Genomic DNA, 57,671 nt, shown 5'->3' with positions numbered 1-57,671 from the left:
GAAAAAAGTGACTATTAGAACTACCGGGTATGAATATAAGAAACATGGATATATCAACGGAGTATTAATTAAGGAGGATAAGGGAACAGGCGGTGGTACAGGAGGTGGTACAGGAGGCGGTACAGGAGGTAGTACAGGCGGTGGAACAGGAGGTAGTACAGGCGGCGGAACAGGAGGTAATACAGGCGGCGGAACCGGGGGATGATAAGGACGGTAGACATTAGGAATGATAGGAGTGAGAATTCTTATAGAAAATATTATTCGCTATTATTTACGTTAAAGGTATTAAAAGCCTATTCCATTATGTTATTTTATTTGCCATTTTAGATTTGGATAGTGTTCAAGCTTTTTGCAAAATAACGTCTATTAGGGTAAATAGTGAATTGGAATTAATTATAAATAAAAACCCTGATGTTCAGTCTTCAGGGTTTTTACTTTTTAATAACTAAAGATACACTAAGTTTTAGGCACAGTGTTTTAATATTTCTGATCAGATTTTTCTAGTGTTTTTTATCTGCTTGTTGACAGTAAAAATGATCCTATTAATTGAATAAAGAATACTATATATTATATACCCGTCATCTTTCAAGTTGCTTCTTTGTTGGCTGCACTCGCTCACCCCAGTCACATAGTTACCTATGCTCCCGGGGATTCACTCCCTTGCCGTCGCGATCCATCTTGAAATCCATAGGGTATAGTTATGATTTGTATGGAAATATTTTTGTTTTTTAATTATATTAATTAGTTTATTTATCGTGAATTAATAAATTTGAATAGATTTTATTGTCATTTAATAAAGTTATTATCCGAAATCACTTATGTTGATATATGTGGAAATTTTTTCTTCATGTCTAGTGAATAAAACTAGGTTAGCCAATAGTTATCTGGAAAATCCTTATTTTGTTTTTTGATCTATTAGGGTGTTAGCGAATTAAAATAGTATAAGAGTTAAATGGTCAATAAAATATTGACCATTAGGGAATGCTATCAATAAGGTTATTAGAGGCTCTCGGTTATTGCCTATGATCTAAGAAGTACTTTAATTCAGGTAGATTACCATTTTCTCTAAATCTAGCAGGCGTGGTATTAAAGTGCTTTTTGAAGATCCGGGTAAATGTTGCCTGAGAACTGAAACCATATTGTAAAGCGATATCAAGGATTGGTAGGTTTTCTTCACGCAGAGATCTTGCTGCTTCGTGTAAACGCCGCTTACGAACATATTCACCCAAGGTATAGCCTTTCACTTCTTTAAACACTCTTTGTAGATGCCACTTTGAATAACCGCTTCTGTCAGCAATGGTCGCTATTTTTATACCTTCGTTACGTTGGAGCTGAGTTTCGAGCCATCCGACAATATCATTTACTACACTTTCTGACATTTTCACCTCCCACTGATGGTGGGCTAGTTGCTAAAATATTAGATTTCGTTAGTTATTTTCATAATGATAATAACTATAGTTATTAATGAGTGTATTTTAAAATAAATCCGGGATATCTATAGGCAAAAAATGCTATTTATAATTGATAATTATTATCATTTATGCAAATTTCCTTTGTTTTAATAATAAGTAGCATCAAATGATCTTCACTAATTTATTCAAAACAGTATCATCGTTCGTCATTTAATTTAATGGAGGTTGTAATGCAATCGGACTTGGCTTTTTTAACTAAAAAGTTGGCATTTTTTGTTCTTTATGCTCTGATTTTAGCCATGGTCATAGGCTTACTCTTTATTGATGTTATCTATTTGCAGAATGCAGTGAAGGAGAACTCATTAACTGAAATTGCTCAGGAAAGTATACTGTTTGTTATTTCTGCTATATTTCTGTTGGAAGCAAAAAAGAATAGTCAATTACGTCCTGCATTAGTCTTGATATCAGGTTTTTTTGCTTGTTTATTGATAAGAGAGCTGGATGCTATATTTGATGAGATATTTCATGGTGCCTGGGCGTGGATTGCTATTCCGTTAGCGCTAATTTGTATTTTTTACTCAGCTTATAAAGGCAGGGATACGTTGGCTGGGCTTGTTCATTTTACGCGCCATCAAAGTTACAGCATGATGGTTGCAGGTATTTTGTGTGTACTCGTTTTTTCCCGTTTGTTTGGTATGGGAGAATTATGGAAAGGTTTGATGCTCGAACATTTTGATCGAACAGCAAAAAATATGGTTGAGGAAGGGTGTGAACTTCTGGGTTATTGCTTGTGCTTGATTTCAACTTTTTGGTATTTGCCTGATGCAATAAAATTTCGGAAATAAAGAGTAAGACAGGCAAGCGATTGAAATAATTTGCCTGTCGAATTTACTGTTACTGCCTCAAATAAATCTGAGGTTGTTGAGTCTCAGGATGGCGGGTAATGCCAAGATCTGCTTGATACCATTTTTTCAGAGTATGATCATTCAGCACTTCTTCTGGTGTACCCGCAGCGACTAACTTTCCTTTATGTAATAGAAAGATTTTGTCTGCATAGAGAGCGGCAAGATTTAAATCATGTAGAACACAGCACATAGCCATGGGTTGTTCCCGTGTCAGTCGGTAAAGCAGACGCAAAGTGTGTTGCTGATGGTAGAGATCCAAGGCTGATGTTGGTTCGTCAAGAAACAAGCAGCATTCTATTGGTGTTGGATGCCAAAGTTGAGCAAGGACACGAGCGAGTTGTACTCTTTGCTGCTCACCACCGGAGAGTTGCCGGTAGTCGCGGTGACGTAACTCATGGCAATCCGTTTGTTCAATAACGGTATCAATTGCTGTCTGTTTATGATGCATACCATGAGGAGAGCGCCCCATAGCGATCACTTCTTCTACACTGAAAGGGAAAGAGAGTGAGCTATGTTGACGCATGACGGCACGAGTGCGGGCTAATTGTTCAGCTGGCCATTGCTCAATAGGTATTCCGTGTAAATAACATTGCCCATGCTCAGGTTTTATATATCCCGTTAATAGCCGCAATAATGTGGATTTCCCCGCGCCATTTGGCCCAATGATGGCGACAATCTCGCCTTTATTTACCGAGAGCGAAACATTATCAATAATTTTTTGGTTGCCAATTGAATAGCTTAAATTCTGTGCTTGCAGAGAAATATTATTTTTTATGGCATCCATTAGGTGCGGCTCCCTGGCCCTGGTTGTTTGAGTATCAACCATAGAAAATATGGACCGCCGATTAAACCAGTAATTAGGCCAACGGGTATTTCTGCTGGTGAGACTAATGTTCTTGCCAGTGTATCTGCGGTAAGCAGAAGAGAAGCTCCGCCTAAAGCAGCACCGGGAAGTAGCCAATTATGATCACCACCAAATCGCATTCTGATCAAATGTGGGATAACTAGCCCAACAAATCCAATAACACCACTTAATGCAACAGCGCTGCCAATAAGTAGGGCGCTGAGTAGTAATAACTGGAATTTAGTGCGTTGGACATTTATACCAAGATAGTGGGCCTCTTCATCTCCTAATTGCAGCAGATTCAGTTTACGGGCCTGGCTGAATGTTAGGATAATAGCGGGAATAATTAAAGAAGCTGTAATTGCCAACGTCGGCCACTCTATCTGGCTGAGTGAACCCATCATCCATAAAGAGAATTGTCGTAGCTGTTGATCGTCACTGATATAGCTCAGGACACCAATAGCAGACATACAAAGGGCATTGATAGCAATCCCGGCGAGTAATAAGCGGGCCAGATTTCCGTAGTTATATTTATTGAGTGAAAAAATCAGTAATGAAATTAACAGGCTGCCAATAAAAGCGGCGATAATATGTCCGTACACAGCGATGACAGATGGCAGGCTAACTGGCAGAACAATTGCCATTGCAACCATCAATGCGGCTCCACTGCTAATACCTAGTAGGCCAGGATCAGCGAGTGGATTGCGAAATAACCCTTGCATTACAGCCCCGGAAGTCGCTAAAGCACAGCCAACCAGTATGGCTAATAGCACTCTTGGTAATCTGATATTCAGCCAGATTTGCCACTGGGGTTCACTAATGGAAGATTCCCATAATGTCTTGAAAGATAATGATAATGCGCCAATGTTAGCAGAACCAATAGCCAACCCGGACAGTAACAAACAAAGAAACGCCAAGCCCAAACCCGGAGACTTCATACGGCTCATTGAGTCTTCTCCGCCGCCTGTCTGAGTTGTTTCATCACTGAGGGGGTTTCGAGGCCAAAACCGAGTAGCCCCATATCATCTACAATTAAAACCCGTTTTTTTTGACCGGCAGGGGTGTGTTTCAATCCGGGTAATTGCCAGATTTTATCCAAACCGCCCATTGATTTAATACCATCCTCCGTCACTAATAACAGATCTGGTGCGCTGGCAATAACACCTTCCTGGGAAAGTGGGCGGTAATTGTTGAAACCTTGCATGGCATTAGTGGCACCAACAGCGCGAATCATTTTGTCCGCTGCGGTTTTTTGGCCGGCAGCCATTGGCATGATACCTCCGTGACTCATCACAAACAGAATACGGGTCGGCAAGGTAGTTGTTGGTATTTCTGTCAGTGCTTTTTGATATTGTTGAATCAATTGTGCACCACGTTCAGTTTGATTGACCGCCTTAGCGACGGCCTTAATTTTTTCAGGAACGGCTTCTAACGCTGCTTTTCCGGTTATCTGAATTACTTCTACACCAGAATCTTGGAGCTGCTTAAGTGCCAGTGAAGGTTTTGCCAACTCACTGGTTAGCACCAGTGTTGGATTCATAGAGAGAATACCTTCAGGGTTAAGCATTCTCATATAGCCGACATCGGGTAAGGCAAGCAATTCGGTTGGTTTCTGGCTGGTGCTGTCTCTGGCGACAACTTTTTCACCTGCACCAAGTGCAAAAACAATTTCAGATACATCGCCACCGATAGTGACGATCCGTTCAGTGGAAAAAGCACTGAACGATACCGCAAGGACAAATGTCAGAAGCCATTGTTTCATGCTACACGCTCTTCCTGTATTGATTGCAGTTTTGGCAGAGCAGCCACTTGCTCATACCACTGAGTTTGTTCAGGAGTGCCTTCTGTACGCTGACCAAACAGTTGAGCAATCTGATTGCCATTAGCATCAAATAGCTCAAGGCTGGTGACAAAACCCTCCTCTGTTGGTTTACGGGTTACCCAGCTTTCAGCAATAGCACTCTCTATTAAATGTAGTGTGAAATTGCGGTTAAAGATATTAATCCATTTCTGATCTGAGTTTTCTTCCTGATGTGGCATCAGACGTTCCAGCTTTCCGGTGAAAATTTGTACGCAACCATGATTACTGACGAAGATCATGATTTCATTCTGATCGTTATAAGCGGTGTTGATAAGTTTATTCAGTGCAGAATTTTCTACCTTGTAAGCCAGATCATCATGTACTGCGTTGAAAACCTGTTGACGGCTCAGATTATGGTTTTTAAGTAACGTGAAGAATTGATGAACGTTAGTCATTGCTCGCCATTCTTCATCAAGCTGTGCTTTCAGTTCATTTGTTAGAGTTGAATAGGTGATTTCTTCTATAGGTTTGATGATCAGTGGGGGGTTGTCTTCTGCCTGATATTTTTCGATCAGCGCTTCCCAAGCTGTCATATTAGTATTACCTGTTGCATAAACTTTATGCAATGCGTCACCCTGATGATCAAAAAATTGAATGCTGTGGCGCACACCATTTTTTGCGGGTTCAACCAGATAAAATATACTACTCCAGTGTCCAAAGAATATCCGCAAGTCGAGTTCACGAGGGTTCAAGACCAGCCCTGCGTGGCTGCTGAAATGGGTATTTTCATACCGGCCAATGTGTTCATGAACAGCAAAATCATTGCGGGTGATCGCCTTAATTTCACCAACAACAGCTAACTCTTCCAGTAAAGTTGGGGCGTCAACATTGAGGCGTTTGGCATCGATACCAACGCGGCTATGTAATAACTCACCTTCACTGACATTCAGATAGGCTGCCAGATCACGGGCATATTTGGCTTTGTTATCAGATTTGGCTTGTAGATAACGTTCATAAAGTGAAGAATTCACAATTTAACTCCTTGAAATACATTTATTTAATTACCACTGGTAACTGACGAACAGTTTGGCGTTGCGACCATCCTGCGGTGTTCCCTGTGGTGAGTAGTATTCTTTATCAAAAGCATTGCCTAAAACTGCTGTAGTAGTCACACCTTTGAGCATTCCTTCACCTTGATAGCTGACATAGAAATCATTAACGCCATAGCCTGCTTGTTGTTTAGGATCTCTACCTCTGGCATCTTTACCTTTGAAGTCAGTATGCTTGGTGAATTGACCTACCCAGCCGACAGAGAAACCGGTTTGTGCAATAGGGATTTCCAGTATGCTGGTGATAGTATCTGGGCTGAGGTTATCAAGAGATCCACCGCTTTTTTCATCTTTACCTTCTGTGCGGTTGTAAGCCAGTTCCCAAGAGAACAGATTGGATTCATAGTTTATGGAAGCATCCCATCCCCAAATCTTGGCGCTAGATATATTAACAGATGTTGTGTTCCTTCCTTGGTTGACTATATCTGACTTAATATAATCTTTGGCTTGAGTATCAAAGTAACTCGCTTTAAATTTCAGCTCGTCGTTATCTGCTAGTAGATCATTGAAACGTAATCCAAAACCAGACTCCCACGTTTCGTTGCTTTCTGGACGAAGATTTGGATTAGGGGTCCAGAAGTTTCCAGGATAGTGCATAGAATCGTTATACATTTCTCCCATTGTCGGTGCACGGAAAGCTTGAGCGTAAGAGGTAAACAGCATCGACCAGTCAGTTGGTGTGATACTGATAGCACCTTTGGAAGACCATTTATCGGCGCTGACAGCCTCATCTTTAGAATTGTTTCCTTTATAGTTGTCATAGCGCGTACCCGCGACAATAGAGACTGGCAGGTCGCGCAGCGTTATCTCATCTTGTAACCAGCCGGAATAAAAGCGGATATCCGCGTCAGGAAAGCTATCTGTATTACCGTCTGGAGTCTGTTTCTGTTTGTAAGTTTCACCACCGTAGGTAAATTGATGTGCCAGCGGGCTGTCTGTCCACAGGCGGGAGCGGTTTTCCAATTTTACGCCATAGGTTTTCTGTTTACGGCCTTCGAAACCTTTCTCCTTAGTACGAGCATTAATAGTGATATCGGAATAATAGAGATCAGTTTTGGCATTTAACCAATCATATTCTGCTGGATTTAATTGGTAGCTGAGTTGGGCATCACGTTGAGTTGTTGTGCGATCAGTCCAAGTGCTAGGATTTTTATTTTTTCCGGTGAGTGTTTGTGGATTTTTAGGTTGATTAGCCTCATTACGGTAATAGCGTAATTGACTGCTCAGGGACTGGTTGTCATCAATTTTCCAACTGCCTTTTGCCATTAGATTACTGATAAATTCATCATTATCGCCAACCACACCACCACCGTGACGGATGTTACCTGAATCACGGGTACTGAAGGCAAATAGACCATCCAGGGATTCCGATTTTGCGAACGTTGCACCACCAAAGCCCATACTATGGTCACCCGTTGCACCGCGGGCAAAAACGCGGAATCCGTGATCTTGACCCGCTTGCAGAAGATCGGCGGCATCGACAGTTTGATAAGCGATCACACCGCCTAAGGCACCACTGCCGTAGAGTAGGGCGGAAGGGCCGCGTACAACTTCGACTTGTTTAATGAGTGCTGGGTCCAGGAACGTGCCATTGATATGACCGGTATCGGTACCTTGGCGAATACCGTCAATCAACGTCAAAACACCTTTTGGACCATAACCACGCAGACTAACATCTTGCCCATTAGCACGGTTTGTACCGGCTATATTAATGCCGGGTATTTTTTTGATGAGATCGTTAGCATTACCGGCTGTCTGACTTTGTGGTGACTGACTATTTATCACAGTGACCATCATGGGAGCTTCAAAACTATCCCTTTCATTACCTGTTGCATAAACAGTTATCACCTCGCGGGATGATTTATCACTGTCGGCATCGGATGATTTTGTTGCTGCATAAACAGCCGGAATACTACTGATAATTGCCAAGCTTAATGCTGATAGTTTGAGTGTTGATCTTGCAGATTGAGACATCAGGCGAATCTCCATAATAATATTTTATGAGTTATGGATATAGCTGGCTGCCCCGATACGCGATCCGGGTGGCTGGCTGAGTTATTATTTTATTTAGTTAGTATCAGCTTACCGGCTTTACTGCCTATCCCAATAGGGCTATTTTATTTGCCCTTCTTTGCCATAAAGAGCGAACCTGGGCAGTGCTCAAAATCCTCACGTACTACGTGTACGCTCCGGTTTTTCCGCGCTGTCCGTGTTCAAACTGCCTGCAACAATTACGCCTATTGAGATAGGCTCTTAGTTTGGCGCAATTGGTAGAATTCTCCTTGGTGACGAATTCTGGTAATTCCTAGCTCACCTAATAGTTGTTTACTGTCAATGTAGCCAATTTCTACAATTTCAGCAGGATAGATGTTGCATTGTTTTTCAAATGTAATACAAGAATGTTGGTGACATATTTTAGTCATAAAACCACTTTGCGAATACTAACTATTATCATAGTGAGAATTATTATCGTTATATAAAGGGGTGACTTCAAGCAATATTTTTGGTGGTCAGGAGCAACACATTAATGAAATTTAATTAATGTGTTGTCAGTTAGCCTCTTATGAATGCAAAAGGCTAACTCGGAATAAGGATTCAGAAACGGTAACTTACTGCTTCGGCAAGAATGTCAATAAGCTGTTCTGTATCTTGCCAGTTTAGACAAGGATCTGTGATCGATTGACCGTAATTTAGCGGTTGTCCCTGAATGACTTGCTGGGTGCCTTCAACCAGAAAACTTTCAACCATCACACCGACAATAGCGGAAGAACCCGCTTGAATCTGGTGGCCCACCTCTTTTGCTATAGTCAGTTGGCGTTTATGGATTTTTTGACAATTACCATGACTGAAATCGATAACTAAATGTTCTGGTAAATTAAATTCACGTAGTTGAGTACAAGCTGTAGCAATATCTTTGGCACTGTAATTAGGCTGTTTGCCTCCACGCATAATAATGTGGCCGTATGGGTTGCCTTCGGTTTGATAGATGGTCATCTGACCGTGCTTATCTGGCGAAAGAAATGTGTGACAGACACTGGCTGCACGGATTGCATCTATGGCGATACGGATGTTGCCATCCGTTCCATTTTTAAAGCCAACTGGACAGGAGAGGGAGGATGCCATTTCTCGGTGAATCTGGCTTTCTGTTGTTCTGGCTCCGATCGCGCCCCAACTGATCAGATCGGCAATATATTGGCCGGTCACCATATCCAGAAATTCGGTTGCCGTAGGTAAACCCAACTCATTGACGTCAACCAATAATTTCCGGGCCAAAGTAATGCCCCGATTTACCTGGCAAGAACCGTCGAGATAGGGATCTGAAATTAAACCTTTCCAGCCCACCACTGTGCGTGGTTTCTCAAAATAGGTGCGCATGATAATTTCCAGTCTGTGCTGGTATTTTTCACGCAATCTGTTCAGTCGCTGAGCATAATCTAAAGCGGCATCAATATCATGAATAGAGCAAGGACCGATGATTACCATAAGCCGTGGATCGTTCCCGCAGAGAATATCGGCAATACGTTTCCGTGACGCTGTCACATTGTTGACGATTTTTTCGGATACAGGAAATTGAATTGCAAGAGTTTGAGGTGTGACCAAACTATCGACACGGTGAGTCCTTAAACCATCTGTTTTGTACATATATTTTCTCAAAGTTCGTTTCACATTAGCAGGCATATCTATAGATAATTGAAATTACAATAAACGAAAACGACTAAGTTAAACAAATGATATAATTAGTCATATGATAAATTTTTTTCCATTATTCCTATTGATATATTTTTAAAACATTCGTCGGTTTAGCTTCATCATGTCGATTATTTTGGTTGAGATTTCTTCAACAGAATAATTGGTGGTGTTAAGATAATTAATCTTATTCTTACGGAATAAAGCTTCAACTTCGGAAATTTCTATTCTACATTGCCTCAATGATGCATAACGGCTATTTTCTCGACGTTCTTCTCTAATAGCGGCCAGCCGTTCAGGGCTTATAGTTAACCCGAATAACTTATGTTGAAATTGTTTTAATGTCGCAGGTAATTGTAAATTGTCCATATCATCCGCAGTAAAAGGATAATTTGCAGCCTGAATACCAAATTGCATGGCTAAATAGAGGCTAGTGGGTGTTTTCCCACAGCGGGATACGCCCAACAGGATAACCTGTGCCTGGTCAAGATTACGTAAAGAGATACCATCATCATGTGCCAGGGCATAATCAATAGCAGCGATACGCGCATCGTACTGGCTGAGATTTTTCTCAGTCAGACCGTGAGTGCGATTAAGTTCGGGTTTGGGTTCCAACCCGGTTTCTTGCTGTAATGGGGCGACCAGTGTTTGTACAATGTCCTGACAAAATCCTTCGCTGCTGGTAATAATATTTTTCACTCCAGAAGAGATAATGGAATAGAAAACTAAAGGTCTTATACGCGTATCTTGATATATCTGATTTATTTGTTGCTTTATTTCTTCTGCGCGGGTTTCACTGGCAACAAAAGGAAGAGTATAAGAAGTTATTTTGATGGGGAATTGTGATAAGACAGCATGGCCTAATACTTCTGCGGTAATTGCTGTGCCATCTGAAATAAAAAAGACAGTGCGTTCAACACCTTCAACACTATTACGACCATTACGTTTCGCTGATGTTTCTAATCTGAGTTTTGCCATGATATTTATAGTGACCTTTTATCTTTCCAATCGTTTAGTTAAATGAAACCGAGTATCGATTTTCTGCAAAGTATACCTAAGAAAAAAATAATGTGTTGGGTTGATCGATTCACCTTTCTATGTGTGCGAAAACATTGTGTTAGTCTATTTATGACTGCGCTATGCAGTGCCAATTTTTCCGATTTGTACCCAAATGCTAAAAGGATTGTTTTAATGCCCAATAATGACCTCACCCTGCGTAATGTGCTTTGGTATAACCAATTAGGTATGCATGATATTGACCGGGTTGGTGGTAAAAACGCCTCCCTGGGAGAAATGATCACTCACCTGTCAGAGTTGGGGGTTTCTGTCCCGAATGGTTTCGCCACGACAGCACAGGCATTTAATGATTTCTTGGAACAAAGTGGTGTCAATCAGCGTATTTATGACTTGCTGGATGAAACGGATGTTGATGATGTCAATCAACTGGCTAAAGCAGGTGCACAAATTCGCCAATGGGTGATTGATACACCATTTACGCCACAACTAGAAAAAGATATTCAGGATGCTTATCAACAGTTGTCTGAAGGAGAGCCTGAAGCCTCTTTTGCTGTACGTTCTTCGGCAACGGCTGAAGATATGCCTGATGCCTCTTTTGCCGGGCAGCAGGAAACCTTTCTAAACGTGCAAGGCATTGATGCTGTGATGGTTGCCATCAAACATGTGTTTGCTTCATTATTTAATGATCGCGCTATTTCCTATCGTGTCCATCAGGGATATGACCATCGGGGGGTTGCATTATCAGCGGGTGTACAACGTATGGTGCGTTCTGATCTCGCCTCTTCCGGTGTGATGTTCACTATTGATACTGAATCAGGGTTTGATCAGGTTGTTTTTATTACCTCTGCTTACGGATTGGGTGAGATGGTTGTTCAGGGCGCTGTGAATCCGGATGAGTTCTATGTTCATAAATCAACCCTGAATAAGGGTAAACCAGCGATTGTGCGCCGCAATCTGGGTTCTAAAAAACTGCATATGATCTATGCTGACAATAAAGAACATGGCAAGCAGGTACGCATCGAAGATGTACCCGCATCACAACGCAATCGTTTCTCTTTAGCTGATGAAGAAGTTGAGGCATTGGCGCGTCAGGCGTTACTAATTGAAAAACATTATGGCCGACCCATGGATATTGAATGGGCTAAAGATGGTCATAACGGCAAGTTATACATTGTTCAGGCGCGTCCTGAGACTGTCCGCTCAAACCAGCAGGTTATGGAGCGTTACCAACTGAATGAACCAGGTCAGGTATTGGTGGAAGGACGTGCCATAGGCCATCGTATTGGTGCAGGTCGAGTAAAAGTCATTCACAACTTGAATGAAATGGATCGCATCCAACCGGGTGATGTTCTGGTTACTGATATGACCGATCCGGATTGGGAACCTATTATGAAAAAAGCTGCTGCGATTGTGACTAACCGCGGTGGCCGGACCTGTCATGCAGCGATTATTGCCCGTGAATTGGGCATTCCCGCGGTTGTTGGATGCGGTGATGCAACGGAACGTTTGAAAGAGAATCAGTCGGTGACAGTTTCCTGTGCGGAAGGTGATACGGGTTTTGTTTATCAGAATCAACTGAATTTTACTGTACAAAGTTCTCAAGTCGATCAGTTACCGGAGCTTGATGTAAAAATTATGCTAAACGTCGGCAATCCAGATCGTGCATTTGATTTTGCCCGTTTGCCGAATGATGGCGTAGGTCTTGCTCGTTTGGAGTTTATTATTAATCGGATGATTGGTGTACATCCCCGTGCATTACTGGAGTTTGATCAGCAAACTCCTGAGTTGCAGCAAGAGATAAAATCGCTGATGGTAGGTTATGACAACCCGGTTGAGTTCTATGTTGGGCGCTTGACGGAGGGGATTGCCACTCTAGCGGCTGCATTCTGGCCGAAACGGGTTATTGTCCGTTTGTCTGATTTTAAATCCAATGAATATGCTAATCTGGTTGGTGGTGACATTTATGAACCTGATGAAGAGAACCCTATGCTAGGTTTCCGTGGTGCAGGGCGTTATGTTTCTGACAGTTTCCGTCGCTGTTTTGCATTGGAGTGCGAAGCCGTTAAACGTGTACGTAATGATATGGAGTTGACCAACGTTGAAATTATGATCCCGTTCGTTCGTACGGTAGCGCAGGCTGAAGCAGTGATTGCTGAACTGGCATCCCAAGGGTTGAAGCGCGGTGAAAACGGATTGAAAGTCATTATGATGTGCGAGATTCCGTCCAACGCAATTCTGGCAGAACAGTTCCTTGAACATTTTGATGGCTTCTCTATTGGTTCTAATGATATGACTCAACTGACTCTTGGTTTGGATCGGGATTCTGGGGTGGTATCTGAACTATTTGATGAACGTAATGATGCGGTCAAGGCTCTGCTCTCATTGGCTATTCAAGCGGCTAAGCGTCAAAACAAGTATGTGGGAATTTGTGGTCAGGGGCCTTCAGACCATCAGGATTTTGCTCATTGGCTGATGGAAGAAGGGATTGATAGCCTGTCATTAAATCCAGATACCGTTGTAAAAACTTGGTTAGGATTAGCGAAAGTGAATTAATTGAGAATAATACTCAATTGAAATTAAGGTCCGTCAAAATAATGGCGGGCTTTTTAACAACTAGAGTCGTTAATTATCGTTCTATGGGAAAGTATAAAAATAGTGAAAAAAAAAGCCTATCATGGGCGTGATAGGCAAGGACTACACACAGCAATATTAGGTGTTTCTAACAAGTAGAACCATCAAAAGGAGAAATAAACGTCTCGTTCATAGCCCACTTATATTAATTTAGTTAAATCGTTTATTCATTAAGAATTGTCCTAATTTACGTATTATTTACGGCTATAATGAGCCAGATTTAACTATTTTTTAACAATTTATTTACAATAATGATATTTAATAAATCAGCACCTCAGAAAAGTGATAAGTTTTATTAAAATTATGCTTTAGCGAAAGAGCTAACTCTCTTTCGCTATATAAGTCAGAATTAATTATCATACAAATTTATTCTGAAAATTTCTGTTCCAGATATTTTTCAGTTTCGGCTAAATCATTTTTAGGTTCTGGGACTTCATTCATCCATGCGATGAATAAACGATAAGCAACTGCTAATACAACGGGGCCGATAAATAAGCCAATCATGCCAAATGAGAGTATTCCACCAATAACGCCTATTAATATCAGCGCCATAGGTAAATCTGCGCCCAGACGGATTAAAAATGGGCGAAGAAACCCATCCATTGTCGTTACGATACCGCTCCAGACCAGTAGCACGGTTCCCCAGGTTGTATCACCTGTCCAATAAAGCCAGGCAACAGCGGGAACTAAAATCAGTAATGGACCGAGTTGAGCGACACAACAGACAAACATGAGTACTGTCAGCAACGTAGCATAAGGAATGCCTGAAACAGCCAAGCCAAGACCACCGATAATGGCTTGAACCAATGCGGTAACCACCACTCCAAGCGCTACGGCACGGATGGATTGTGCTGCCAACAGGATGGCGGCATCTCCGCGTTTATTTGCCAGGCGAATGGCAAAATGGCGAATGCTCATCGTCACCTGCTCGCCTTTTAGATATAAGAGCACGCTGAATAGCACCATCAAACCGAGATGGAATACGAAACGCCCGGCATTTGCTGCTTGAGTAAAGAACCAGGTTGCGGCTTCTCCAACATAAGGCTGGACTTTAGCTATCAGAACATTTCCACCATCAGTAATGAGTGAGTTCCAACCGCTGTATAGTTTATCTCCAACCAGAGGAATATTATTCAGCCAGGTCATTGTCGGTATCTGAAAATGAGCGGGGGATTTAGCCCACTGGATTAGTGGCGCACTGTTTTCCAATAAACTACTGACCAGTAATGCGATAGGGATCACAAATAATAGAATTAGCAGTAGCGTCATGATGGAGACTGCAATCCAGCGTTTACCCCATAAACTGCTCTGTAGTTTTTCTAATAATGGCCAGGTGGCGATAACAACCATGCCGGCCCAGACAAAACCGAAGATAAAGGGCTTTATCACCCAAAAGCTGGTAACAATTAACAGTGACAGGAAAATTAAAGTAAATAATAGTTTTGGTAAATCATAATGCGGTTGAGATTTGTCCATAAGTTAATTTCTCTCAGGGAGTTAGTGGCGCTAAGGTGCTAAAGATAATGAATATACCCTATGGATTTCAAGATGCATCGCGGCGGCAAGGGAGCGAATCCCCGGGAGCATAGATAACGATGTGACCGGGGTGAGCGAGTGCAGCCAACAAAGAGGCAACTTGAAAGATGACGGGTATAAATAGGATGTTATCTACAGGTTACTCAAAATAGGTGAATATTATGATAAGGTAAACGCTTGCCTTCTCAGACAAATCAGTTAACGGTGGTAAATGGTTACGGCTGATTAAGGCATTGATTCAAAGATAGTATAAATGAAGCAATGTGGACACTCATTCTAAAAGGGTCAAAACGATAATGATCCCACGCATATCACAAGCACCGCACGTCAGTGAGGTCGCACAGAAGTTCTTGGATACATTAAAGGAACAAGGATTTACCGGAGATGTTGCCAGTAGTTATGCCGATCGTCTGACAATGGCGACAGATAACAGTATCTATCAACTCTTACCACAGGCTGTCGTTTTCCCTCGATCTAGTGCCGATGTGGTTTTACTGGCTCGTGTCGCAGGTGAAAAAGAATATCAGAATTTGACATTTACTCCACGCGGTGGCGGTACAGGCACAAACGGTCAGGCGCTTAATGACGGCATTGTGGTGGATATGTCCCGCTATATGAATCGCATTCTTGAGATTAACCCGGAGCAAGGTTGGGTCAGAGTTGAAGCGGGGGTGATTAAAGACCAATTGAATCAATATTTGCGTCCATATGGTTATTTCTTTTCACCGGAGCTTTCAACCAGTAACCGTGCAACATTGGGCGGTATGATTAATACTGATGCATCCGGTCAGGGTTCATTAGTCTATGGTAAAACTTCTGATCATGTTCTTAGTCTACGGGCAGTGCTATTAGGGGGGGAATTACTTGACACCCGCGCTATGGATATAGTCCAGGCGGAATCGATTGCGCAAGAGGATTCTGTTACCGGTCGCATTTATAATACGGTGCTTAATCGTTGCCGTGAACAACGTGAACTTATCGTTGAAAAATTCCCCAAACTTAATCGCTTTCTGACCGGTTATGATTTGCACCATGTTTTCAGTGACGATATGCGGAAATTTGACTTAGGTCGTATCTTAACTGGTTCAGAAGGAACGCTAGCTTTTATTACCGAAGCGGTTTTGGATATGACTCCGCTGCCAAAAGTTAGGCGATTGGTGAACGTGAAATATGATTCATTTGATTCTGCACTGCGTAATGCTCCTTTTATGGTGGAGGCAAAGGCGTTATCGGTTGAGACCGTGGATTCCAAGGTGCTGAATTTGGCGCGTGAGGACATCGTCTGGCACTCAGTTAAGGAATTAATAACGGATATTCCTAACAAAGATATGCAAGGGTTGAATATTGTTGAATTCAGTGGAGATGATCAACCTTTGATAGATCGGCAAGTAGAAACACTTTGTCAGCGCCTTGATGAACTGATGGATGGCAATCAAGCTGGGATTATTGGTTATCAAATTTGCCGAGAGTTAGCTGATATTGAGCGTATTTATGCAATGCGCAAGAAAGCAGTTGGTTTGTTGGGTAACAGTAAAGGTGCGGCGAAACCTATTCCTTTTGTAGAAGATACGTGTGTGCCGCCACAGTATCTCGCTGATTATATTGTGGAATTCCGGCAGCTATTGGATAGTCATCATCTTAATTACGGTATGTTTGGTCATGTGGATGCGGGGGTGCTGCATGTTCGGCCGGCGCTGGATATGTGCGATCCTCAGCAAGAGATACTGATGAAACAGATTTCTGATGAAATTGTCAGTCTCACCACACGTTATGGTGGTTTGCTGTGGGGAGAGCATGGTAAAGGATTTCGTGCTGAGTACAGCCCGGCATTTTTCGGTAGCATCTTGTATGAAGAATTACGCCGGGTTAAGGCTGCCTTTGACCCGGATAATCGCTTGAATCCGGGTAAAATTTGTCCGCCGATGGGGGTTGATGCCCCGATGATGAAAGTCGATGCTGTTAAGCGAGGAACGTATGACCGGACAATTCCGGTAAATGTCAGGAATACATTCCGCGGTGCTATGGAGTGTAATGGGAATGGGCTCTGTTTTAATTTCGATGTAAAAAGCCCGATGTGTCCATCAATGAAAGTGAGTCAGCAACGTATTCATTCACCGAAAGGACGCGCAACACTGGTGCGTGAATGGCTGCGCCTTTTGGCTGAACAGGGTGTGGATCCGACGTTACTGAAACAGGGATTAGAACAAAAACGACCAAGTTTGCGTGGGTTGATTGAGAAGACCCACAATAGTTGGCAGGCATGGCGCGGGGAGTATGACTTTTCTCACGAAGTGAAAGAGGCAATGTCTGGTTGTCTGGCATGCAAAGCTTGCTCAACACAGTGCCCGATTAAAATTGATGTTCCGTCATTTCGTGCACGTTTTCTTGAGTTATATCACGGCCGCTATTTTCGCCCTTTACGTGATCATATCGTGGCGAGTGCGGAAAGCAGTACGCCATTAATGTCTAAGGTCCCTCGGGTCTTTAATTTCTTCCTGAAACAACCGTGGATGCAAGAATTGAGCCGCCGGACTATCGGCATGGTGGATTTACCCTTGTTATCCAGCCCGACGCTGTACCAACAACTGGCGGGTCATTATGCACTTTCGACCACACTGGAACAGCTTGAAAAAATGGAACAGGCTCATCGTGACGAACACGTGTTGATCGTTCAGGACCCGTTCACGAGTTATTACGATGCAAAAGTTGTGGCTGATTTTGCCTATTTGGTAGAAAAATTGGGATATAAACCCGTATTGCTGCCATTTTCTCCAAACGGCAAAGCACAACATATCAAAGGCTTCTTATCTCGTTTTGCTAAAACGGCCAAAAAGACGTCAGATTTTCTGAACCGGGTTGCTGAGTTGGGTATTCCTATGGTCGGTGTCGATCCAGCGCTGGTACTGTGCTACCGGGATGAATATAAAGAAATTCTGGGAGAACAGCGAGGGAAGTTTGAGGTTCAGCTTGTTCATGAATGGTTGATTAATACTTTACCAGAGAAAAGTGACCATGAAGAAAGATCTGGTGATAAATGGTATCTATTTGGACATTGTACCGAAGTGACTATGCTACCGGGCAGTAGTCAACAGTGGGAAAAAATTTTCCATCGGTTGGGTAGCAAGCTGAATAATATCAGTGTAGGCTGCTGTGGCATGGCCGGAACCTATGGTCATGAAAACAAAAACATAGAACACTCTATTGGTATCTATAAGTTATCCTGGCAACCTGCCTTGCAGAAATTACCATTGGAGCGTTGTCTAAGCTCTGGTTATTCCTGCCGCAGTCAGGTTAAGCGGATAGAAGGGCAAGTACTTAAGCATCCGTTGCAAGCTTTATTGGAGATAATCCCATGATTTGGAAACGTGATATTGGACTGGATAGCCTGAATCAAGTAAATAGCCAATGTATGATGGGCCATCTGGGCATAAAAATCACGCATATCGGTGATGACTATATTGAAGGCACAATGCCGGTTGATTATCGCACGCGTCAGCCATTTGGTTTATTGCATGGCGGGGCATCTGTTGTGCTGGCAGAATCACTCGGTTCTTTAGCTGGGTATCTCTGTTCCGAAGGTGAGAAAAAAGTTGTTGGGCTGGAAATCAATGCTAATCATATTCGCTCGGTTCGTAGTGGTGAAGTGAAAGGCGTATGTAAACCTATTCATATTGGCCGCAATCACCAGGTGTGGCGAATTGATATTTTTGATGAGCGGCAACATTTGTGCTGTACCTCTCGGTTAACCACATCAGTTTTGCCTGGATAAAATATAAAACAAAAGTGAAAGTAGGTTATTGTATGGATAAATAACCTACTATTTAAGTGCAAAGGTTATTTTCTACGACAAATGAATTTAATAGAAATGGTGAATTATCTTAAAATAATTAACATTGGAATAGGGAAAGATCTAATTATAAATTTTTATTCAAATCTGTAAAGGCCAGTATATATTAATTAATGCTAAAATTTTAGCGGTTTTAATTTATGCTTAATTCCACTTAAATATGAAGGGTGCCTGAGAACCAAGCCATAACAACATCTAAAAGGGCGGGAGTAAAAACCTCCCGCCTAGGGTTGCTTTACCTGTTGCTGGATTCGTAAGCCATAATTGCCGCAACCTCTGTATTACCTCGTTTGATATGGAGTTTACAGATTGAACCCCTTGTTATCCACGTGAATATGAGTAATGTCACACAAATAATGATCAAACTAAATATTGCGATTTTTTGCGGCTTCATAGCCTTCTCTCCTTGCTTTTTGTCAGGTAAGAGGCTAGCCTTATGTTGCTTATGCATAGGAATAGCCTCATTTCGATTTATAGTCGGATGGGGCTTTTTTCTTTCTGCCTGGAACATAATTCTTGCTTAGAACATAATGCTCAAGACAGAAAGTCTCAAGCACCCGGAAGGCAGTATACGTTTATTCGCATGGGATGCAATATCTTGAAAATATTTATTATAGTCACGTAATACCTTCGAATTAAATTAGCCAGCTAGTAAAGCTATTAATAAAAAAGTAAGAAATGTTGATGATGGAGTATATAGATAAAATTGTTTCTTAATGCGTTTGATTAATTGCATAGATTAAATAGAAATTCTATTTGTATATATTATGATGATAATGATAATCTCTATTTTGTATCTCCGGTTAACTATGTCAATTTTATCTGGCTGGCTGCTATTTTCATACTAGGAAAGGAACTACTCTCCCGTATATCTGAAAGTTCACATCAAATGGTATTTTTGATGAACTTTGTGTGCTTTTGTCTTACGCCAATAAGTAAAAAATAGCACAATTGATCAAACTAATAATTTATAGATAAAACAGCAAATTAAAGATATACCTTCATGTGGAATGAACATAAATCATCGTATTTGTATAAAGTTTGGGCTGATTAAGGTATATCCTCTTAAAACAAATGGTTGAAGTGATAAAGGTTATCATTACCATTATACGGGAGGAGAACTCTCCGATAACGGCGGCAAAAATGGCTATAGAACAAATATGAGGTCAACTATGACAAACAGTGTTGAAACCTTTTCTCTGAATGAAACCGCATGGCAGGGAATCACCATTACCGCGAGAGCCGCAGCGCAGATCTTAAAATTGATGCAGCAAAACCCACAAAGTAAGGGATTATATCTGGGGGTTAAGCAGTCAGGATGTGCCGGCTTTGGCTATGTGTTTGAGATGGTTAACGATCCGGCACCTGATGATCTAAGGTATGAAAATGAAGGTGCATGTCTATATGTTCCTCTGAAAGCAATGCCATTTATTGATGGTACTGAAGTGGATTTTGTTCGTGAAGGTTTAAATCAGATATTTAAATTCAATAATCCAAAAGCACAACATGCCTGTGGGTGTGGTGAAAGCTTTGGTATATAAGTGTACCAATATATGTCTCAGAGCAATGTAGAAATCAGTGATGATGTGCAGACTTGGCTCAGCGATCATCGTTATAAAGAAGGCTTCTTTACTCAGGTAACGACGGATGAGTTAGCTAAAGGTTTGAGTGAAGATGTTGTGCGGGCCATTTCCGCAAAACGCAATGAGCCCGAATGGATGCTTGAATTTCGGCTGGAGGCTTATCGCCATTGGCTAGGAATGGAAGAGCCTCATTGGTTGAAAGCCAATTATCCTAATCTTGATTACCAGGACTACAGTTACTATTCAGCACCTTCATGCGGTGCTTGTGGTGATAGTTGCAATTCACAATCTGGTGCTGTTCAAGGAACAGGGGCGGAGCAAACTAATAGCTATTTAACCGCGGAAATTGAAGAAGCATTTGATAAGTTGGGTGTTCCTGTACGGGAAGGTGAAGCTGTTGCGGTAGATGCTATTTTTGACTCCGTTTCTGTTTCAACGACTTATCGGGATAAGTTAGCGAAAGAAGGGATTATTTTCTGCTCATTTAGTGAAGCGATACAGGAATATCCCGGATTGGTCCGTAAATACCTCGGCAGTGTAGTTGCAAGCCACGATAACTTTTTTGCCGCGCTGAATGCCGCAGTGGCTTCTGATGGTACTTTTGTTTATGTGCCAAAAGGCGTTCGATGCCCAATGGAACTGTCCACCTATTTCCGTATCAACGCTGCGAAAACGGGCCAATTTGAGCGCACTATCCTGATTGCTGATGAAGGCAGTTATGTCAGCTATATAGAAGGATGCTCTGCACCGGTGCGTGATAGTTATCAACTTCATGCTGCTGTTGTCGAAGTGATTATCCATAAAGATGCCGAAGTGAAATATTCCACGGTACAAAACTGGTTCTCAGGTGGTGACAGTGCTGGGGGAATTCTCAACTTTGTCACTAAAAGAGCATTATGTGAAGGCGAAAATGCCAAAATGTCTTGGACTCAATCGGAAACAGGTTCCGCAATTACTTGGAAATATCCCAGCGTGATCTTGAAAGGGGATAATTCGATTGGCGAGTTTTTCTCCGTTGCGCTGACTAACGGCACTCAACAGGCCGATACCGGCACCAAGATGATCCACATCGGCCGTAACACTAAATCGACAATCATTTCAAAGGGCATTTCTGCCGGTCGTAGTCAGAACAGTTATCGTGGGCTGGTTAAAATATTACCGGGAGCAGAAAACGCTCGTAACTATACCCAATGTGACTCCATGTTGATTGGTACTGAATGTGGCGCACATACATTCCCTTATGTAGAAGTACAGAACAATACGGCGCAACTGGAGCATGAAGCGACAACCTCCCGCATTGGTGAAGATCAATTGTTCTATTGCTTGCAACGTGGCATCAGTGAAGATGATGCGATTTCCATGATTGTTAATGGATTCTGTAAGGATGTGTTCTCTGAACTTCCCCTGGAATTTGCTGTTGAAGCACAAAAATTGCTGGCGATCAGCCTTGAACACAGCGTCGGATGAATTTTCTCGGTTTCCCTTTTTTATGACAGAACGTTAAGTCGTTCGAAGGCATGTAATATGTTAAGTATTAAAAACTTACGAGTCAGTGTTGAAGGTAATGAAATCTTAAAAGGATTAAATCTTGAAGTTAAACCGGGTGAAATTCATGCCATCATGGGGCCGAATGGTTCCGGTAAAAGTACATTATCAGCAACGTTAGCTGGCCGTGAAGAGTATGAAATCGATGATGGTGAAATCACCTTTAAAGGCAAAGACTTACTTGGATTTGAGCCAGAAGAGCGAGCTGGCGAGGGGATTTTCCTGGCGTTTCAATATCCGATAGAAATTCCGGGTGTCAGTAATCAATTTTTCCTGCAAACCGCAGTGAACGCTGTTCGCCAATATCGCTATCAGGAGCCGCTGGATCGCTTTGATTTTGCCGATTTTATCGAAGAAAAAATTGAATTGTTGGATATGCCGCCGGATTTGCTGACACGTTCAGTCAATGTCGGCTTTTCCGGTGGTGAGAAAAAACGTAACGATATTCTGCAAATGGCCGCGCTGGAGCCGACACTTTGTATTTTGGATGAGACAGATTCAGGGCTGGATATTGATGCATTGAAAATTGTGGCTAATGGCGTGAACTCGTTACGTGATCCAAACCGCTCATTCATTATTGTGACCCATTACCAACGTATTTTGGATTATGTGAAACCTGATTTTGTGCATGTGCTTTATCAGGGACGAATTATTGAATCCGGTGATTTCAGTCTGGCGAAAAAGTTGGAGGAGCAAGGTTATGGCTGGCTTATTGACCAACAGTGAAAAAGCTGAAAAGGTGCGGCAGGTTGCAGAACGTAACCAGCAAGCATTAGCACGTTTTGCTGATTTGTACCACAACCGTCATGGTGAGGATTCATCTCATGCCAGTTTGCATTGGCAGAAAGCCATTAAAACCGGTTTTCCCCAATTCAGACATGAAGATTGGCGTTATACGCCGTTGGATAAATTGTTAAATCAGCAATACAGCAGCAAAACTTGGGAATTGACAGTAGCACAATGCGAACAACTGGCGATTCCAATGGATTGTTGGCGTGTCGTTATGGTGGATGGTTGTTTTTCACCTTTACTGAGTTCCTACGATTTTGGTCCATATCAACTAAATTTACTGGACAACAAAAGTGGACTTCTGGCGCCGATACAGGGTGAGATTTTTCTGCATTTGACAGAGAGTTTGGCTCAACAACCTTTGGTTATTACGTTAAAGGCAGGGCAAGTGGCAGAAAAGCCGCTGTACCTGCTGAATATCACCAGTGGTCACTGTAGTGAGGCATTGAATAGTAGTCATTACCGCTACCACATTGCCGTAGGCACGAATGCGAGTGCCAGCGTGATTGAACACTTCGTCAGTATTGATGAACAGCAACCTCATATGACAGGAAGCCGATTAACTGCGGAAGTGGGGGATAATGCCCATTTCGCCCATATAAAACTGGGGGTTGAGAACAGTGCAAGTTATCACTTTGCCCATAACGATATTGTGATTGGTCGTGATGCTCAAGTAAAAAGCACCAGCTTTTTATTAGGTTCTGGGCTTGGCCGACACAATACCAGTGTTAAGTTGAATGGCGAAGGGGCCAATCTGTCGTTGAACAGCTTAATGTTGCCGCAGGGAAAAGAGGTCGCCGATACTCGTACTTATTTGGAACATAATAAGGGGCATTGTGAAAGCCGTCAGTTGCATAAAACCATTGTGATGGATCAGAGCAAAGCGGTATTTAACGGCATGATTAAAGTGGCGCCTTACGCATTGAAAACTGATGGAAAAATGGCCAATAACAATTTGTTGTTAGGTAAACAGGCCGAAGTAGATACCAAACCTCAACTGGAAATTTACGCTGATGATGTGAAATGCAGTCATGGTGCGACCGTTGGCCGGATAGATGAAGAACAACTGTTTTATCTGCAATCACGCGGCATCGAACGACGTGATGCAGAGCATATGATGGTATTTGCTTTTGCTGCTGAGCTAACTGAATCTATTGAAGATGAATCCCTGAAGGCCGTTGTTATGAAACACATTAAGCACCGTTTAGCGAGAGTGGAAAGATGACTTTTTCTGTAAAAAAGGTGCGGCAAGATTTCCCGGTGTTAACTCAACAGGTTAATGGGCATCCATTGGTTTATCTTGATAGTGCTGCCAGCACTCAGAAGCCGGTTTCGGTTATTGAACGAGAAAGTGAATTTTGTTTGCACCAGTATGCGGCAGTTCACCGGGGAATTCATACCCTGAGCTCTGCGGCTACTCGGATGGTTGAAAATGTGCGCGACCAGATGGCGCAATTTATTCATGCTCAAAGTAATGAAGAGATTGTCTTCGTTAAAGGTACGACAGAAGGAATTAACCTGATTGCTAACAGTTATGGTCGCAAGTTTATCAATAATGGCGATAATATTGTTATTACTGAAATGGAACATCACGCCAATATTGTTCCGTGGTATATGCTGGCAGAACAGATTGGGTTTGAAATTAGAGTATGGCCACTGAATGAGAATGGCGAGTTGGATCAAGTCGTCTTAGCTTCTTTGATTGATTCACGGACTAAATTACTCTCTTTTACTCACCTCTCTAATGTGCTTGGTACAGTGAATCCTGTACGTCAAATCATAAAACAGGCAAGAAAACTAGCTAATGAGCAGGGGAGTTGGTTACATATTCTAGTCGATGGTGCTCAGGCCATTATGCATAAGCAAGTTGATGTGCAGGATCTGGACTGCGATTTCTATGTTTTTTCTAGTCACAAATTATATGGCCCAACAGGCATTGGTGTGCTTTATGGGCGTAAATCCCTGCTAGATGCTATGCCACCTTGGGAAGGGGGGGGCGCAATGATAAAACAGGTCAGCCTGCAAAAGGGGATAACCTATGCGGAACCACCGTGGCGATTTGAGGCGGGAACCCCAAATATTGCGGGAATTATTGGGCTTGGTGCTGCTGTCGATTATGTCACTTCACTTGGGCTGGATGAAATTCAGCGGCATGAACAGGTATTGATGGATTATGCAATGGCACGGCTGAAAGAGGTCAGAACCCTGAAATTGTATGGTCCTGAGCAACGTCAGGGGGTTATTGCTTTCAACCTTGGCCGACATCATGCTTATGATGTGGGAAGTTTCCTTGATCAATATGGAATAGCGATCCGTACCGGGCATCATTGTGCCCTTCCTTTGATGGAACATTATCACGTTTCCAGCATGTGTAGAGCCTCATTGGCGATTTATACTACGCAAGAAGATATTGATGCACTTGTTGTTGCATTGCAGAGAATAGAACAGTTATTGGGTTGAGCTAGTTATAGATCAAAAGAGTGATAAGGAAAAAGTCATGGCAAGTTTGCCCGACACAAATAAGTTGTTACGTAATTTTTCCCGTTGCCAGAATTGGGAAGAAAGATATCTCTATATGATTGAACTGGGGGCGAAGTTGCCTCCTCTTACTGACGAACAACGCCAACCTGAGAACTTAATTGCAGGTTGCCAGAGCCAGGTGTGGATACTGTTGAGAATGAATCACCAAAACAAAGTGGAATTTATTGGTGACAGTGATGCCGCTATTGTTAAAGGATTGGTTGCGATTGTCTTTATCCTGTTTCAAGGTAAAACAACCCAGGAGATTCTGGATTTGGATGTGACTGAATATTTTGGGAAATTGTCTTTGGAGCAACATTTGACACCTTCACGCACGCAGGGGCTGCATGCGATGATACGTGCCATCCGAAATAGGGCAAGTAAAATGGTTTAAATGCTAGTCTTACGCGTTTCTTCCGCTACTGATAATATGTACGGCCAATAAGGCTTCAACCTTTTACACCTATACCCTATGGATTTCAAGATGCATCGCGACGGCAAGGGAGCAAATCCCCGGGAGCATAGGTAACTATGTGACCGGGGTGAGCGAGTGCAGCCAACAAAGAGGCAATTTGAAAGATAACGGGTATAAATTTATTCGATAACATTCAGAAGTCATTCCAGGAAGCAAGCATGAAACGAGTTTTAACGTTTATTGGCGTGTTATTGTTCAGTGGGCTAACTAACACAGTCAGTGCCACAGAATATACTTTGCCAGCGGCCAATAGTCGTTTAATTGGCGAAAATACGACATTGGTTGTACCCGATGATGGACGTTCTTTAGAGGCCATTGCTGCCGAATATGAAATTGGTTTACTGGCAATGCTGGAAGCTAATCCAGGTACCGACCCTTATTTGCCGGCTCAGGGGTCTGAACTGATTATTCCATCACAAATGTTGTTGCCTGATACACCGAGGCAGGGGATGGTGATTAACCTTGCAGAGCTCAGACTCTACTATTTTCCTAAAGGAAAAAACAAAGTCATCGTTTATCCCATTGGTATTGGGCAACTCGGTCGTAATACGCCAGTGATGACAACATCTGTTAGTCAGCTAATTAAAGATCCAACTTGGACGCCGACTAAGAATATCCGTAAACATTATGCTGAACAGGGGGTTATCTTACCTGCGGTTGTTCCTGCTGGTCCGGAAAACCCAATGGGCGCATTTGCGTTGCGCTTAGCTGCCGGGCGAGGAGAATACTTGATCCACGGCACGAATGCTGATTTTGGTATCGGTATGCGGGTGAGTTCCGGTTGTATCCGTTTACGTCCTGATGATATTGAAACGTTGTTCAACACAGTGCCCCGTGGAACGCGAGTACAGATTATCAATGAAGCGGTTAAGTATTCTGTAGAACCAAATGGTCAGCGTTATATTGAAGTACATCAGCCATTGTCTAAAAAAGAGGATGATGATCCACAGACATTACCTATTGTCCGCTCAGCTGATTTGAACAAGTTCATTGATAATAGCAAGACAGATAAGAATATTGTTGAACAAGCGATGGTACGCCGTTCTGGTATGCCGGTGCTGGTAAGTAAAGGCATAGAGTCTGAAACACAACAGGAGTTGCGAGAAGAGAATATCGTACAGGTGGAAGATGATGATGTTAAAGGTGTAGAACAAGCGGTGAATAAAGATGTCTCTGAACCGTTTAAATTACCACCGTTATATCAACCTGGGCCAATCTATCGGGAAAATTAATATTTCATTGCGGACAAAGAAGCCTGCAAATATTTATCTAACAGAATCCGATGATAAAAAACGGCGCACAGATGGACTGTGCGCCATTTTTGTACATAATTACAAAAAATTATTTTTTGTAGGAACGAACTTGATTATCCAGACGCTGATTCGCACGAGCTGCATCGTCTTTAGCGGCTTGAATGTCAGTACGTACTGCGTTCACGTCATTGCTCAGTTGATCAACTTTTGCATTCAGAGTCTGAATATCAGAAGTCAGTTGGTCAACTTTAGCAGTGCTTGAACAACCAGCCAACAGAGTAGAAGCCAGAACTACTGCACCCAGTACAATTTTAGTACGATTCATTATAATACCCTCTAGATTTAAGTTAATCTCCAAGTAGCCATGTAAGTATTACACAAAGTTTTTTAGAAAGAGAATAAATTTTTATCATGAAAACCAATTATTTCAATTTTTCTCTTTAACAAGTGGATAATTTTCATCTGAATGTAAAAAAACAAAACCGTTGAGTAACATTTTAATCAAAAAAAGCCTATTCCGTGAGGGAATGATATTCTTCGAAATAATTTTAGTTAAAAATTCTTATAAATAAAAAATACAACATCCAGGTCATCTTGCATCTATTGAACCATCGGGACATCTCTTTAATACAGCCATTTTTTATACATAATTTAGGGATTCTCCTAAAACAAATTTGTTAACTGAATCTTATTGTAGATGAACAACTTGACAATGTTCAGGTTGAATCCTAGGCTCAAATTCAAACTGGTAAGAGGAGTTTGTTATGTTAACTGATCAATCTAACGAATATTTTAACATCAGCATTGACAACGGAGTCGCCCATTTACAACTCAGTCGTCCTGAAAAGGCAAATAGTTTGGCGCTTGGGTTTTGGAAACGATTTCCTGAAACAATAGAGCAACTCAGTCGTTCAGGTAAAGTGCGGGCAATGGTGATTTCTGCACAGGGAAACACATTTTGTGGTGGGCTTGACTTGCAAATCTTTGCCTCTAGCAAAGAGGCTAATACGACTAATCCTAATGAGCGGGAATCGATGCAGTTCAGCTTATTGCAAATGCAAGAGGCGATAAGCGTATTGGAACATGCCCGATTCCCCATTATTGCCGCAGTACAAGGCGCTTGCCTTGGTGCAGGTTTTGATTTAATTGCTGCGTGCGATTTTTGTTTTGCTGCTGAAAATGCGAAGTTTCGTATAGAAGAAACCAATATTGGTATGATGGCTGACTTAGGTATTCTTCAACGTTTGCAACATTTGATCCCTGGTGGTGTGGCTCGCTATCTTGCTCTGACTGGGGATACGTTGAGTGCGGTTCAGGCTCATGATTTGGGGCTGGTGGTAAAGGTGTTCCCTTCTACGGAAACACTCATCGAAGGCGCTCTCGCGACTGCCCGGCGTATTGCTGATCGGCCTCCAGCCGCTATTAACGGGGTTAAACGGGCCATGCTTTATAGCCGTGATCATGGTGTCTATGAATCGTTGCAACAAACAGCACTTTTGCAAGCTTCGATTTTTAGTCGCCAAGATATCCTGTGCTCGATTCAAGCGAAAACGACTGGAACAAAAGGTGAGTTCCAGAACTTAAGCGAAGTCGGTAAAGCTTTCGATGAGCCATGATCAAGGCAAAGATGTTGATGATATGCAAAGAGAATTCTCCACAAATGATGTATACCTGTCATCTTTCAAGTTGCCTCTTTGTTGGCTGCACTCGCTCACCCCGGTCACATAGTTACCTATGCTCCCGGGGATTCACTCCCTTGCCGTCGCGATGCATCTTGAAATCCATAGGGTATAGTGCTGGAAAATATCATCATTGTTGAGAGTTAAGCCATTTTCTGACCACGAGAAAACAGAGAATGGCATTATTATTAATATTAACTAGCATAAAATGAAAATAAATCTGTGAGTATGATGATTGGGAAAGTCATTGGGTATTCCAGCATATTGGCGGAGAAAACCAGATATTCAATATCCTGAAACACCGCTATATTTACGGTGTTTCAGAAATAAAGCGACCTATTAAATTAAAGTACGTGAACAGACGATGTATTGGTTGTGCCGCTTGGAACTAGGGCGCCAGATACCATAACCACGATTTCACCTTTTTTCGCCAGGCCACTTGCTAACGCCGCTTCTTTACCAATGCGGTAGAAATCATCGGTAGAGGCGATTTCTTTAACAATTTGGGTAAAAACACCCTTAACAAGTAGTAATTGGCGGGCAGTCACTTCATTAGTGGTTAATGCCAAAATAGGGGCTCCAGGGAAGTACTTACGAATGGATTTGGCAGACTTACCGCCATAGGTTGCGACCACAATCAGAGGGGCTTCCAGTTTTTCTGCTGTTTCAACAGCGCCACGACACACCGCTTCGGTTACGCGCAGGTTACGGCAATGGACGGCTTCGATACGGCTTGGCATAACGCGGTCTGTACGTTCACAAATCGTTGCCATGATAGTCACTGCTTCTATTGGATATTTGCCTTTTGCACTTTCACCAGAAAGCATGACCGCATCAGTACCGTCCAAAATCGCGTTAGCGACGTCACCAGCTTCCGCACGGGTAGGGCGCGGGTTTTTAATCATGGAATCGAGCATTTGAGTTGCAGTGATAACAACTTTGCGAGCGATATTACATTTTTGAATCATCTTCTTCTGGGCGAAGATCACTTCTTCAACTGGAATTTCAACACCCAGATCACCACGAGCAACCATGATCCCGTCAGAAACTTCCAGAATTTCATCAAAATTGTTTAGACCTTCCTGATTTTCAATCTTAGAGATGATTTGAATATTTTCACCGCCGTGCGCTTTCAGATGTTCACGGATTTGCAGAACATCGGAGCGTTTGCGGATAAAAGAAGCGGCGACGAAATCAACACCTTGTTGGCAACCAAAGATCAAATCTTGCTTATCTTTTTCAGCCAGGGCAGGCAGGCTGATGGAAATACCTGGCAGATTAACACCTTTATTTTCTCCCAAGTCACCGTTATTCAAAACTTGGCAAATGACCTCTGACTTAGTGACCTCTTTAACTGTCATGCCGATCAAGCCGTCATCAACTAGCACGGTATTACCGGGAGCCAGATCCGTGGGGAAACCACTGTAAGTGACAGCAACACGGTCTTTATTACCGATAACCGAAGTGTCAGTAGTAAAAGTGAAGGTCTGACCTGCGGTTAGAGAGACATCGTTACCGCCTTCCAGTTTCATAGTTCGGATTTCAGGGCCTTTAGTATCCAGCAAAATAGCGGCTTGTTTACCTATCTTAGTCATCACTGAACGGATATTTTGAATACGCTGGCCGTGCTCTTCATAGTCTCCGTGTGAAAAGTTGAGGCGCATAACATTCATGCCGGCATTCAACAGTTCGGCTAGTTTTTCTTCGGATTCTGTTTTTGGTCCGATAGTACAAACAATTTTAGTTTTTTTCATGACAATCTATCTACAGGTTTTAATTGGATAAAATAGTGAATCGCCAACTTTATGGTTTGCGCAGATACCATGTGGTGTTGAACGTTGCGCAACATCATTAAGGACAAGTGGCGGGGAAGACATGCGGTGTTTTTCGTGTGAGGTTAGGCACATGTAATCATGCGAGCTTATATACCCGTTATCTTTCAAGTTGCCTCTTTGTTGGCTGCACTCGTTCACCCCGGTCACATAGTTACCTATGCTCCCGGGGATTCACTCCCTTGCCGTCGCGATGCATCTTGAAATCCATAGGGTATACATACGATAATCTGTAACTTTTCCGTGTTCGGCAAATCAATAAGCTGAAACCATTCAACTCTAAATTGCGCCGTATTATAGAGACTTATTTCTGTGAAATGAATCGAAAAATGATTATACCCGTCATCTTTCAAGTTGCCTCTTTGTTGGCTGCACTCACTCACCCCAGTCACATAGTTATCTATGCTCCCGGGGATTCGCTCCCTTGCCGTCGCGATGCATCTTGAAATCCATTGGGTGTATATGAATTAATTATAACGGTAAACTGGAAAAATGATGCAGATCTTAACAGAGAAGAATTATCGCGCATTGCGCAAACTGTCTGTAAACAAACAACAGTGTATTTTGACGTGGGAAATAAATTAAGCAAAACCAAGAGAAGAGATAATAAAAACAGGAAGATCCATCTGTAGACTTGGTGCGTCCGAGTGGACTCGAACCACCGACCCCCACCATGTCAAGGTGGTGCTCTAACCAACTGAGCTACGGACGCACTGTAAACCGGTGTGGTCACTACGCAATTGGTGCGTCCGAGTGGACTCGAACCACCGACCCCCACCATGTCAAGGTGGTGCTCTAACCAACTGAGCTACGGACGCAATCTAAATTGCATTGGTGACAACGGGGACGAATATTAACGGCGAGTTAGCCTTCTGGCAAGGGGAATAATACAAATTATTGTTCAACTGTTCGTATTTGCATCTGCCACAGTGGGTTTGTCGTTTATTCCACCAGTTAAGTATTCATCCCCGGCTTTATAGTAAAGTAAATTAGCGGGTTGAATGTTGTAAAATTACCTCATCTGGTTGTTTTTGTGTCCATGAAATACGGGCGAATATCATTACTGCTGATGCAGTCAGGCCAATAATAAAGCCGATCCAGAACCCTTGTGGCCCCATAGCGGGTACAATATAGTCGGTTAATCCCAGGATATAACCGCTTGGTAGCCCCAGAATCCAGAAAGCGATAAAAGTGATATAAAAGATAGAACGCGTATCTTTATATCCACGTAAAACACCAGCCCCTACCACTTGTATGGCATCAGATAATTGGTAAAGCGCGGCAAATAGCATCAGATGTGATGCCATGGTGATAACTTCAGGATTGTCGTTATACATCAAGGCGATCGGCTCTCGCAGAAGGATGGAAAAGGTTGCGGTTAAACAAGCAAATACCAAACCAACCATAATTCCGGTATAGGCTGATATCCGGGCATTCTCGATAGATTTTTTCCCCAAATTATAGCCAACGCGGATAGTGGTTGCTGCGGCCAAAGATATTGGGAACATAAACATTAATGAACTAAAATTTTGTGCAATTTGGTGCCCTGCAACAGCAGTAACGCCTAAAGGAGAGATCAGTAATGCCACTATGGCAAATAACGTAATTTCGAAAAATACTGCCATCGCAATAGGCAAGCCGAGAGCTGAAATGCGTTTCAAAATATGCCATTCTGGTGCGGCGAAGCGATGTTTAGGGCGGATATCCCTTTGTGATGATGCACGTTTCACATACCAACGCATTAATAGGAACATGACCCAGTAAACGCTGGCGGTAGCAACACCACAGCCGACACCACCTAAAGCGGGTGCGCCAAATTTACCATAAATGAATATGTAGTTAATCGGAATATTAATCAATAATCCTAAAAAACTAATTACCATGCCTGGTTTGGTTTTTGATAAACCTTCACATTGATTACGCAGTACCTGATAAAACAGATAGCCCGGCGCACCCCACATTATTGCGTGGATAAATCCCACTGCTTTTTCTGCCAAAAGTGGATCTATATTGTGTTGCCTGTCAATCAGGAACTTGCTGTTGTATAGAATAGCAATAATGATAATGGAGAGAAAAATCGCCAGCCAGAATCCTTGCTGAGTTTGGTTAGCAATGAGATTCCTGCGACCAGAACCGTTCATTTGCGCAATAATGGGTGGTAAAGCTAATAGTAAGCCGTAACCAAATAAGATAACGGGCAGCCAGATCGAGGTGCCAACAGCAACCGCGGACATATCTGTTGCACTGACGCTACCCGCCATAACGGTGTCCACAACCCCCATTGCAGTTTGTGAAAATTGAGCAATAATGACGGGAATCCCAAGAGCGAGCAAACTACGCGCTTCTTTTAAATACTTCTGCACGCATTACACCTTTTTTATTAAAGTGGAAAATATTAAGAAAGACATCTGTATATAAGAAACGATTTTCGAAAAATCAACCGCTTACTAACCGGAGTATTGTATCTATTTAATACTATATTGCAATAATAATGCTGAGTTTATATTCAAATGATCAGGTTGTATTGATCAATGACAACTTGATATATACCCTATGGATTTCAAGATGCATCGCGGCGGCAAGGGAGTGAATCCCCGGGAGCATAGATAACGATGTGACCGGGGTGAGCGAGCGCAGCCAACAAAGAGGCAACTTGAAAGATGACGGGTATAAACTAATTAATAATTATACACAATCATTAAGAGGTTCTTCTATGTTTACGGGCATCGTTCAGGGAAAAGCACCCTTGGTTGCTATTGATGAAAAAAGTAATTTTCGGACTCATGTTGTTAAATTCCCGGCTGAATTATTGCCAGGTATTGAAACAGGGGCGTCAGTTGCCAATAACGGTTGTTGTCTGACGGTAACCAAAATAGAAGGCGATGAGATTAGTTTCGACTTGATGAAAGAGACTCTACGTCTGACTAATCTTGGTGATTTACAGCCAGGGGATTATGTGAACCTGGAGCGGGCAGCTAAATTTGGGGATGAAATTGGTGGACATTTGATGTCCGGTCATATCATCACGGTTGCTGAGATAGCTAAAATTTTCACTTCAGAAAATAATCATCAAATCTGGTTCCGTATCCATGATAAGCAATTAATGAAATATATCTTGCATAAAGGATTTATCGGCATCGACGGAATTAGCCTGACAATTGGCGATGTGGTTAATAATCGTTTTTGCGTTCACCTTATTCCTGAAACACTGGAACGTACGACATTAGGTAAGAAACGTCTTGGTCAGAGGGTTAATATTGAGATTGACTCACAAACTCAAGCGATTGTTGATACTGTGGAGCGTGTTCTTGCTCAGAAAGAGCGGGAACAGGTTGTCTCTCAGCAACCGGAGACATTCATGGAAGAATGCGCAATAAATGAGGAGCGATAGGCGGACTCCGATTGTCGCTTTCGAACAGAATTAACCGTGTGCTAAAAGGGAGTATTGAACTCATCAATGCTCCTTTTTGTGATTTGCGTTGCAGTGTTTTGTATATAATGTTAACTAACATAATTAATATTGTTATTATTGTGTTAATGCTCTTTCTCGTAAAGTGCAGGTTAATCCCCGTGATGATATTTTTAGAGGCTACTTTTTTATGGAAAACCCGATTGAGTTAGATGAATGGCTTGAAGAACCTACACACGATGATGCTGTTGAAATGATGAATGCACAAGCTGTTGTACCTTTTGGTACCGCACTTTGGCCTTAACGGTTTTTTATAATTAAGGTTCTTTATAAATAATATACCCTATGGATTTCAAGATGCATCGCGACGGCAGGTGAGTGCAGCCAACAAAGAGGCAACTTGAAAGATAACGGATATAATATATAAGTAAGGGGAGTCGCCCCTTACTTAGAAATAAACAGGATTATCCTCATGGATAAAAGTCTTGAAAATATGTATGGTTGTTTATCACACCATCCCGCAATTTCGGATAAAGTAAGAAATGATGAATGTATAAAAATATTTATCGGATCTGATACTGAGCATAGCGATATTGCGCAAAAGATGCATGTGCATAAGAAGCGTTTCGATGTAAAGTCTGATTTTGCTTTTTTAGAAAAAACATCACCGGACGATATAAAACAAAAAATATCTGATTGTGATTTGTTTATTTTTCTTTACGCATCATCAACATTAAAGAATGCCTCTCCACAAGGGCCAGAATATCTAACCAAAATAAGAAGCTTTATTACTGAATCATGGAAGAAATCTGTTAATAAAGGGAACTCGATTGTAGGTTATTTAGAAAAAGGCCATAAGTGGACTTCCATTGATGGTAGTGGAAATATTGATGTTATTCCTGGGGAAATAGCAAGCCATATAAAGAGCCTTAACGGTAGTGTCAGCTTTAGTGGCACTTTTTTGAGTACGGCACCCTTTGCCATAAAGTATGGGGTTGTCAATGATATGATGACTATAAATATAAAAGAGGGTGAAATTATTGGGTTTGATTGTGAAAATGATGAATTTAGTCAGGATTTTAATTTATACCTAAACCATAATCACGGAAACCGAATTGTTGAAGAGTTTGGTATTGGGACTAATATGGGGGTGAAAGCGCTTTATGGCAGAAATGCTGGTTTTGAAGAACGACATCCTGGTTTACATCTTGGTTTGGGTGGTGGTGTAAAAGGGAGTCATCATTTAGATTTGATATTTTCTGGTGGAAAAATAGCATTTGATCAAACAGTCTTCTTTGATAATGGTTATGTGAATGATTTCCGTTAGTGATAAATAGATCTGTCTTTTATTAAAGACCACCTATTCTAAGTGTAGTTAAATGGTTTTGTCATATTGAAATGGCAATAGAAATTTTCCTTTTATTATTTAGAGTTAGAAATGGATATGCTGTATTGACTAAAAGCTACAGTGGAAACCTGTAGCTTTTGGTTAATTATCGGGCTACTCGTAACCCGCCTTCAATACCTTTTAGACTGAATATGATTTGCCACAATTGGATATCGCGAGCACGAAATGCACCTGCACAGGCATTTAGATAATAGCTAAACATGCGTTTAAATGTTGGACTATAGTTATTTTCTATTTCAGGCCAGCAGGCAATAAATCTTTCATGCCAGGCCATCAATGTGCGGTCATAATCTGCGCCAAAGTTATGCCAATCTTCCATAACAAAACGGCTTTTGCTGGTGTGGGCTATTTGCTCAATAGAAGGCAGGCAGCCATTAGGAAAAATATATTTGCTGATCCACGGGTCAGCACTGACTTTAGCTTTGTTGGAACCAATAGTATGTAGCAGGAATAAGCCATCAGGTTTTAGGTTTCTTTGAACAACGTCGAAGTAAGTTGCATAATTTTTAGGTCCAACATGTTCAAACATACCGACAGAAACAATTTTGTCGAACTGTTCATGTAAATCCCGATAGTCTTTCAAAATGATCTTTACATCCAGATTGGTACATTGATTCTGTGCATATTTCTGTTGTTCGGCTGAAACAGTGATACCTGTTACGGAAACACCATAATTTTTAGCAGCATAAGCCGATAGCCCACCCCAACCACAGCCAATATCCAGCAGAGTCATACCTGGAGAGAGTGCTAATTTCTCGCAGATGAGTTTCAACTTATCAAGCTGAGCTTGTTCCAGTGTTTCAGCTTGTTTCCAGTATCCGCAGGAATATTGCATATAAGGGTCAAGCATACGGGTAAAAAGATCATTTCCTAAATCATAATGTTGATGACCGACAATCCATGACCGTTTTGGCGTTTGCAGATTACGTAAGCGGGTTATTGCGATTCTCAGCGTATCTTTGAAATTATTAGGCATTTTATTTTCTAATCCAGCGCGTAAAACGCGATAAAAGAAAATATCCAACCGCTCACAATCCCACCAGCCATCCATATAACTTTCACCTAATCCCATCGAACCTTGTTGTAAAACTCTTTTATAGAAATTAGGGTTTTTTATCTGGATATCATAAGGATTGTGACCATTAATTTGAATACCTGCTTCTTCTAGCATCTCATTGGTAATTCTCTGCCAGGAGTTAATGGCTGTTTTCGGGTTTTCAATACAGGATGAACTCATATACTCTCCAACGTTAGGGTGATGGAATATTGAGGAGCTCGTTTTAGCTAGCAAAGCAGGATGCTAAGACGCAAAATGCAAAAAATAACAAAGAATCAAAGTAAAAAACCTTAAAGATGACTAATCCATAAGTTTAATGAGGGCAGTCATTGCTCCTGAAAACCTCAAATTCCAGGTTATTTATAATAGGGAACATATTGAGTATAAAAGCGTAAAATTGTTTTATCAATTAATAAATAAAGGCTGCGATTAATTAGTAATTGGCAGCCTTTATTGAGATAGCAATTTGATTAATATCAAGAATTTTGTTCAATTATGTGAGTGTGGCGATCAGCGTTTTTTTTCCACTGCATAAAATATCCTAATGTCATTGGAACAACGGTAGAAACCATGACAGTGGTTGTGGATATGAGAGGATTGCTGATAAATGCTGATACAATCAGGCTGGCAATAAAACAGAGCCCTAATTGAAGCGTGTTTTGTAATGCAGTAGCTTTCCCACTGTCTTGTGGATAAGCGGATAAAGCGTTTGCTACTGCAATTGGGTATAACGCACCATTCATCGCAGCCATAAAGCAAAAAGGTACCAAAATGGTGAATAGCGTTGGCTCGCTAAATTTTGCCATTAAATAGAGCACAATCATACTGACAGCATAGCCAATTAACAGATAAGGGAAAATAATATCACTTTTTATTTTGGCTAAAATACTGCGGCATCCATAACCTCCAACGATAAAGGCCAGCGTTTGAGGGATATAACTCAGACCGATGTCATCTGGGGTATATCCCATCTCACCGAGAATCGAAGGTGAGCCTGTTAACCAGGCAAAAAAGCCGGCGCTGCATGATGCAAATATCAGAACATTGCCACTAAATAGCGGTGATTTTAATAGCGTAAGGAAAGAGACATTATTTGTTTGCGCTTGAGTTTCACGGTTTTTGCGATTTTCTTGCAAGAACAGAGTAAAAAACAACAGTAATAATGTAATTGTCAGTAAGACTAGGAAAATTATGCGCCAGCCGCCATGTTGTAACAGCCATGCTCCCATTAAAGGCGCTAGGGCAGGGGAGAGCGCAACCAGGGGCATAATCGTGGCAAAAACACGTTTGGTACGATTGGAATCGTAACGATCAATAACTAATGCTTGCCATGAGACGGCGGCTGAACAAACACCTATGGCTTGAATAAAACGCAAAACTAAAAGTTGGGTGGCGTCTGTTACCCACATCATCCCCAGACAGCCAATAGAAAACAGGGATAGCCCGGTGATGATAATCGGCTTTCTGCCAAAGCGATCTGAAAGAGGTCCCCACAAAAGTTGCGCAAAGGCGAAACCTGCAAGAAAGATACTCAGGCTGGCACTAATTGCGTTTGCCGATGTACCTAATTCTTGTTGCATGGCACCGAATGCTGGCAGATACATATCAATAGCCAGATAACCTAGCATACTCAAGCCTGCAAGGTAGAACATGAACTGACTTGAGTTTTTCATTTGATTACTCTCTTTGGATGTCATGATTGAAATAATTTGCAGTGATATACCCGTCATCTTTCAAGTTGCCTCTTTGTTGGCTGCACTCGCTCACCCCGGTCACATCGTTATCTATGCTCCCGGGGATTCACTCCCTTGCCGTCGCGATCCATCTTGAAATCCATAGGGTAAGGTAGATAACGATATTGACACATATTCTATACGTCGTGATTTTTACTTGTGAAATGGTAATATTTGCATAGTGTTGTGAAAAAAATTGAAAGGTAAAATTATGTGGTCAGAATATTCACTTGAAGTTGTGGATGCGGTTGCCAGAACAGGCAGCTTTAGTGCCGCTGCATCAGAGCTTCACCGTGTCCCTTCTGCGATCAGTTATACCGTAAGACAACTGGAAGAGTGGCTTGCTGTTTCGTTGTTTGAGCGTCGTCATCGGGATGTAGAATTAACTGAGGCAGGCGCTATTTTTATCAAAGAAGCTCGCTCTGTTATCAAAAAAATGATTGATACTCGTCACCAGTGTCAACAAGTTGCAAACGGCTGGAGAGGGCAATTTAGTATTGCTATTGATCTCGTTGTCAAACCAGAACGTAGTCGCCAGCTTATTCTTGATTTCTACCACCATTTTCCTGATATAGAACTTTTTATTCATCAGGAAGTGTTTAATGGTGTGTGGGATGCGCTGGTGAATAGTCGAGTTGATGTTGCAATTGGTGCAACCCGGGCGGCTCCAGTCGGGGAAAGGTATAGTTTCCGAGATATGGGGTTTATGCCCTGGTTATGTGTGGTTAGCGCTGACCATGCGCTGACCCAGTTGCCGGGTCCGTTATCTGATGATCAAATGCGGCCTTATCCAAGTTTGTGCCTTGAAGATACATCCCGTAATTTACCGAAGCGTGACACCTGGAATCTGGATAATCAGCGCCGGTTGGTGGTTCCTGATTGGGAGTCCGGTCTGTCTTGTCTAAACGAAGGGTTATGTGTAGGAATGGTGCCTAAGCATAGGGCAATGCCGCTTATTCGACAGAATAAACTAACCGTGCTGGAATTAGAACAGCCTTTACCAGACAGTCCATGTTGTTTGGCATGGGTTCAAAACAGCCATTCTCCAGCATTAAGTTGGCTGCTTGACTATCTTGGCGATAGTGAAACTCTTAATGCTGAATGGCTTCAAGATGAATAAAACGAATTAACGACGATAGTCGATAAATGGACCATCCACGACAGAACGTCGCTCAACCAAGCGTGGATGTACTTCAATAGTTTGTGCATCTTCACGTTTATTGATTATTCTGTCCAGCAACATGGAAAAGGCCATCTGCCCCAGTCGTTCTTTTGGCTGATGAATGGTGGTCAATGCCGGAGAGAAATAACGAGCGTTGCGTATATTGTCATAACCGATGACAGAAATATCCTGTGGGACGCGTAATCCTAATTCATCAGCAGCACAAATCGCCCCCATAGCCATAACATCTCCGCCGCAGAAAACCGCAGTCGGGCGCTGTTTTTGATTCAAGATTTGATGCATGGCTTTATAGCCCGATTCTGGTTCAAAATCCCCCTGAATAACCCATTCTTCTCTGATCGGAATGTTGGCCTCTTTTAACGCCTTTAAGAATCCTTGATGACGGCCACCGCCGGTATTTCGTGCCAGAGGGCCGGGGATCGCACCAATATCACGATGACCACGTTCGATAAGATAACGACCAGCTAGATAACCGCCGTGGAATGCATTATCGATAATAGTATCGGTGAAATCGCTTCTGGCCTGTCCCCAATCCATGACGACCATTGGAATATTGCGATAATCTTCCAACATTCCCAACAACTGTTCCGGGTATTCTGAACACATAATTAGCAGTCCATCCACACGTTTTTGTGCCAGCATGGCTAGATAGGCTTTCTGTTTATCAATGTTATTGTGTGAGTTACATAAAATCAGCGTATAGCCTTTGCTATAACAACTGTTTTCAACAGCCTCAATGACTTCAGCAAAATAGGGGGCTTCACTGGACGTTGCCAGTAATCCGATCGATTTTGTGTGGTTAACTTTCAGACTGCGGGCAACGGCACTGGGTGAATAATTCAGTGCTTTAATAGCAGTCCAAACAGCAGCTTTAGTATCTTCAGCGACGAAGCGGGTTTTATTAATAACATGGGATACGGTGGTGGTTGAGACGCCAGCGTGCTTAGCCACATCTTTGATCGTTGCCATGAGGTGAAAGACTCCTGACCTTTTGGTCTAAATTTAAAACGCTTTGTTAATCGCTTTCTAGCCCTTTACATCGAAGGACTGGCAATAAGTTAGCGATAAATCCTGGATTTTGTCTGATCTGGCTCAAAACTGGAAGCAATAATCAGTGTTATAAAATGTGTGGTAATCGCTATTTATACTTTTCCTTATGTAAGTGCAATTAACCATCTCAATAGACTGGTTTTTGTCGTTATAAACTTTTTATTCTGAGGAGGCTCTATGAATACCGATTTGAAGCTTGGTTTATTTACTGCTGTCAGCACGTTGGTGATGATTGCCATTTTTGCCGCTCTTTGCTTGATCTTTGCCTGATGTTTTGAACGGGTTAGATGATTTAAAAATTGGGTTTTACGTTGAAAGGAAATTGGGCAGATAGTCTCTTTATCTGCTCTTTGTTTTTCTGCCGCCGTTGTGTCTGTCATCTTAACAACCTCTACAATAAATAACCGTGAAAATGATGTCATCTGTGTCAGGATACGAAGAGATCAGGATACATATTAGTGAGAGAAAATGGTATTCTCCGCAATATTGTGACGATGTTGGTTATCAACAGACTGTTGGTTTAAAGGAAATAAAAATGACGACGACTATAGAGAAGATTGAGCGCCAAATTAAAGAAAACCCGATTTTATTGTATATGAAAGGTTCTCCTAAATTGCCAAATTGTGGCTTTTCCGCGCAGGCGGTTCAGGCTTTATCTGCGTGTGGTGAACGTTTTGCTTACGTAGATATTTTGCAAAATCCAGATATTCGTGCAGAATTGCCAAAATATGCTAATTGGCCAACTTTTCCTCAGCTTTGGGTGGAAGGTGAGTTGATAGGTGGATGCGATATTATCATTGAAATGTATCAGCGTGGTGAGTTACAAACATTAATCAAAGAAACTGCTGATAAATATCGTTCTCAGGACGAAAACGCGAAAGAGTAATTTTTTAATTATTTATATACCCTATGGATTTCAAGATGGATCGCGACGGCAAGGGAGTGAATCTCCGGGAGCATAGATAACTATGTGACCGGGGTGAGTGAGTGCAGCCAACAAAGAGGCAACTTGAAAGATAACGGGTATAGATGATTATGCTATCCCCCCACATGTTGATATATGGGGGGATTATTGTTTAGGTTTGATTATATTAATCTAGCCGTTCAGCTATTTATCCAGTTTTTTCTGCTGTTGTTGCTAATGGCCAGCCACCAAGTTGTTTCCAACGGTTGACCATTTCACAGAATAATTCAGCGGTACGATCAGTATCATATAAGGCACTGTGAGCCTGATTATTATCGAATGGGATACCGGCTGTGATGCAGGCTTTTGCTAAGATTGTTTGTCCTAACACCAGACCACCTAAAGCAGCGGTGTCAAAAGTTGCAAACGGATGAAACGGATTTCGTTTTAGTCCGGTGCGTTCCGCGGCAGCCATAACAAAGCTGTGATCGAAGTTAGCATTGTGAGCAACGATAATTGCTCGATTACAATGATTATTTTTTATCCCTTTACGAACCATTTTAAAAATAGCGTGCAGAGCTTCATATTCGCTCACTGCTCCACGTAGCGGATTTAATGGATCAATGCCGGTGAATTCCAGGGCTGCTGGTTCAAGGTTGGCTCCTTCAAATGGCTCAATATGGAAGTGAAGTGATTCGCCAGGCGTTAGCCAACCTTCACCATCCATCTCCAGTGTAACGGCGGCAATTTCAAGTAATGCATCTGTTTTGGCATTAAAACCGCCAGTTTCAACATCAATAACAACAGGGTAATAACCTCTAAAACGTCCACTAAGGACGTTTGGCTCTTTTTTGTCAGACATCAGATTGAGTTACCCAGAGCGTTGCGGGCATTTTTGTTTTCAATAAGTTCAATTTTGTAGCCATCTGGATCTTCAACGAAAGCAATAATGGTTGTTCCGCCTTTTACAGGACCCGCTTCACGGGTAATGTTACCACCTGCTTTGCGAATAGATTCGCAAGTGGCTGCGACATTATCAACACCTAATGCGATGTGACCAAAGGCATTTCCCATTTCGTAATGGTCAACTCCCCAATTATAGGTCAACTCGATTACTGCTCCTTCGCTTTCATCAGCGTAGCCAACGAAGGCGAGTGAGTATTTATATTCGGTGTTTTCACTGGTGCGCAACAGGCGCATTCCTAACACTTCAGTGTAAAAATTAATGGAGCGTTGTAGATCACCAACACGGATCATGGTATGGAGTAAACGCATAATTACCTCTAATTTAATGGTTTTACCAATATTTTTGTGCGGTAGATCGCACAAAAACCACTAACTATAACGTGTCTTACGGTTACAGTTCAATTTGTCCATAATTATAATTTATTCTTATCTAGGTTTATAATTAAATATAGTATGTGAATTGTATAGGAAACGGGATGTGATGGCTGAGCAACTAGAGTTTTTTGCTATTCCCAGTCCTTGTCGAGGAATTTGTCAGGCGAATGAGCGGGGTTTTTGTCTGGGGTGTTATCGCAGCCGGGAAGAAAGATTTAATTGGATGAAAATGTCAGATGGGCAAAAGCGTGAAGTATTGCGACTGTGCCGGCAAAGATATTTACGTGCATTGAGAGCACAAAATCAGATAGATGAAGAACCACCTGAACAGCCATCACTGTTTTAATTATCGATTTTTGAGGTTATTGGGATTAACAATTCAATGATTTACTTATATAGGGTTATATTTTTGGCAAAGTTATAAATGTTCTACTATAATTTTAAGTATTTTGTTTGTTATTTTTTTATTTCTTGATTAACGGACAGGCTAAGTGAGCTTATTTGATTTTTTCATAACCTTATGTTTTAAATGGAATTTTAAGCTTGATTGTGTGATAAATGTAAAATAAAAACAACATTAATGTAAAAATAGATAGCTTAGCATTTAGATGACAGCTATTCTTATAGTACTTTGAATAAAGTATTGAATGATATTTATTGGTTTCTGCTTGTCTGTATTCGTAGTTCTGATAGTTTTTATGGTAAAAATATTGTATGTTAATTGTTTGTTCTGAGTTTAAATTAAGTTTAGTTATTCTTGGTTATAGTTACCTGAATTAGTTAGTTACTAAGAATTTACTGTGATTATACAGAAGTTATATATACTTTTTAAGGCTAGTTAGCCTGATTTAGAAAAATTTGGCTGTTATGTTTAGTAGGCTAGTTATTTAAGGAGGGACAATTGGAATCTACATTGGGATCAGATCTGGCACGGTTAGTTCGTATTTGGCGTGCTTTAATTGACTATCGTTTAAAGCCGTTAGAATTAACTCAGACTCATTGGGTAACGTTATACAATATTAGCCGGTTACCTCAGGAGCAATCTCAGATACAGTTGGCGAAAGCTATCGGTATCGAGCAACCATCTTTAGTCAGGACATTAGATCAGCTTGAGGAAAAAAAACTTATCACCCGGCATACTTGTGCCAATGATCGTCGTGCAAAGAGAATCAAGCTAACTGAAGATTCTGCATCAGTTATTAGGGAGTTAGATGGTGTTATTGAATCCACAAGAAATGAGATTCTGGGAGGTATTTCACGCGAGGAACTTGCTTTTCTTTCCACTTTAGTTCAGAAGTTAGAGCAAAATATTATCCAATTACAAAATAGATAGTAATGACGATATCCATGAAATGCTAACCGGATGAAAGAAGACCGCGACTTACTAAAATGAAGTCACGGTTTTCTTATCTATATCTTATTGTCGAGGTGAAACAGTAATATTACTACCTTGGCCTGCGATTCTTACACGTTGGCCTTTATGAAAGAGTGTTTTGCCTTGTTTTTGAACAACAATGATGCTTTCACCACTGTCACGACGAATTTCGAGTTCTACACCTTTAGTTGTGTTAAGAGCTCCCTGAACATTTTGGCCCGCGACACCACCGGCAATCGCACCCGCGGCAGTTGCTAATGTGTTGCCACTGCCACCACCAATAGTATTACCAACAAGGCCTCCTAGAACTGCACCACCAATTGCGCCTAATACATTCTCATTGCTGCTCGCCTGAATATTGATAGGACGAACAGAAACAACTGTGCCGTAAGAGACAGTTTGGACTTGCTTAGCTTGTCCAGCAGTGTAAGTATCACCAGAAAGAGAATCGGTGTTGACACAGCCTGATAATGAAGCAACGGCAACCGCGCTAACTAAAAAGTGCTTAAACATAGTAACTCCTAATTTCGATGCCTGACTGCGGAAATCTGATAGCTCATTGGGCAATCAGGCTAACAACCGGCATTGGCAATAAGTAATAAAAAGTTTATTCAAATAGAATATCAGTACATTAGCAATCTAGTGCTAAACATATATTAAACGTCAATAGAGATTTTTAAAAGAAATAGCTATTAATGAAAAATTCAGCATTTTTTGTGAAGTTGTTTCCAAAACTCAGGTTTTATTCCTTCGTTTGTCTATTAGTCATATACAGCCAAAACCACTGCGCTTTATAGTTATTGGCGTGGTTTCTGATTTTATCAAGACAGATTCTAAGCAGGAAGGCAAATTAAATGGTTATGAAGTCAGGTCGTTATATTGGTGTAATGTCGGGTACAAGTCTGGATGGCGTTGATGTGGTGCTTGCCGCAATCAATGATAAAGTTGTTGCTCAGCAAGCCAGTTATTCGCATCCATTCCCATACGAATTAAAACAGAAAATTCTCGCAGTCTGTCAAGGGCAGCAAACGACATTATCGGAAATTGGTCGGTTGGATTATGAACTTGGTTCTTTATTCGCTGAAGCTGTACAAGGCTTACTGATTAAAACAGGGTTAACCACAAGTGATATTACTGCTGTGGGATGTCATGGGCAAACCGTTTGGCATGAGCCAGATAGTCATACACCTTTCACTATGCAACTTGGCGACAATAACCGTATTGCAGCTTTGGCTGGGATAACTGTGGTTGGCGATTTTCGTCGGAGGGATATGGCGTATGGTGGGCAGGGTGCGCCATTAGTTCCAGTTTTTCATTTCGCCGTATTAGGCCATTCGATAGAACGAAGGATAATTCTCAATATCGGTGGTATTGCCAATATAACGGCGCTATTACCTGGATCACCTGTCAAAGGGTATGACATAGGTCCGGGTAATATGCTGATGGATAGTTGGGTATGGCGTCATCAGAAAAAACCTTATGATAAAGATGCGCAATGGGCACGAGAAGGTGTTGTTAATAACAAATTGCTCGGACAAATGCTTTCTGATCACTATTTTTCACGACCAGCCCCTAAAAGCACAGGCCGGGAGTATTTCAATATGAGTTGGTTGGAGGCTCAATTAGTTAACTTTCCTGACATATCTCCTGTCGATGTTCAGGCAACGCTGGCCGAGCTGACAGCAGCATCTGTATCACAACAAATTATGTTGAGTGGTGGATGTGAACGTCTGTTGGTTTGTGGTGGTGGCGCACGTAACCCGCAGATAATGAGTCGACTTTCTGCCTTATTACCGGGGACGGAGGTTTGCCCGACAGATAAATATGGCTTAAGCGGTGATGATATGGAAGCACTGGCATTTGCTTGGTTAGCATTCCGTACAATGTCAGGTGTGCCAGGGAATTTACCCTCTGTTACCGGTGCGAGTACTGAAACTATTTTAGGCGCGATTTATCCTGTTATTAATCAATAACAATGATAAGCTATCGGGTATTTAGTGAGTCATAAACAGAGTTACGTTAATGTCAGAACATAATGAATTTGATGTTGCAGAATTACGCCGTGAATATATTCGTGGTGGGTTAAGACGTAAGGATTTGACTGAAGAACCCATCGAACTTTTTGAGCGTTGGCTTAATCAAGCATGTGACGCTAAGTTGAGTGATCCCACAGCAATGTCTGTAGCGACGGTCGATGAGAATGGTCAACCGTATCAACGTATTGTGTTATTGAAGCATTTTGATACAAATAGTCTGATTTTTTATACAAATTTAGGCAGCCGGAAAGCAAAACATTTGGCGCACAATAACAAAATCAGCCTCCATTTCCCTTGGTATCCTCTGGAAAGGCAAGTCTCTTTTCTTGGTAAAGCAGAACGTCTTTCTCCTGTTGAAGTGGTGAAATATTTCCATAGCCGTCCTAGAGATAGCCAGATTGCTGCATGGGCATCACAACAATCTTCCCGTATTTCCGCACGCGGTGTTTTAGAAGGGAAGTTCCTTGAATTGAAACAGAAATTCTTGAATGGTGAGGTGCCTTTACCTAGCTTTTGGGGGGGATTCAAAGTGACCTTTGATTCTGTTGAATTTTGGCAAGGTGGTGCAAACCGGCTCCATGACCGGTTTATTTATCAACGGCAAGGCGATAGCTGGCATATTGACAGGCTTGCACCATAAATCGTGGATTATCATTTTTAGTACTAGCACTTATAGTATTGGCGTTTTATCCTATGCCGCACTCTTTTTAAATCGCGATTTATACCCTATGGATTTCAAGATGCATCGCGACGGCAAGGGAGCGAATCCCCGGGAGCATAGATAACGATGTGACCGGGGTGAGCGAGTGCAGCCAACAAAGAGGCAACTTGAAAGATGACGGGTATACACACAGACAAAATACACAAATTGATGGAGTCATTAATGTCTAGCAATAACCTGATAAAACAACTGCAAGAGCGGGGCCTCATTGCCCAGGTGACGGATGAGAATGCGTTAGCGGAGAGACTGGCGCAGGGCCCTGTCTCCCTCTATTGTGGTTTCGATCCGACCGCTGACAGCTTGCATTTGGGGCATCTGGTTCCCTTGCTGTGTTTAAAGCGATTCCAGCTAGCCGGGCATAAACCCGTGGCGTTAGTTGGTGGAGCTACGGGTCTGATTGGTGATCCAAGTTTCAAAGCCACTGAACGTAAATTGAATACTGAAGCTACCGTTAAAGAGTGGGTGGAGAAAATTCGTAGACAAGTTTCACCTTTCCTCGATTTTGATTGTGGCGAAAATAGTGCTAAAACAGCCAATAATTATGATTGGTTTGGCAACATGGATGTTCTGACTTTCCTGCGTGATATCGGCAAACATTTCTCAGTTAATCAGATGATTAACAAAGAGGCGGTTAAACAGCGTTTGAACCGTGATGATGTGGGTATCTCTTTCACTGAGTTTTCTTATAATCTACTGCAATCCTATGACTTTGCTCGCCTGAATGAAGTACATGGTGTTGAGTTACAGATTGGTGGTTCTGACCAGTGGGGGAATATTACTTCTGGTATTGATCTAACGCGTCGTATCAACCAGAAACAAGTATTTGGCATGACCGTTCCATTGATCACGAAATCTGATGGCACTAAATTTGGTAAGACAGAAGGTGGCGCTGTTTGGTTAGATCCGAAGAAAACCAGCCCATACAAATTCTATCAATTTTGGATTAACACTGCGGATGCTGATGTTTATCGTTTCCTGAAATTCTTTACCTTTATGAATCTTGAAGATATTGATGCTTTGGAAGAAGAAGATAAAAATAGTGGTAAAGCTCCTCGTGCTCAGTACGTGTTGGCAGAACAAGTCACCGGTATGGTGCATGGTGAAGAGGGGTTAGCAGCCGCTAAACGGATTACAGAAAGTTTATTCTCTGGAGCTGCTGCTGATTTGACCGAAGCGGATTTTGCTCAATTGGCGCAGGATGGTATGCCAGTAATTGAGTTGGAAAAAGGGGCAGATTTGCAACAAGCTTTGGTTAATGCCGGGTTGGTACCTTCTCGTGGTCAGGCGCGTACGATGATCAGTTCCAACGCTGTCGCAATTAATGGTGAAAAACAATCTGAGCCTGAATACCTGTTTACTGACAGTAACCGTCTGTTTGATCGTTACACCCTGTTGCGTCGTGGTAAAAAACACGATTGTTTGATCTGCTGGAAATAACTAATATTGCATTATGATGGGGCAACAAATGTTGTCCTTTTTCTTACCATGACTTTAATCTTATAAACAGAAGCCAGAATAAAAATATAGGCCGTCATTGTGAAAAATATCCTTTCAATTCAATCTCATGTTGTTTTTGGTCACGCTGGCAACAGCGCTGCGGAATTCCCTATGCGTCGGATGGGGGTAAACGTATGGCCGTTGAATACAGTACAGTTTTCAAATCACACCCAATATGCTCAATGGAAAGGGTGTGTTATGCCAGCTAACCATCTTACAGAAATCGTTCAGGGCATAGAAGAAATTGAACAGCTCAAATCTTGCCATGCAGTACTGAGTGGATATATCGGTTCAGCGGAGCAAGGGGGCCATATTATCGATATAGTAAAACGGGTAAAAGCGGTGAATCCTGATGCTTGGTATTTCTGTGATCCCGTTATGGGCCACCCAGAAAAAGGTTGTATTGTTGTGCCTGGGGTGGCTGAATTTTTGTGTAAAGATGCCCTTCCTGTAAGTGATATCATTGCGCCAAATTTGCTGGAGCTTGAAACACTCAGTATGCAGAAAGTGACTAATGTAGAACAGGCTGTTATGGCTGCTCGAACACTATGTGATAAAGGGCCGGATATTGTACTGGTTAAACACCTTAGTCGCGCTGGTTATCAGACTGATCGTTTTGAAATGCTATTAGTGACTAAAGAACATAGCTGGCATGTAAGTCGGCCTTTGGTGGATTTTGGCGAACGCCAGCCAGTTGGTGTTGGTGATTTAACCAGCGGCTTGTTATTGGTTAATCTATTAAAAGGCGAGTCTTTACAAACTGCTCTCGAACATGTCGCTGCTGCGGTTTATGAAGTGATGGTAACAACCAAAGATATGGGCGAATACGAATTACAAATTGTGGCTGCTCAGGACAGAATGGTGGCACCTGGTCATAAATTCTGTGCGACACAATTAGATTAAACAATTAGATTAAGATATTTAACCGTTCCACCGATGTCATGTGGAACGGTTCTTTTATCCGTAAATCAAATTAACCCTTCAGCTTTCAGTGCATCACGAACATTTGGACGTTCTGCAATCCTCTCTTGATAAGCTTTAAGATGAATCAGATCAGATAGATCCAATTGCACTAAAGGTGCCCAATTACTGAGAGTGAATAAGTAAGCGTCAGCAACAGTAAAATGCTCCCCGGCAATGTATGGCTGTTTTGCTAATACTTCATCGATATACTTGAATCTTCTAAGTAGATTATTAATAGCAACAGGACGATAATTTTCTGGTGTTCCTGGTAAAAACAGAGGGGAAAATCCTTTATGGATTTCACTGGAAATATGACTAAGCCATTCAAGTTGATGATATCGTTCCATCGTTCCGGCTGGTGCAATTAATTTTTTGTCCGGTTTCTGGTCGGCAATATATTGGACAATAACAGCTCCTTCGGTGAGGATCTCATTGTTATCTAGCAGGAGAGTTGGTATCTGGCCTTTTGGATTGATTGCGAAAAAATTGTCGCCGTTCTCCGTTTTTTTAGTTTTCAGATCAACTTTAATCACGCTGAAATCAAGTCCTGCTTCACGAAGTATGATGTGGGGTGATAGAGAACAAGCTCCAGGTTGGTAATAAAGTTTCATGTATAGCTCCTTAAAAATTTTCGGTAATATACCCGTTATCTTTCAAGTTGCTTCTTTGTTGGCTGCACTCACTCACCCCGGTCACATAGTTCTCTATGCTCCCGGGGATTCGCTCCCTTGCCGCCGCGATGCATCTTGAAATCCATAGGGTATAGATATAATAGGACAAAGGAACTCAGTAAGGCATTGTCATAGCCTTGATACATACTACCACGGCATATGGAAATATACCCGTCATCTTTCAAGTTGCCTCTTTGTTGGCTGCACTCGCTCACCCCGGTCACATCGTTATCTATGCTCCCGGGGATTCACTCCCTTGCCGTCGCGATGCATCTTGAAATTCATAGGGTATATGTTATAGCAAATTAATGATTGAATAGATATCCGGTGGTCTGATCATATCGTGATGAGTGCTTTCTTATACTGTTATATAGCATATTTTACAACTGATGATATTATACGGAATAAATAATAGAGATTATTGATAGTTGCAAAAATTCATTTTATATTGATTATAATATAATTAATATATTATTTTTTCTAAATGATTTGTAATCATAGGAAAATAAATTGAATTTATTTGTAAAATCACTAAAATAGACCATGCATTGCCTATAGTTTCTTGTAAAAATATCTTTTTTATTCTCTTCATTAAAGTTTTCGACTAACTCATTGTAAATATTATTAATTGCTCTGATTTGTCCATTAAGCTTATTGACTGAATTGTTTATATTTCTAAGGCTAAATGAAACATCTGATATGTTTAAAGTGATTTCTTCCATCAATAAAGAGAGTTTATATATTTGTTTTTTATCTTCTCCATCGGGAATATTCTTTAATAATTGTTGTATTTTTATATGTGTTTTTTCTGCAAAACTTTTCTTGCTTTCAAAATAAATTTGAGATATTTCAAATGGTTGTGGTAATTTCGAGATGAAATTTTCTAGCTTACTAAAATCTGATTCAATTTCTTTCAATGCATGATTGACTCTGGCAATATAACCATGGCCTAAATAGCCACTGCTAAGTGAACCTAAATAGGTTGTTGCTTTGTGTATATTTTTAATAATTCTATCAATATCTTGTTCATCGGAATTATATGCATATTCATAATCCTCCAATGCTGATGGCCAGTGATATAATGATCCACTAAATTCATTCCAAGAAGCTGCAATTTCTTGGGATAGATCATGATTTTTCAGGCATTCTGGCAATTTTATATTGGTAATTGATTTAAACATATTGGATATAATTAAAAAATCATTTTTCATTTTATGCACCTTGCTAAAATAATAAATGTCACTAAATTGTATAAAAGCATGAAATATAATATTAAACCTAAAAGATTAAAATGATAATAAAAATAAAATATTGAAATAGAAATATTGTACTGATAATCGATTTTATGAAATTAAGTTGTTGATTATATTAAAGGACATATTACTGATTAGTGCAAGGAAACAAGATGATATTTTTTATTTCGGTAAAACAATTATAAGGTAATATCGTTTAACTCTTTAATTACAAAGGTTTTAATAATTCTTTCCAATTGTTTTTTATATTTTGATTTAAAATTAATTTTTACCTATTAGTGATGATTTAATGAAGTGATTAATCTATTTATTTTATTGATAAATAAAAGGCCCGAAAAACAGGCTCTTCGGGCCTTGGCCTTATGAATTAAAAGTTACTGATTATTAATCAGATTATTTCAATTCCAGTTCATTCATTGCGGCAATGCTGAAACCACCGTCAACATGCAGGATTTCACCGGTAATACCGCCGGACAGATCCGAGCACAAGAATGCCGCAGCGTTACCAACATCTTCAGTTGTTACAGTGCGGCGAATTGGGTTAACGGATTCACAGTGAGCCAGCATTTTACGGAAATCTTTGATGCCAGACGCAGCCAAAGTACGGATAGGCCCGGCAGAGATACCGTTAACACGAATACCTTCAGCGCCCATGGCGTTAGCCATATAACGGACGTTAGCTTCCAGAGATGCTTTTGCCAGACCCATTACATTATAGTTAGGGATTGAGCGCTCTGCTCCCAGGTAGGTGAGAGTCAGTAAAGCAGAATTTGGGTTCAGCATTTCACGGCAAGTTTTTGCCATAGCAACAAAGCTGTAAGAGCTGATGTCGTGCGCGATTCTAAAGCCTTCGCGGGTAACGGAACTGACATAGTTACCATCCAGTTGATCAGCAGGTGCAAAGCCAATGGAGTGAACAAAACCATCGAATTTCGGCCAAATTTTGCTCAGTTCGGTGAACAGGACTTCAATGCTTTCGTCTTCAGCTACATCGCAAGGCAGAACGATAGTAGAATTTAGGGAAGCAGCAAATTCTTCAACACGAGGTTTCAACTTGTCATTTTGATAAGTGAAAGCCAGCTCAGCTCCCTGGTCATGCATTGCTTTTGCAACGCCATAAGCGATGGAGAGTTTACTGGCGACGCCAGTGATCAGAATGCGCTTGCCGGTCATAAAACCCATAACAGTATCCTTGTGTGATAACGCCGGTAATGATATTCATGGATTAAAATTGCTCACAGAGACAATATCAATATGACGTTTTATTGTTAATAAACCCAGTAATTCTATCACGCTAGAGAGAAATATGCTGTATTTTGCGTTCTGCTCCGAGCAGTGATTATCGTTTTCTATATGTTAAGGAATATCCTGCCGCCAGGCATCAGCGGTGAGTGCTTCACCAAAATGGCTAGCGATTAAACGGCGGGTCATATCGTGCAGAGGGGAAGCCAACACTTCTGCTGTATTTCCCCGCTCAACAACTTCCCCTTGATGCATGACCAGCACCTGATCGCTGATATGTTTCATCATGCCAAGATGCTGGGTGACATAGAGGTAAGAAATACCTTGTTTTTCCTGTAATTCCAACATCAGATTAATGATTTGAGATCGCATAGACATATCGAGTGATGCTAATGCCTCATCAGCAATAATAATCTGAGGTTGTAATATCAATGCGCGCGCCAGTGCTACCCGCTGTTTCTGGCCTGAGGCTAACATATGTGGATAATAATTGGCATGGTCCGGTAGCAGGCCAACTTGTCGCAATGTCTGGTTGATCCGTTTTTCCCGCTCCATTGTATTAAGCGCTGTATTAAGCAGAAGGGGAATATCAAGAATTTGACCAATACGCTGACGAGGATTTAGCGACGTACTTGGGTCCTGAAATATCATACGAATGCGTTGGCTACGATAACTGTAATCACCGTAAGTGAGTTTATGGCCTTCGATCATGATTTCGCCGGAAGTTGGCTCGATGACGCCTGAAAGCATTTTTGCCAGTGTTGATTTTCCAGAACCGTTTTCACCAATAATCGCCAGCGTCTGTTTAGCTTTTAAGGTAAAACTAACGGGTTTTACCGCATTGAGATGTTGACGGTGAAAAAAACCTGTTCGATAACGAAAAGTTTTAGCCAAGTTCCTGACTTCTAGCAGAGTGTTAATCAATTACTGTTCCTCCAGATTCAGTGGAAAGTGGCAGGCAAAAGCGTGGTTTTTAATCACCCGCAACCGTGGTGTTTCAATACACGTTTTTTGCGCATAAGGGCAACGTGGACCTAAACGGCAGCCGATGGGTAAGTGCTCAAGGGATGGAATAGCGCCTGATAAGGTGTTTAACCTGCTTTTATGGGGCAAAGAGCTACTAAAATCAGGGATAGCGCGGCTTAACGCTTGTGTGTAAGGGTGGTGTGGTATTACCAATAATTCATCGGGAACGGCGCTTTCGACCGTTTGACCACAGTACAGAACATTAATGCGATCCACCAATTTGCTCATGACTTGCAAGTCATGACTTATCAGTAAAATGGTGGTGTTGTTGTTCTGATTCAATCGTGCTAACAGACGGAAAATCTGAGCTTGTGTGGTCGGTTCCATCGCATTGGTTGGTTCATCTGCAATCAGCAGGCGTGGTTGGTTAGCCAATGCGATAGCAATCATGACCTTTTGGCACTCTCCCTCCGTTAACTCGTAAGGGAAGCTATTCATAATGTCTTTATGATCTTTAATTCCCACACGGTGGAGTAATTCAATAGCCCGGCGTTTTCGCCATTTGAAACGTTGCCACCAACGGCCTTTGTATGTCCAGCAGGGAATGGCTTGAATGAGTTGACGACCAATATTTTCAGAAGGATCAAGACAGGATTGTGGCTCCTGAAAAATCATTGAGATATTGTGGCCGATCACTTTTCGGCGCTGACGTGGAGTCAGACGGAGCAGGTCAATATCATCGAAGCGAAAACGGTCAGCCGTCACTTTGAGATTATCTTTAGTGACTCCGCTTATTGCTTTGGCAATCAAGCTCTTACCTGAGCCGGATTCACCAACCAGACCACGTATTTCGCCTTCTGTCAGTGACATACTGACGCGATCAACCGCTTTAACTGGCCCTTTGGCAGTCATAAATTCAATAGTAAGATTGCGAATGTCGAGTAATGGCATTATTCCACCCCGGAATTGATTGCTCGGTGTAATCCATCACCTAATAAATTGACTAACAAGACACAGAACATAATTACCGCGCCGGGCAACATAACGGTCCAGGGCGCAACATAGATTAGCTCCAGTGAATCGCCCAACATGGCTCCCCATTCTGGTGAGGGAAGTTGGGCGCCAAGATCAAGAAAACCAAGTGAAGCGATATCAAGTATGGCGATAGAAAGGGCGCGTGTTAGCTCGTTGACCAAGGCGGCGGTAATGTTTGGTAATACGGCATACCATAGAATGTGGTAATTAGAGGCGCCATCCAGGCGAGCGGCAATAACATATTCTTTATCTAGCTCATCGTGAACGGCGCTGTAAACTGTGCGAACGATACGTGGCAATAGCGCCAACCAAATAGCGATTATTGCATGCTGCAAACTGGCACCCACGAAGGCGACGACAATGATTGCCAGCAATAGTGATGGGATAGAGAGTAATGTATCGAGAATATGATTGAGCACCGCGGATTTCAGTCCTCGTGTCATGCCTGCCAGACAGCCAATAATCAGACCACATAAAGCGGCTGCTAAAGTGACTAACAGCGCTGAACCAAATGTAGAGGCCGTACCTATTAGTAATCGGCTGAGAATGTCGCGTCCAAGATCGTCGGTACCTAGAAAAAATGCGATATTACCGTGATATGACCATGAAGGTGGCAGCAACTGATGACCAAGAAATTGTTGATCGAGCTTATAGGGGGCCAGATAGCTACCAAACAGACTTAGGGCGATCAGAATCAGCACCCCATAAAACCCCATCATTGCCAACATATCAGAATAGAAAAAGCGCCAGATGACCTTTATCGGTGACGGCATTTTCTTTTCACGATAAAAATTATCTAAGGGCATACCATTCCTTATGCTTCAGAGGGTTAGCCATTGCGCCAATAATATCAGACAGAACATTGACAAAAATCACCAGTGTGCCAATCACCATAACACTGGCAGAAATGGCGGAATAATCTTGCTGACGAATGGCACTGACCAACCAATGACCAAGTCCCGGCCAGTTAAATACGAGTTCTGTCATCATTGCCAGTGTCAGCATGGTGGAAAATTGTAATCCTAGTTTCGGAATGATAGGGGGCAACGCATTGTGTAATACATGACGACGGATAATTGTCAGCCTTGATAAACCACGGGTTGCGGCGGCTTTAATATAGTTTTCACCAAAAACTTCTTCTGTGCTGTTCCTCATCAACCGGATAACTTCGGTTGTCGGTGCAACGGCGAGTGTAATAACGGGTAGCAGCAAGTGTTGCATGGCACTAATGATCATCTCATTACGATAGGGTGATTTTGATAACCAGGCATCAATTAATGAGAAACCTGTCACAGGTTCAATCTGATATAGCAGATTAAAGCGCCCGGAGACGGGTAGCCAGCCGAGATAAAGAGAGAAAAATAGAGTCAGTAATAATGCTAGCCAAAAAATCGGGATGGAAAATCCGACTAAAGCAATGGAGATGATAACAGTATCCGCGGGTTTGTTACGCCATACTCCCGCAATAATTCCGAGTGGGATACCGACTAGTAAGGCGGTAGAAAAAGCCAGAATACAGAGCTCCATTGTAGCGGGGAACACTTCCCGTAGTTGTCCGCTGATAAGTTCACCATTAATGCTGGATACGCCAAAATCCCATAGTAATAAGCTGTTGAAATAGAATATATAAGCATCAAATAGGGATGCCCCGCTGAGTGGAGCATTGGGGGTAAAGTAACTTAGGCTAAAGCTTATCAGTGACAGGAAAAACAGGGTAATAATCAGCAATAGCAGACGACGGAGAGTGTAAATAATCATTTGTCACCCTTCTGATTCATTCGATTAGTCTCTTTTTCCCGATAAACGCCAGCGAAAGAGGTATTACCAAATGGGCTGAGTACCAGCCCTTTAATATCATGACGGTAGGCTTGTAAATGCAGAGAATAGGCTAATGGTAATATAGGTAATTGCTGCTCAAGGACTTGTTGAGCCGCATGATAATACTTAATTCTGGATAATAATTGCTGGTTAATCAAAGCTTCCCGCAAAATTTTATCAAATGTTGGCTCACACCAATGGCTGAAATTTGTTTGTGAAGCGATAGCAGCACAACTTAACAGTGGACGGAAAAAACTGTCTGGGTCATTACTGTCAGTTGACCAACCTGATAATGTCATATCGTGAGATTTATCCATCAGTTTGGTTTCCTGAAAGCGGCCCTCAACAGGTTTGATACTCATGGTAATACCAACTTGTGCTAAATCGGCCTGAATCAGTTCTGCCATTTTGAGTGGACTTGGATTATATGATTGAGAGGCGGAAGGTACCCATAAGCTCAATTGCAAGCCATTTAATCCGAGGTCATTAAGCATTTTGCGTGATTTTTCTGGGTTGTATTCCGTAATTTCAGTTTGATTATCATAAGCCCATGACGCCCGAGGTAAAATTGATGAGGCTGTTTCCGCCGTACCATAATAGATGGATTGCATCAGCCGTTGGTTATTAATAGCGTAAGCAATGGCTTGCCGAACCTGTAGCTTATCAAGAGGTGGTTTGCTGGTATTGAAAGCCAGATAAGCGATATTCATTCCTGGGCGTAAAGTCAGACGCAGGCGAGGATCATCTCGTAAAACGGTAAGCTGACTGGCAGCGGGATACGCTAATACATCACATTCACCGGTTAAAAGTTTAGACATCCTGCCGGTGCCGCCGGCGCCGACGTCAATAACTATTTGGCGCATTTGTGGTTTGCCTTTCCAGTATTTATCATGACGAACCAGACGGATAAATTGTCTGGTCCGATGATCTTCCAACATAAACGGGCCTGTGCCGACAGGTTTCCAGTCAATTTGTTCATGGCGATTCATTTGATGCAATTGTTGCCCATATTCTTGTGAAAGTATTGGGGCATAGTGGGTTGCCAAATGCCAAAGAAAAGAAGCATCTGGTTCGTTCAAGCGAAACTCCACCGTATATTCATTAAGTTTACGGATACTTTGAATAGAATCGGCCAGTTGGAGGCTGTCAAAATAGGGGTAATGCCCGCCATTGACGTTGTGATAATAGTGTTGCTTATCAAACAGACGCTTAAAGCTGAAAATGACGTCATCAGCATTCATGTTACGGGTCGGAGTAAACCAGTCTGTTGATTGAAATGAGACATTATGGCGCAAATAAAAACGGTAGGTAGCACCGTTATCCAGTATTTCCCAATGGGAGGCTAATTCAGGAAGTAAACGATAAGTATAAGGGTCAACATCTAGTAGACGCTCATAGAGTTGTGCTGCCAGTGTATCGACAGTTAAGCCGCTGCTAGCCAGTTGGGGATTAAAGGTATTCAGGTTGCCATTAACGCAATAAATAAGCCCTTGTTGCTGAATGTCAGCCGGAACGTGGGGATTTTTTTCAGGCGTAGCTATTGT

General features: G+C 41.8%; 56 protein-coding genes and 2 tRNA genes (2 of these 58 running past the window's edge). 23 read left to right on the top strand and 35 right to left on the bottom strand.

What is annotated here, in order from left to right; all coding sequences use genetic code 11:
• Positions 1–205 carry the final stretch of a hypothetical protein gene (locus ACGF49_RS05605; protein WP_262978605.1) on the top strand. 224 nt of this gene lie to the left of the window's left edge, so only the last 205 of its 429 coding nucleotides appear in the window; its start codon lies off the left edge, out of view; the stop codon is at positions 203–205.
• Between the two features lie 285 nt (positions 206–490).
• Here ACGF49_RS05605 and ACGF49_RS05600 read toward each other — a convergent pair whose 3' ends face one another.
• Both ACGF49_RS05600 and ACGF49_RS05595 read right to left on the bottom strand, forming a co-directional pair.
• The gene (locus tag ACGF49_RS05600; protein WP_158536475.1) at positions 491–628 is read right to left on the bottom strand and encodes a hypothetical protein; all 138 of its coding nucleotides are present in this window, start codon (positions 626–628) and stop codon (positions 491–493) included.
• A gap of 385 nt (positions 629–1,013) precedes the next feature.
• Entirely contained in the window at positions 1,014–1,379 is a 366-nt protein-coding gene (locus ACGF49_RS05595; RefSeq protein ID WP_113040986.1) for a helix-turn-helix domain-containing protein, read from the bottom strand.
• A 263-nt stretch (positions 1,380–1,642) separates the two neighbouring features.
• Between ACGF49_RS05595 and ACGF49_RS05590 the strand changes: the two genes are divergently transcribed.
• Positions 1,643–2,257 (top strand): hypothetical protein, encoded by a 615-nt coding sequence (locus tag ACGF49_RS05590; RefSeq protein WP_113040985.1) that lies wholly within the window; start codon positions 1,643–1,645, stop codon positions 2,255–2,257.
• A gap of 49 nt (positions 2,258–2,306) precedes the next feature.
• Here the strand turns inward: ACGF49_RS05590 and ACGF49_RS05585 are convergent, their stop codons facing one another.
• From ACGF49_RS05585 to ACGF49_RS05550, 8 genes are all read right to left on the bottom strand, one after another.
• Positions 2,307–3,101, bottom strand: coding sequence for a heme ABC transporter ATP-binding protein (locus tag ACGF49_RS05585; RefSeq protein ID WP_113040984.1), 795 nt, complete (start codon positions 3,099–3,101; stop codon positions 2,307–2,309).
• A complete protein-coding gene (locus ACGF49_RS05580; protein WP_113040983.1) occupies positions 3,101–4,108 on the bottom strand; it encodes an iron ABC transporter permease in 1,008 nt (335 codons plus the stop codon). The genes ACGF49_RS05585 and ACGF49_RS05580 overlap by 1 nt, the downstream gene beginning before the upstream one ends.
• Positions 4,105–4,923: a hemin ABC transporter substrate-binding protein gene (locus tag ACGF49_RS05575; protein WP_113040982.1), complete on the bottom strand. Its 819-nt coding sequence runs from the start codon at positions 4,921–4,923 to the stop codon at positions 4,105–4,107. The genes ACGF49_RS05580 and ACGF49_RS05575 overlap by 4 nt, the downstream gene beginning before the upstream one ends.
• Positions 4,920–5,993: a hemin-degrading factor gene (locus ACGF49_RS05570; protein WP_113040981.1), complete on the bottom strand. Its 1,074-nt coding sequence runs from the start codon at positions 5,991–5,993 to the stop codon at positions 4,920–4,922. The genes ACGF49_RS05575 and ACGF49_RS05570 overlap by 4 nt, the downstream gene beginning before the upstream one ends.
• A gap of 30 nt (positions 5,994–6,023) precedes the next feature.
• Positions 6,024–8,045: a TonB-dependent hemoglobin/transferrin/lactoferrin family receptor gene (locus ACGF49_RS05565; RefSeq protein ID WP_113040980.1), complete on the bottom strand. Its 2,022-nt coding sequence runs from the start codon at positions 8,043–8,045 to the stop codon at positions 6,024–6,026.
• A gap of 263 nt (positions 8,046–8,308) precedes the next feature.
• Positions 8,309–8,494, bottom strand: a complete 186-nt coding sequence (gene hemP / locus ACGF49_RS05560; protein ID WP_113040979.1) for a hemin uptake protein HemP — start codon at positions 8,492–8,494, stop codon at positions 8,309–8,311.
• A gap of 172 nt (positions 8,495–8,666) precedes the next feature.
• On the bottom strand, positions 8,667–9,713 hold the full coding sequence (locus tag ACGF49_RS05555; RefSeq protein ID WP_113040978.1) for a 3-deoxy-7-phosphoheptulonate synthase: 1,047 nt from the start codon (positions 9,711–9,713) through the stop codon (positions 8,667–8,669).
• Between the two features lie 141 nt (positions 9,714–9,854).
• The gene (locus ACGF49_RS05550; protein WP_113040977.1) at positions 9,855–10,736 is read right to left on the bottom strand and encodes a pyruvate, water dikinase regulatory protein; all 882 of its coding nucleotides are present in this window, start codon (positions 10,734–10,736) and stop codon (positions 9,855–9,857) included.
• 213 nt (positions 10,737–10,949) lie between these two features.
• Between ACGF49_RS05550 and ppsA the strand changes: the two genes are divergently transcribed.
• A complete protein-coding gene (gene ppsA, locus ACGF49_RS05545; RefSeq protein ID WP_113040976.1) occupies positions 10,950–13,328 on the top strand; it encodes a phosphoenolpyruvate synthase in 2,379 nt (792 codons plus the stop codon).
• A gap of 444 nt (positions 13,329–13,772) precedes the next feature.
• Here ppsA and ydiK read toward each other — a convergent pair whose 3' ends face one another.
• A complete protein-coding gene (gene ydiK / locus ACGF49_RS05540; RefSeq protein WP_387490023.1) occupies positions 13,773–14,882 on the bottom strand; it encodes an AI-2E family transporter YdiK in 1,110 nt (369 codons plus the stop codon).
• Between the two features lie 356 nt (positions 14,883–15,238).
• On the opposite strand from ydiK, the gene ACGF49_RS05535 reads away from it, so the two are divergent.
• Positions 15,239–18,298, top strand: a complete 3,060-nt coding sequence (locus ACGF49_RS05535; protein WP_387490020.1) for an FAD-binding and (Fe-S)-binding domain-containing protein — start codon at positions 15,239–15,241, stop codon at positions 18,296–18,298.
• Entirely contained in the window at positions 18,295–18,711 is a 417-nt protein-coding gene (locus tag ACGF49_RS05530) for a hotdog fold thioesterase (protein ID WP_112893949.1), read from the top strand. The genes ACGF49_RS05535 and ACGF49_RS05530 overlap by 4 nt, the downstream gene beginning before the upstream one ends.
• Positions 18,712–19,024: 313 nt before the next feature.
• Here ACGF49_RS05530 and ACGF49_RS05525 read toward each other — a convergent pair whose 3' ends face one another.
• Positions 19,025–19,183: a Hok/Gef family protein gene (locus ACGF49_RS05525; RefSeq protein WP_105395194.1), complete on the bottom strand. Its 159-nt coding sequence runs from the start codon at positions 19,181–19,183 to the stop codon at positions 19,025–19,027.
• Between the two features lie 778 nt (positions 19,184–19,961).
• Between ACGF49_RS05525 and sufA the strand changes: the two genes are divergently transcribed.
• From sufA to ACGF49_RS05490, 7 genes are all read left to right on the top strand, one after another.
• Positions 19,962–20,330 (top strand): Fe-S cluster assembly scaffold SufA, encoded by a 369-nt coding sequence (gene sufA, locus ACGF49_RS05520; protein WP_011146844.1) that lies wholly within the window; start codon positions 19,962–19,964, stop codon positions 20,328–20,330.
• 12 nt (positions 20,331–20,342) lie between these two features.
• Positions 20,343–21,839, top strand: a complete 1,497-nt coding sequence (gene sufB, locus ACGF49_RS05515) for a Fe-S cluster assembly protein SufB (RefSeq protein ID WP_113040971.1) — start codon at positions 20,343–20,345, stop codon at positions 21,837–21,839.
• Between the two features lie 57 nt (positions 21,840–21,896).
• Entirely contained in the window at positions 21,897–22,643 is a 747-nt protein-coding gene (gene sufC / locus ACGF49_RS05510; RefSeq protein WP_113040970.1) for a Fe-S cluster assembly ATPase SufC, read from the top strand.
• Positions 22,618–23,931, top strand: coding sequence for a Fe-S cluster assembly protein SufD (gene sufD / locus ACGF49_RS05505; RefSeq protein ID WP_113040969.1), 1,314 nt, complete (start codon positions 22,618–22,620; stop codon positions 23,929–23,931). The genes sufC and sufD overlap by 26 nt, the downstream gene beginning before the upstream one ends.
• The gene (sufS, locus tag ACGF49_RS05500) at positions 23,928–25,166 is read left to right on the top strand and encodes a cysteine desulfurase SufS (RefSeq protein ID WP_113040968.1); all 1,239 of its coding nucleotides are present in this window, start codon (positions 23,928–23,930) and stop codon (positions 25,164–25,166) included. Before sufD ends, sufS begins: the two co-directional genes overlap by 4 nt.
• Positions 25,167–25,203: 37 nt before the next feature.
• On the top strand, positions 25,204–25,620 hold the full coding sequence (sufE, locus tag ACGF49_RS05495; protein WP_113040967.1) for a cysteine desulfuration protein SufE: 417 nt from the start codon (positions 25,204–25,206) through the stop codon (positions 25,618–25,620).
• A gap of 239 nt (positions 25,621–25,859) precedes the next feature.
• Positions 25,860–26,933, top strand: coding sequence for a L,D-transpeptidase family protein (locus ACGF49_RS05490; protein WP_113040966.1), 1,074 nt, complete (start codon positions 25,860–25,862; stop codon positions 26,931–26,933).
• 109 nt (positions 26,934–27,042) lie between these two features.
• Here the strand turns inward: ACGF49_RS05490 and ACGF49_RS05485 are convergent, their stop codons facing one another.
• The gene (locus tag ACGF49_RS05485; RefSeq protein WP_036805405.1) at positions 27,043–27,279 is read right to left on the bottom strand and encodes a major outer membrane lipoprotein; all 237 of its coding nucleotides are present in this window, start codon (positions 27,277–27,279) and stop codon (positions 27,043–27,045) included.
• A gap of 439 nt (positions 27,280–27,718) precedes the next feature.
• Between ACGF49_RS05485 and ACGF49_RS05480 the strand changes: the two genes are divergently transcribed.
• Positions 27,719–28,570 (top strand): enoyl-CoA hydratase-related protein, encoded by an 852-nt coding sequence (locus ACGF49_RS05480; RefSeq protein ID WP_113040965.1) that lies wholly within the window; start codon positions 27,719–27,721, stop codon positions 28,568–28,570.
• A 407-nt stretch (positions 28,571–28,977) separates the two neighbouring features.
• On the opposite strand, the gene pykF is transcribed toward ACGF49_RS05480, so the two are convergent.
• From pykF to ACGF49_RS05450, 6 genes are all read right to left on the bottom strand, one after another.
• Entirely contained in the window at positions 28,978–30,387 is a 1,410-nt protein-coding gene (gene pykF, locus ACGF49_RS05475; RefSeq protein ID WP_113040964.1) for a pyruvate kinase PykF, read from the bottom strand.
• Positions 30,388–30,393: 6 nt separating this feature from the next.
• Positions 30,394–30,615, bottom strand: coding sequence for a hypothetical protein (locus ACGF49_RS05470; protein WP_146748043.1), 222 nt, complete (start codon positions 30,613–30,615; stop codon positions 30,394–30,396).
• An 8-nt stretch (positions 30,616–30,623) separates the two neighbouring features.
• The gene (locus ACGF49_RS05465; RefSeq protein ID WP_228902886.1) at positions 30,624–30,857 is read right to left on the bottom strand and encodes a hypothetical protein; all 234 of its coding nucleotides are present in this window, start codon (positions 30,855–30,857) and stop codon (positions 30,624–30,626) included.
• A gap of 243 nt (positions 30,858–31,100) precedes the next feature.
• A tRNA-Val gene (locus ACGF49_RS05460) sits at positions 31,101–31,177 on the bottom strand.
• A gap of 29 nt (positions 31,178–31,206) precedes the next feature.
• A tRNA-Val gene (locus tag ACGF49_RS05455) sits at positions 31,207–31,283 on the bottom strand.
• Between the two features lie 171 nt (positions 31,284–31,454).
• Positions 31,455–32,828 (bottom strand): MATE family efflux transporter, encoded by a 1,374-nt coding sequence (locus ACGF49_RS05450; RefSeq protein WP_113043940.1) that lies wholly within the window; start codon positions 32,826–32,828, stop codon positions 31,455–31,457.
• 350 nt (positions 32,829–33,178) lie between these two features.
• On the opposite strand from ACGF49_RS05450, the gene ACGF49_RS05445 reads away from it, so the two are divergent.
• Together ACGF49_RS05445 and ACGF49_RS05440 are read left to right on the top strand one after the other, a co-directional pair.
• Complete coding sequence (locus ACGF49_RS05445; protein WP_112875771.1) at positions 33,179–33,856, top strand: riboflavin synthase subunit alpha; 678 nt, start codon at positions 33,179–33,181, stop codon at positions 33,854–33,856.
• A gap of 490 nt (positions 33,857–34,346) precedes the next feature.
• A complete protein-coding gene (locus ACGF49_RS05440; protein WP_113043938.1) occupies positions 34,347–35,201 on the top strand; it encodes a leucyl aminopeptidase in 855 nt (284 codons plus the stop codon).
• Positions 35,202–35,367: 166 nt separating this feature from the next.
• Here ACGF49_RS05440 and cfa read toward each other — a convergent pair whose 3' ends face one another.
• Complete coding sequence (gene cfa / locus ACGF49_RS05435) at positions 35,368–36,519, bottom strand: cyclopropane fatty acyl phospholipid synthase (protein WP_113043937.1); 1,152 nt, start codon at positions 36,517–36,519, stop codon at positions 35,368–35,370.
• 296 nt (positions 36,520–36,815) lie between these two features.
• Positions 36,816–38,012: a purine nucleoside transporter PunC gene (punC, locus tag ACGF49_RS05430; protein ID WP_113043936.1), complete on the bottom strand. Its 1,197-nt coding sequence runs from the start codon at positions 38,010–38,012 to the stop codon at positions 36,816–36,818.
• Between the two features lie 271 nt (positions 38,013–38,283).
• On the opposite strand from punC, the gene punR reads away from it, so the two are divergent.
• On the top strand, positions 38,284–39,192 hold the full coding sequence (punR, locus tag ACGF49_RS05425; RefSeq protein WP_113043935.1) for a DNA-binding transcriptional activator PunR: 909 nt from the start codon (positions 38,284–38,286) through the stop codon (positions 39,190–39,192).
• A 6-nt stretch (positions 39,193–39,198) separates the two neighbouring features.
• On the opposite strand, the gene purR is transcribed toward punR, so the two are convergent.
• Together purR and ACGF49_RS05415 are read right to left on the bottom strand one after the other, a co-directional pair.
• Positions 39,199–40,224, bottom strand: coding sequence for an HTH-type transcriptional repressor PurR (gene purR / locus ACGF49_RS05420; RefSeq protein WP_112875776.1), 1,026 nt, complete (start codon positions 40,222–40,224; stop codon positions 39,199–39,201).
• A gap of 185 nt (positions 40,225–40,409) precedes the next feature.
• Entirely contained in the window at positions 40,410–40,685 is a 276-nt protein-coding gene (locus ACGF49_RS05415) for a hypothetical protein (protein ID WP_113043934.1), read from the bottom strand.
• A gap of 155 nt (positions 40,686–40,840) precedes the next feature.
• Here ACGF49_RS05415 and ACGF49_RS05410 point away from each other — a divergent pair, with 155 nt between their 5' ends.
• Positions 40,841–41,191, top strand: coding sequence for a Grx4 family monothiol glutaredoxin (locus tag ACGF49_RS05410; RefSeq protein WP_112893932.1), 351 nt, complete (start codon positions 40,841–40,843; stop codon positions 41,189–41,191).
• A 226-nt stretch (positions 41,192–41,417) separates the two neighbouring features.
• On the opposite strand, the gene rnt is transcribed toward ACGF49_RS05410, so the two are convergent.
• The gene (gene rnt / locus ACGF49_RS05405; protein WP_112875779.1) at positions 41,418–42,071 is read right to left on the bottom strand and encodes a ribonuclease T; all 654 of its coding nucleotides are present in this window, start codon (positions 42,069–42,071) and stop codon (positions 41,418–41,420) included.
• Entirely contained in the window at positions 42,071–42,484 is a 414-nt protein-coding gene (gloA, locus tag ACGF49_RS05400; protein WP_113043933.1) for a lactoylglutathione lyase, read from the bottom strand. The genes rnt and gloA overlap by 1 nt, the downstream gene beginning before the upstream one ends.
• A gap of 172 nt (positions 42,485–42,656) precedes the next feature.
• Here gloA and ACGF49_RS05395 point away from each other — a divergent pair, with 172 nt between their 5' ends.
• The gene (locus tag ACGF49_RS05395; RefSeq protein ID WP_112875781.1) at positions 42,657–42,896 is read left to right on the top strand and encodes a DUF1289 domain-containing protein; all 240 of its coding nucleotides are present in this window, start codon (positions 42,657–42,659) and stop codon (positions 42,894–42,896) included.
• A gap of 555 nt (positions 42,897–43,451) precedes the next feature.
• A complete protein-coding gene (slyA, locus tag ACGF49_RS05390; protein ID WP_112875782.1) occupies positions 43,452–43,883 on the top strand; it encodes a transcriptional regulator SlyA in 432 nt (143 codons plus the stop codon).
• An 84-nt stretch (positions 43,884–43,967) separates the two neighbouring features.
• Here the strand turns inward: slyA and ACGF49_RS05385 are convergent, their stop codons facing one another.
• Positions 43,968–44,438 (bottom strand): glycine zipper 2TM domain-containing protein, encoded by a 471-nt coding sequence (locus ACGF49_RS05385; protein ID WP_112893930.1) that lies wholly within the window; start codon positions 44,436–44,438, stop codon positions 43,968–43,970.
• Positions 44,439–44,785: 347 nt separating this feature from the next.
• On the opposite strand from ACGF49_RS05385, the gene anmK reads away from it, so the two are divergent.
• The 4 genes from anmK (at position 44,786) to pdxY (ending at position 49,082) form a co-directional block, all read left to right on the top strand.
• Positions 44,786–45,898 (top strand): anhydro-N-acetylmuramic acid kinase, encoded by a 1,113-nt coding sequence (gene anmK, locus ACGF49_RS05380; RefSeq protein WP_387490086.1) that lies wholly within the window; start codon positions 44,786–44,788, stop codon positions 45,896–45,898.
• Between the two features lie 49 nt (positions 45,899–45,947).
• Entirely contained in the window at positions 45,948–46,601 is a 654-nt protein-coding gene (pdxH, locus tag ACGF49_RS05375; RefSeq protein ID WP_387490006.1) for a pyridoxamine 5'-phosphate oxidase, read from the top strand.
• 243 nt (positions 46,602–46,844) lie between these two features.
• Entirely contained in the window at positions 46,845–48,119 is a 1,275-nt protein-coding gene (gene tyrS / locus ACGF49_RS05370) for a tyrosine--tRNA ligase (RefSeq protein WP_112875785.1), read from the top strand.
• Between the two features lie 99 nt (positions 48,120–48,218).
• Entirely contained in the window at positions 48,219–49,082 is an 864-nt protein-coding gene (pdxY, locus tag ACGF49_RS05365) for a pyridoxal kinase PdxY (protein ID WP_113043931.1), read from the top strand.
• A 65-nt stretch (positions 49,083–49,147) separates the two neighbouring features.
• Here pdxY and gstA read toward each other — a convergent pair whose 3' ends face one another.
• The 9 genes from gstA to sapA all read right to left on the bottom strand — a co-directional run.
• Positions 49,148–49,753, bottom strand: coding sequence for a glutathione transferase GstA (gene gstA / locus ACGF49_RS05360; RefSeq protein WP_113043930.1), 606 nt, complete (start codon positions 49,751–49,753; stop codon positions 49,148–49,150).
• Positions 49,754–49,763: 10 nt separating this feature from the next.
• Complete coding sequence (locus ACGF49_RS05355) at positions 49,764–49,922, bottom strand: hypothetical protein (RefSeq protein WP_158536610.1); 159 nt, start codon at positions 49,920–49,922, stop codon at positions 49,764–49,766.
• A gap of 343 nt (positions 49,923–50,265) precedes the next feature.
• Positions 50,266–51,024: a hypothetical protein gene (locus ACGF49_RS05350; RefSeq protein ID WP_113043929.1), complete on the bottom strand. Its 759-nt coding sequence runs from the start codon at positions 51,022–51,024 to the stop codon at positions 50,266–50,268.
• 435 nt (positions 51,025–51,459) lie between these two features.
• A complete protein-coding gene (gene fabI, locus ACGF49_RS05345; RefSeq protein WP_011146814.1) occupies positions 51,460–52,248 on the bottom strand; it encodes an enoyl-ACP reductase FabI in 789 nt (262 codons plus the stop codon).
• 174 nt (positions 52,249–52,422) lie between these two features.
• A complete protein-coding gene (sapF, locus tag ACGF49_RS05340; RefSeq protein ID WP_113043928.1) occupies positions 52,423–53,232 on the bottom strand; it encodes a putrescine export ABC transporter ATP-binding protein SapF in 810 nt (269 codons plus the stop codon).
• Complete coding sequence (gene sapD, locus ACGF49_RS05335; protein WP_113043927.1) at positions 53,233–54,225, bottom strand: putrescine export ABC transporter ATP-binding protein SapD; 993 nt, start codon at positions 54,223–54,225, stop codon at positions 53,233–53,235.
• Entirely contained in the window at positions 54,225–55,115 is an 891-nt protein-coding gene (gene sapC, locus ACGF49_RS05330) for a putrescine export ABC transporter permease SapC (protein ID WP_113043926.1), read from the bottom strand. The genes sapD and sapC overlap by 1 nt, the downstream gene beginning before the upstream one ends.
• Positions 55,102–56,067 carry a putrescine export ABC transporter permease SapB gene (gene sapB / locus ACGF49_RS05325; RefSeq protein WP_112875793.1) on the bottom strand — a complete coding sequence of 322 codons (966 nt, stop codon included), beginning with the start codon at positions 56,065–56,067 and terminating at the stop codon, positions 55,102–55,104. The genes sapC and sapB overlap by 14 nt, the downstream gene beginning before the upstream one ends.
• Positions 56,064–57,671, bottom strand: the 3' portion of a protein-coding gene (sapA, locus tag ACGF49_RS05320) for an ABC transporter substrate-binding protein SapA (protein WP_228901941.1). The gene runs 57 nt beyond the window's last position; the window shows 1,608 of its 1,665 coding nt (coding positions 58–1,665); its start codon lies beyond the right edge, outside the window; it ends in the stop codon at positions 56,064–56,066. The genes sapB and sapA overlap by 4 nt, the downstream gene beginning before the upstream one ends.

This window comes from Photorhabdus sp. RM96S (genome assembly GCF_042879335.1).
GTDB classification, from domain to species: domain Bacteria; phylum Pseudomonadota; class Gammaproteobacteria; order Enterobacterales; family Enterobacteriaceae; genus Photorhabdus; species Photorhabdus kayaii.
Note: the sequence above shows the minus strand (reverse complement) of the source record. Positions and strands in the feature narration are given on the sequence as shown.

Excerpts from the sequence above, each read along its gene's own strand:
- tyrS (WP_112875785.1), top strand. The coding sequence starts at position 46,845 with ATGTCTAGCAATAACCTGATAAAACAACTGCAAGAGCGGGGCCTCATT.
- ACGF49_RS05595 (WP_113040986.1), bottom strand. The coding sequence starts at position 1,379 with ATGTCAGAAAGTGTAGTAAATGATATTGTCGGATGGCTCGAAACTCAG.
- purR (WP_112875776.1), bottom strand. The coding sequence starts at position 40,224 with ATGGCAACGATCAAAGATGTGGCTAAGCACGCTGGCGTCTCAACCACC.
- ACGF49_RS05535 (WP_387490020.1), top strand. The coding sequence starts at position 15,239 with ATGATCCCACGCATATCACAAGCACCGCACGTCAGTGAGGTCGCACAG.
- sapC (WP_113043926.1), bottom strand. The coding sequence starts at position 55,115 with ATGCCCTTAGATAATTTTTATCGTGAAAAGAAAATGCCGTCACCGATA.
- ydiK (WP_387490023.1), bottom strand. The coding sequence starts at position 14,882 with ATGGACAAATCTCAACCGCATTATGATTTACCAAAACTATTATTTACT.
- ACGF49_RS05585 (WP_113040984.1), bottom strand. The coding sequence starts at position 3,101 with ATGGATGCCATAAAAAATAATATTTCTCTGCAAGCACAGAATTTAAGC.
- hemP (WP_113040979.1), bottom strand. The coding sequence starts at position 8,494 with ATGACTAAAATATGTCACCAACATTCTTGTATTACATTTGAAAAACAA.
- sufB (WP_113040971.1), top strand. The coding sequence starts at position 20,343 with ATGTCTCAGAGCAATGTAGAAATCAGTGATGATGTGCAGACTTGGCTC.
- ACGF49_RS05485 (WP_036805405.1), bottom strand. The coding sequence starts at position 27,279 with ATGAATCGTACTAAAATTGTACTGGGTGCAGTAGTTCTGGCTTCTACT.
- ACGF49_RS05440 (WP_113043938.1), top strand. The coding sequence starts at position 34,347 with ATGGATAAAAGTCTTGAAAATATGTATGGTTGTTTATCACACCATCCC.
- sufE (WP_113040967.1), top strand. The coding sequence starts at position 25,204 with ATGGCAAGTTTGCCCGACACAAATAAGTTGTTACGTAATTTTTCCCGT.
- ACGF49_RS05590 (WP_113040985.1), top strand. The coding sequence starts at position 1,643 with ATGCAATCGGACTTGGCTTTTTTAACTAAAAAGTTGGCATTTTTTGTT.
- ACGF49_RS05410 (WP_112893932.1), top strand. The coding sequence starts at position 40,841 with ATGACGACGACTATAGAGAAGATTGAGCGCCAAATTAAAGAAAACCCG.
- anmK (WP_387490086.1), top strand. The coding sequence starts at position 44,786 with ATGAAGTCAGGTCGTTATATTGGTGTAATGTCGGGTACAAGTCTGGAT.
- cfa (WP_113043937.1), bottom strand. The coding sequence starts at position 36,519 with ATGAGTTCATCCTGTATTGAAAACCCGAAAACAGCCATTAACTCCTGG.
- gstA (WP_113043930.1), bottom strand. The coding sequence starts at position 49,753 with ATGAAACTTTATTACCAACCTGGAGCTTGTTCTCTATCACCCCACATC.
- ACGF49_RS05415 (WP_113043934.1), bottom strand. The coding sequence starts at position 40,685 with ATGACAGACACAACGGCGGCAGAAAAACAAAGAGCAGATAAAGAGACT.
- punC (WP_113043936.1), bottom strand. The coding sequence starts at position 38,012 with ATGAAAAACTCAAGTCAGTTCATGTTCTACCTTGCAGGCTTGAGTATG.
- ACGF49_RS05580 (WP_113040983.1), bottom strand. The coding sequence starts at position 4,108 with ATGAGCCGTATGAAGTCTCCGGGTTTGGGCTTGGCGTTTCTTTGTTTG.
- ACGF49_RS05525 (WP_105395194.1), bottom strand. The coding sequence starts at position 19,183 with ATGAAGCCGCAAAAAATCGCAATATTTAGTTTGATCATTATTTGTGTG.
- sufS (WP_113040968.1), top strand. The coding sequence starts at position 23,928 with ATGACTTTTTCTGTAAAAAAGGTGCGGCAAGATTTCCCGGTGTTAACT.
- pykF (WP_113040964.1), bottom strand. The coding sequence starts at position 30,387 with ATGAAAAAAACTAAAATTGTTTGTACTATCGGACCAAAAACAGAATCC.
- sufA (WP_011146844.1), top strand. The coding sequence starts at position 19,962 with ATGACAAACAGTGTTGAAACCTTTTCTCTGAATGAAACCGCATGGCAG.
- punR (WP_113043935.1), top strand. The coding sequence starts at position 38,284 with ATGTGGTCAGAATATTCACTTGAAGTTGTGGATGCGGTTGCCAGAACA.
- pdxH (WP_387490006.1), top strand. The coding sequence starts at position 45,948 with ATGTCAGAACATAATGAATTTGATGTTGCAGAATTACGCCGTGAATAT.
- ACGF49_RS05385 (WP_112893930.1), bottom strand. The coding sequence starts at position 44,438 with ATGTTTAAGCACTTTTTAGTTAGCGCGGTTGCCGTTGCTTCATTATCA.
- sufC (WP_113040970.1), top strand. The coding sequence starts at position 21,897 with ATGTTAAGTATTAAAAACTTACGAGTCAGTGTTGAAGGTAATGAAATC.
- ACGF49_RS05565 (WP_113040980.1), bottom strand. The coding sequence starts at position 8,045 with ATGTCTCAATCTGCAAGATCAACACTCAAACTATCAGCATTAAGCTTG.
- gloA (WP_113043933.1), bottom strand. The coding sequence starts at position 42,484 with ATGCGTTTACTCCATACCATGATCCGTGTTGGTGATCTACAACGCTCC.
- ACGF49_RS05350 (WP_113043929.1), bottom strand. The coding sequence starts at position 51,024 with ATGAAAAATGATTTTTTAATTATATCCAATATGTTTAAATCAATTACC.
- ACGF49_RS05555 (WP_113040978.1), bottom strand. The coding sequence starts at position 9,713 with ATGTACAAAACAGATGGTTTAAGGACTCACCGTGTCGATAGTTTGGTC.
- ACGF49_RS05490 (WP_113040966.1), top strand. The coding sequence starts at position 25,860 with ATGAAACGAGTTTTAACGTTTATTGGCGTGTTATTGTTCAGTGGGCTA.
- fabI (WP_011146814.1), bottom strand. The coding sequence starts at position 52,248 with ATGGGTTTTATGACCGGCAAGCGCATTCTGATCACTGGCGTCGCCAGT.
- ACGF49_RS05395 (WP_112875781.1), top strand. The coding sequence starts at position 42,657 with ATGGCTGAGCAACTAGAGTTTTTTGCTATTCCCAGTCCTTGTCGAGGA.
- rnt (WP_112875779.1), bottom strand. The coding sequence starts at position 42,071 with ATGTCTGACAAAAAAGAGCCAAACGTCCTTAGTGGACGTTTTAGAGGT.
- ACGF49_RS05480 (WP_113040965.1), top strand. The coding sequence starts at position 27,719 with ATGTTAACTGATCAATCTAACGAATATTTTAACATCAGCATTGACAAC.
- sapB (WP_112875793.1), bottom strand. The coding sequence starts at position 56,067 with ATGATTATTTACACTCTCCGTCGTCTGCTATTGCTGATTATTACCCTG.
- sapD (WP_113043927.1), bottom strand. The coding sequence starts at position 54,225 with ATGCCATTACTCGACATTCGCAATCTTACTATTGAATTTATGACTGCC.
- ACGF49_RS05445 (WP_112875771.1), top strand. The coding sequence starts at position 33,179 with ATGTTTACGGGCATCGTTCAGGGAAAAGCACCCTTGGTTGCTATTGAT.
- ppsA (WP_113040976.1), top strand. The coding sequence starts at position 10,950 with ATGCCCAATAATGACCTCACCCTGCGTAATGTGCTTTGGTATAACCAA.
- sufD (WP_113040969.1), top strand. The coding sequence starts at position 22,618 with ATGGCTGGCTTATTGACCAACAGTGAAAAAGCTGAAAAGGTGCGGCAG.
- ACGF49_RS05530 (WP_112893949.1), top strand. The coding sequence starts at position 18,295 with ATGATTTGGAAACGTGATATTGGACTGGATAGCCTGAATCAAGTAAAT.
- ACGF49_RS05550 (WP_113040977.1), bottom strand. The coding sequence starts at position 10,736 with ATGGCAAAACTCAGATTAGAAACATCAGCGAAACGTAATGGTCGTAAT.
- ACGF49_RS05575 (WP_113040982.1), bottom strand. The coding sequence starts at position 4,923 with ATGAAACAATGGCTTCTGACATTTGTCCTTGCGGTATCGTTCAGTGCT.